50 protein-coding genes, 6 tRNA genes and 4 other RNA genes (1 of these 60 only partly in view) are annotated in these 55,785 nt (G+C 60.8%); 44 read left to right on the top strand and 16 right to left on the bottom strand.

Features of this window, described 5'->3' with window-relative positions; genetic code table 11:
• The first annotated feature begins 5 nt into the window (after positions 1 to 5).
• The 5 genes from ACJ8HT_RS09870 to sucD all read left to right on the top strand — a co-directional run bounded on the left by ACJ8HT_RS09870 (position 6) and on the right by sucD (position 7,248).
• A complete protein-coding gene (locus ACJ8HT_RS09870; protein WP_004939885.1) occupies positions 6 to 722 on the top strand; it encodes a succinate dehydrogenase iron-sulfur subunit in 717 nt (238 codons plus the stop codon).
• Positions 723 to 997: 275 nt separating this feature from the next.
• On the top strand, positions 998 to 3,805 hold the full coding sequence (gene sucA, locus ACJ8HT_RS09875; RefSeq protein WP_197652244.1) for a 2-oxoglutarate dehydrogenase E1 component: 2,808 nt from the start codon (positions 998 to 1,000) through the stop codon (positions 3,803 to 3,805).
• A gap of 64 nt (positions 3,806 to 3,869) precedes the next feature.
• A complete protein-coding gene (gene odhB / locus ACJ8HT_RS09880; RefSeq protein ID WP_033637469.1) occupies positions 3,870 to 5,087 on the top strand; it encodes a 2-oxoglutarate dehydrogenase complex dihydrolipoyllysine-residue succinyltransferase in 1,218 nt (405 codons plus the stop codon).
• 122 nt (positions 5,088 to 5,209) lie between these two features.
• Positions 5,210 to 6,376 carry an ADP-forming succinate--CoA ligase subunit beta gene (sucC, locus tag ACJ8HT_RS09885; RefSeq protein ID WP_025301883.1) on the top strand — a complete coding sequence of 389 codons (1,167 nt, stop codon included), beginning with the start codon at positions 5,210 to 5,212 and terminating at the stop codon, positions 6,374 to 6,376.
• Positions 6,376 to 7,248 (top strand): succinate--CoA ligase subunit alpha, encoded by an 873-nt coding sequence (gene sucD / locus ACJ8HT_RS09890; protein ID WP_004939878.1) that lies wholly within the window; start codon positions 6,376 to 6,378, stop codon positions 7,246 to 7,248. Before sucC ends, sucD begins: the two co-directional genes overlap by 1 nt.
• Before the next feature lie 72 nt (positions 7,249 to 7,320).
• On the opposite strand, the gene ACJ8HT_RS09895 is transcribed toward sucD, so the two are convergent.
• Complete coding sequence (locus tag ACJ8HT_RS09895) at positions 7,321 to 9,219, bottom strand: bifunctional metallophosphatase/5'-nucleotidase (protein WP_197652243.1); 1,899 nt, start codon at positions 9,217 to 9,219, stop codon at positions 7,321 to 7,323.
• 683 nt (positions 9,220 to 9,902) lie between these two features.
• Between ACJ8HT_RS09895 and cydA the strand changes: the two genes are divergently transcribed.
• From cydA to pnuC, 23 genes are all read left to right on the top strand, one after another.
• Positions 9,903 to 11,471 carry a cytochrome ubiquinol oxidase subunit I gene (gene cydA, locus ACJ8HT_RS09900; protein WP_019454034.1) on the top strand — a complete coding sequence of 523 codons (1,569 nt, stop codon included), beginning with the start codon at positions 9,903 to 9,905 and terminating at the stop codon, positions 11,469 to 11,471.
• 14 nt (positions 11,472 to 11,485) lie between these two features.
• Positions 11,486 to 12,625 (top strand): cytochrome d ubiquinol oxidase subunit II, encoded by a 1,140-nt coding sequence (gene cydB / locus ACJ8HT_RS09905; RefSeq protein ID WP_019454033.1) that lies wholly within the window; start codon positions 11,486 to 11,488, stop codon positions 12,623 to 12,625.
• Positions 12,626 to 12,642: 17 nt separating this feature from the next.
• Complete coding sequence (gene cydX / locus ACJ8HT_RS09910; protein ID WP_004939868.1) at positions 12,643 to 12,756, top strand: cytochrome bd-I oxidase subunit CydX; 114 nt, start codon at positions 12,643 to 12,645, stop codon at positions 12,754 to 12,756.
• On the top strand, positions 12,756 to 13,052 hold the full coding sequence (gene ybgE, locus ACJ8HT_RS09915) for a cyd operon protein YbgE (RefSeq protein WP_038877538.1): 297 nt from the start codon (positions 12,756 to 12,758) through the stop codon (positions 13,050 to 13,052). Before cydX ends, ybgE begins: the two co-directional genes overlap by 1 nt.
• Positions 13,053 to 13,182: 130 nt before the next feature.
• Entirely contained in the window at positions 13,183 to 13,587 is a 405-nt protein-coding gene (gene ybgC, locus ACJ8HT_RS09920) for a tol-pal system-associated acyl-CoA thioesterase (RefSeq protein ID WP_025160034.1), read from the top strand.
• Complete coding sequence (tolQ, locus tag ACJ8HT_RS09925) at positions 13,584 to 14,267, top strand: Tol-Pal system protein TolQ (protein ID WP_004939862.1); 684 nt, start codon at positions 13,584 to 13,586, stop codon at positions 14,265 to 14,267. Before ybgC ends, tolQ begins: the two co-directional genes overlap by 4 nt.
• A 12-nt stretch (positions 14,268 to 14,279) precedes the next feature.
• Entirely contained in the window at positions 14,280 to 14,708 is a 429-nt protein-coding gene (gene tolR, locus ACJ8HT_RS09930) for a colicin uptake protein TolR (protein ID WP_004939859.1), read from the top strand.
• 81 nt (positions 14,709 to 14,789) lie between these two features.
• A complete protein-coding gene (tolA, locus tag ACJ8HT_RS09935; RefSeq protein ID WP_060440506.1) occupies positions 14,790 to 16,016 on the top strand; it encodes a cell envelope integrity protein TolA in 1,227 nt (408 codons plus the stop codon).
• Between the two features lie 132 nt (positions 16,017 to 16,148).
• The gene (gene tolB, locus ACJ8HT_RS09940) at positions 16,149 to 17,441 is read left to right on the top strand and encodes a Tol-Pal system beta propeller repeat protein TolB (protein WP_004939856.1); all 1,293 of its coding nucleotides are present in this window, start codon (positions 16,149 to 16,151) and stop codon (positions 17,439 to 17,441) included.
• A 44-nt stretch (positions 17,442 to 17,485) separates the two neighbouring features.
• Positions 17,486 to 17,995 carry a peptidoglycan-associated lipoprotein Pal gene (gene pal, locus ACJ8HT_RS09945; protein ID WP_025160033.1) on the top strand — a complete coding sequence of 170 codons (510 nt, stop codon included), beginning with the start codon at positions 17,486 to 17,488 and terminating at the stop codon, positions 17,993 to 17,995.
• 9 nt (positions 17,996 to 18,004) lie between these two features.
• Positions 18,005 to 18,799, top strand: coding sequence for a cell division protein CpoB (gene cpoB / locus ACJ8HT_RS09950; RefSeq protein WP_033647153.1), 795 nt, complete (start codon positions 18,005 to 18,007; stop codon positions 18,797 to 18,799).
• 178 nt (positions 18,800 to 18,977) lie between these two features.
• A tRNA-Lys gene (locus ACJ8HT_RS09955) sits at positions 18,978 to 19,053 on the top strand.
• 131 nt (positions 19,054 to 19,184) lie between these two features.
• Positions 19,185 to 19,260: transfer RNA gene (locus ACJ8HT_RS09960), tRNA-Val, on the top strand.
• A 7-nt stretch (positions 19,261 to 19,267) separates the two neighbouring features.
• Positions 19,268 to 19,343, top strand: a tRNA-Lys gene (locus tag ACJ8HT_RS09965).
• A 15-nt stretch (positions 19,344 to 19,358) separates the two neighbouring features.
• A non-coding RNA gene (locus tag ACJ8HT_RS09970) (RtT sRNA) lies at positions 19,359 to 19,483 on the top strand.
• 155 nt (positions 19,484 to 19,638) lie between these two features.
• Positions 19,639 to 19,714 (top strand) — tRNA-Lys (locus ACJ8HT_RS09975).
• Positions 19,715 to 19,727: 13 nt separating this feature from the next.
• Positions 19,728 to 19,850, top strand: a non-coding RNA gene (locus ACJ8HT_RS09980) — RtT sRNA.
• A 45-nt stretch (positions 19,851 to 19,895) separates the two neighbouring features.
• Positions 19,896 to 19,971, top strand: a tRNA-Val gene (locus ACJ8HT_RS09985).
• 6 nt (positions 19,972 to 19,977) lie between these two features.
• Positions 19,978 to 20,053: transfer RNA gene (locus ACJ8HT_RS09990), tRNA-Lys, on the top strand.
• Between the two features lie 74 nt (positions 20,054 to 20,127).
• Positions 20,128 to 20,252, top strand: a non-coding RNA gene (locus ACJ8HT_RS09995) — RtT sRNA.
• A gap of 74 nt (positions 20,253 to 20,326) precedes the next feature.
• A non-coding RNA gene (locus tag ACJ8HT_RS10000) (RtT sRNA) lies at positions 20,327 to 20,451 on the top strand.
• Between the two features lie 319 nt (positions 20,452 to 20,770).
• Positions 20,771 to 21,832 (top strand): quinolinate synthase NadA, encoded by a 1,062-nt coding sequence (gene nadA, locus ACJ8HT_RS10005; protein ID WP_015376982.1) that lies wholly within the window; start codon positions 20,771 to 20,773, stop codon positions 21,830 to 21,832.
• A gap of 20 nt (positions 21,833 to 21,852) precedes the next feature.
• Positions 21,853 to 22,578 carry a nicotinamide riboside transporter PnuC gene (pnuC, locus tag ACJ8HT_RS10010; protein ID WP_048232945.1) on the top strand — a complete coding sequence of 242 codons (726 nt, stop codon included), beginning with the start codon at positions 21,853 to 21,855 and terminating at the stop codon, positions 22,576 to 22,578.
• 36 nt (positions 22,579 to 22,614) lie between these two features.
• Here the strand turns inward: pnuC and zitB are convergent, their stop codons facing one another.
• From zitB to ACJ8HT_RS10025, 3 genes are read right to left on the bottom strand one after another with little or no spacing between them, the layout of a single operon-like run.
• On the bottom strand, positions 22,615 to 23,577 hold the full coding sequence (gene zitB, locus ACJ8HT_RS10015; RefSeq protein ID WP_033637476.1) for a CDF family zinc transporter ZitB: 963 nt from the start codon (positions 23,575 to 23,577) through the stop codon (positions 22,615 to 22,617).
• A complete protein-coding gene (locus ACJ8HT_RS10020) occupies positions 23,577 to 26,777 on the bottom strand; it encodes an ATP-binding protein (protein WP_197652242.1) in 3,201 nt (1,066 codons plus the stop codon). Before ACJ8HT_RS10020 ends, zitB begins: the two co-directional genes overlap by 1 nt.
• Complete coding sequence (locus ACJ8HT_RS10025) at positions 26,774 to 27,379, bottom strand: response regulator (RefSeq protein WP_194572738.1); 606 nt, start codon at positions 27,377 to 27,379, stop codon at positions 26,774 to 26,776. The genes ACJ8HT_RS10020 and ACJ8HT_RS10025 overlap by 4 nt, the downstream gene beginning before the upstream one ends.
• 212 nt (positions 27,380 to 27,591) lie before the next feature.
• Between ACJ8HT_RS10025 and aroG the strand changes: the two genes are divergently transcribed.
• The 3 genes from aroG to ACJ8HT_RS10040 all read left to right on the top strand — a co-directional run bounded on the left by aroG (position 27,592) and on the right by ACJ8HT_RS10040 (position 31,154).
• The gene (aroG, locus tag ACJ8HT_RS10030; protein WP_194572739.1) at positions 27,592 to 28,644 is read left to right on the top strand and encodes a 3-deoxy-7-phosphoheptulonate synthase AroG; all 1,053 of its coding nucleotides are present in this window, start codon (positions 27,592 to 27,594) and stop codon (positions 28,642 to 28,644) included.
• Between the two features lie 265 nt (positions 28,645 to 28,909).
• Complete coding sequence (locus tag ACJ8HT_RS10035) at positions 28,910 to 30,100, top strand: YjgN family protein (protein WP_194572740.1); 1,191 nt, start codon at positions 28,910 to 28,912, stop codon at positions 30,098 to 30,100.
• 7 nt (positions 30,101 to 30,107) lie between these two features.
• Positions 30,108 to 31,154 carry a M48 family metallopeptidase gene (locus ACJ8HT_RS10040; RefSeq protein WP_197652241.1) on the top strand — a complete coding sequence of 349 codons (1,047 nt, stop codon included), beginning with the start codon at positions 30,108 to 30,110 and terminating at the stop codon, positions 31,152 to 31,154.
• 46 nt (positions 31,155 to 31,200) lie between these two features.
• Here the strand turns inward: ACJ8HT_RS10040 and gpmA are convergent, their stop codons facing one another.
• From gpmA to modE, 9 genes are all read right to left on the bottom strand, one after another.
• Positions 31,201 to 31,953, bottom strand: coding sequence for a 2,3-diphosphoglycerate-dependent phosphoglycerate mutase (gene gpmA / locus ACJ8HT_RS10045; RefSeq protein ID WP_004939834.1), 753 nt, complete (start codon positions 31,951 to 31,953; stop codon positions 31,201 to 31,203).
• Between the two features lie 215 nt (positions 31,954 to 32,168).
• Entirely contained in the window at positions 32,169 to 32,516 is a 348-nt protein-coding gene (locus tag ACJ8HT_RS10050) for a PsiF family protein (protein ID WP_048232954.1), read from the bottom strand.
• Positions 32,517 to 32,713: 197 nt separating this feature from the next.
• A complete protein-coding gene (gene galM / locus ACJ8HT_RS10055) occupies positions 32,714 to 33,757 on the bottom strand; it encodes a galactose-1-epimerase (RefSeq protein WP_197652240.1) in 1,044 nt (347 codons plus the stop codon).
• Positions 33,751 to 34,902 (bottom strand): galactokinase, encoded by a 1,152-nt coding sequence (gene galK, locus ACJ8HT_RS10060; protein ID WP_197652239.1) that lies wholly within the window; start codon positions 34,900 to 34,902, stop codon positions 33,751 to 33,753. Before galK ends, galM begins: the two co-directional genes overlap by 7 nt.
• A complete protein-coding gene (gene galT / locus ACJ8HT_RS10065; RefSeq protein ID WP_196018818.1) occupies positions 34,899 to 35,951 on the bottom strand; it encodes a galactose-1-phosphate uridylyltransferase in 1,053 nt (350 codons plus the stop codon). Before galT ends, galK begins: the two co-directional genes overlap by 4 nt.
• A 284-nt stretch (positions 35,952 to 36,235) precedes the next feature.
• Positions 36,236 to 37,057, bottom strand: a complete 822-nt coding sequence (locus ACJ8HT_RS10070; RefSeq protein ID WP_060440498.1) for a CPBP family intramembrane glutamic endopeptidase — start codon at positions 37,055 to 37,057, stop codon at positions 36,236 to 36,238.
• Positions 37,058 to 37,224: 167 nt separating this feature from the next.
• Positions 37,225 to 37,797: a cysteine hydrolase family protein gene (locus tag ACJ8HT_RS10075; protein ID WP_060423670.1), complete on the bottom strand. Its 573-nt coding sequence runs from the start codon at positions 37,795 to 37,797 to the stop codon at positions 37,225 to 37,227.
• Between the two features lie 95 nt (positions 37,798 to 37,892).
• Entirely contained in the window at positions 37,893 to 39,383 is a 1,491-nt protein-coding gene (modF, locus tag ACJ8HT_RS10080; RefSeq protein WP_197652238.1) for a molybdate ABC transporter ATP-binding protein ModF, read from the bottom strand.
• Between the two features lie 90 nt (positions 39,384 to 39,473).
• Positions 39,474 to 40,265 (bottom strand): molybdenum-dependent transcriptional regulator, encoded by a 792-nt coding sequence (modE, locus tag ACJ8HT_RS10085; protein WP_070914092.1) that lies wholly within the window; start codon positions 40,263 to 40,265, stop codon positions 39,474 to 39,476.
• A gap of 189 nt (positions 40,266 to 40,454) precedes the next feature.
• On the opposite strand from modE, the gene ACJ8HT_RS10090 reads away from it, so the two are divergent.
• From ACJ8HT_RS10090 to modC, 9 genes are all read left to right on the top strand, one after another.
• On the top strand, positions 40,455 to 42,614 hold the full coding sequence (locus ACJ8HT_RS10090) for a TonB-dependent siderophore receptor (RefSeq protein ID WP_197652237.1): 2,160 nt from the start codon (positions 40,455 to 40,457) through the stop codon (positions 42,612 to 42,614).
• A gap of 4 nt (positions 42,615 to 42,618) precedes the next feature.
• On the top strand, positions 42,619 to 43,614 hold the full coding sequence (locus tag ACJ8HT_RS10095) for an ABC transporter substrate-binding protein (protein WP_341534865.1): 996 nt from the start codon (positions 42,619 to 42,621) through the stop codon (positions 43,612 to 43,614).
• 1 nt (position 43,615) lies between these two features.
• Positions 43,616 to 44,371 carry a class I SAM-dependent methyltransferase gene (locus ACJ8HT_RS10100; protein ID WP_197652235.1) on the top strand — a complete coding sequence of 252 codons (756 nt, stop codon included), beginning with the start codon at positions 43,616 to 43,618 and terminating at the stop codon, positions 44,369 to 44,371.
• A gap of 1 nt (position 44,372) precedes the next feature.
• Positions 44,373 to 45,398, top strand: coding sequence for a FecCD family ABC transporter permease (locus ACJ8HT_RS10105; RefSeq protein ID WP_141958366.1), 1,026 nt, complete (start codon positions 44,373 to 44,375; stop codon positions 45,396 to 45,398).
• Complete coding sequence (locus ACJ8HT_RS10110) at positions 45,395 to 46,183, top strand: ABC transporter ATP-binding protein (protein ID WP_197652234.1); 789 nt, start codon at positions 45,395 to 45,397, stop codon at positions 46,181 to 46,183. Before ACJ8HT_RS10105 ends, ACJ8HT_RS10110 begins: the two co-directional genes overlap by 4 nt.
• A gap of 146 nt (positions 46,184 to 46,329) precedes the next feature.
• On the top strand, positions 46,330 to 46,479 hold the full coding sequence (locus ACJ8HT_RS10115) for an AcrZ family multidrug efflux pump-associated protein (RefSeq protein WP_004939813.1): 150 nt from the start codon (positions 46,330 to 46,332) through the stop codon (positions 46,477 to 46,479).
• 158 nt (positions 46,480 to 46,637) lie between these two features.
• The gene (modA, locus tag ACJ8HT_RS10120) at positions 46,638 to 47,411 is read left to right on the top strand and encodes a molybdate ABC transporter substrate-binding protein (RefSeq protein ID WP_038870956.1); all 774 of its coding nucleotides are present in this window, start codon (positions 46,638 to 46,640) and stop codon (positions 47,409 to 47,411) included.
• Positions 47,408 to 48,097, top strand: a complete 690-nt coding sequence (gene modB, locus ACJ8HT_RS10125) for a molybdate ABC transporter permease subunit (protein WP_015377003.1) — start codon at positions 47,408 to 47,410, stop codon at positions 48,095 to 48,097. The genes modA and modB overlap by 4 nt, the downstream gene beginning before the upstream one ends.
• Positions 48,098 to 49,165 (top strand): molybdenum ABC transporter ATP-binding protein ModC, encoded by a 1,068-nt coding sequence (gene modC, locus ACJ8HT_RS10130; RefSeq protein WP_016928697.1) that lies wholly within the window; start codon positions 48,098 to 48,100, stop codon positions 49,163 to 49,165. It begins immediately after the preceding gene.
• A gap of 31 nt (positions 49,166 to 49,196) precedes the next feature.
• Here the strand turns inward: modC and ACJ8HT_RS10135 are convergent, their stop codons facing one another.
• The gene (locus ACJ8HT_RS10135) at positions 49,197 to 50,015 is read right to left on the bottom strand and encodes a pyridoxal phosphatase (protein ID WP_047728435.1); all 819 of its coding nucleotides are present in this window, start codon (positions 50,013 to 50,015) and stop codon (positions 49,197 to 49,199) included.
• A 178-nt stretch (positions 50,016 to 50,193) separates the two neighbouring features.
• Between ACJ8HT_RS10135 and pgl the strand changes: the two genes are divergently transcribed.
• Positions 50,194 to 51,189 (top strand): 6-phosphogluconolactonase, encoded by a 996-nt coding sequence (gene pgl / locus ACJ8HT_RS10140; protein ID WP_174136270.1) that lies wholly within the window; start codon positions 50,194 to 50,196, stop codon positions 51,187 to 51,189.
• A 67-nt stretch (positions 51,190 to 51,256) separates the two neighbouring features.
• On the opposite strand, the gene ACJ8HT_RS10145 is transcribed toward pgl, so the two are convergent.
• On the bottom strand, positions 51,257 to 51,739 hold the full coding sequence (locus ACJ8HT_RS10145) for a kinase inhibitor (protein ID WP_197652233.1): 483 nt from the start codon (positions 51,737 to 51,739) through the stop codon (positions 51,257 to 51,259).
• 156 nt (positions 51,740 to 51,895) lie between these two features.
• On the opposite strand from ACJ8HT_RS10145, the gene ACJ8HT_RS10150 reads away from it, so the two are divergent.
• Positions 51,896 to 52,297 (top strand): YkvA family protein, encoded by a 402-nt coding sequence (locus ACJ8HT_RS10150; RefSeq protein WP_038870940.1) that lies wholly within the window; start codon positions 51,896 to 51,898, stop codon positions 52,295 to 52,297.
• A 4-nt stretch (positions 52,298 to 52,301) separates the two neighbouring features.
• On the opposite strand, the gene bioA is transcribed toward ACJ8HT_RS10150, so the two are convergent.
• On the bottom strand, positions 52,302 to 53,576 hold the full coding sequence (gene bioA, locus ACJ8HT_RS10155) for an adenosylmethionine--8-amino-7-oxononanoate transaminase (RefSeq protein WP_197652232.1): 1,275 nt from the start codon (positions 53,574 to 53,576) through the stop codon (positions 52,302 to 52,304).
• Between the two features lie 88 nt (positions 53,577 to 53,664).
• Between bioA and bioB the strand changes: the two genes are divergently transcribed.
• Entirely contained in the window at positions 53,665 to 54,702 is a 1,038-nt protein-coding gene (gene bioB / locus ACJ8HT_RS10160) for a biotin synthase BioB (RefSeq protein WP_025301918.1), read from the top strand.
• Positions 54,702 to 55,785 carry the 5' portion of an 8-amino-7-oxononanoate synthase gene (bioF, locus tag ACJ8HT_RS10165; protein ID WP_060451381.1) on the top strand. It continues 68 nt past the right edge of the window, so the window shows 1,084 of its 1,152 coding nt (coding positions 1-1,084); its start codon is at positions 54,702 to 54,704; the stop codon falls past the right edge of the window. Before bioB ends, bioF begins: the two co-directional genes overlap by 1 nt.

Consider the following 55,785-nt stretch of genomic DNA (forward strand, 5'->3'; position numbering starts at 1 on the left):
GACAGATGAAACTCGAATTTTCCATTTATCGCTACAACCCGGATGTCGATGACGCGCCGCACATGCAGGACTACACCCTGGAAGCGGAAGAAGGTCGCGACATGATGCTGCTGGATGCGTTGATCCAGCTGAAAGAAAAAGATCCGACCCTGTCGTTCCGTCGCTCATGCCGCGAAGGCGTGTGCGGTTCCGATGGCCTGAACATGAACGGTAAAAACGGCCTGGCGTGCATCACCCCGATTTCGTCACTGCGCAAAGGCAACGGCAAGATCGTGATCCGTCCGCTGCCGGGCCTGCCGGTGGTGCGCGATCTGGTGGTGGATATGGGCCAGTTCTACACCCAGTATGAAAAGATCAAGCCATACCTGCTGAACGACGGCAAGAACCCGCCGGCGCGCGAGCACCTGCAGTCGCCGGAGCAGCGCGCCAAGCTGGACGGTCTGTACGAGTGCATTCTGTGCGCCTGCTGCTCGACCTCTTGCCCATCGTTCTGGTGGAACCCGGACAAGTTCATCGGGCCTGCCGGTCTGTTGGCGGCGTATCGCTTCCTGATCGACAGCCGTGACACGGAAACGCAAGAACGTTTAGATGATCTGGACGACGCTTTTAGTGTTTTCCGCTGCCATAGCATTATGAATTGTGTCAGTGTATGTCCTAAAGGCTTGAACCCGACGCGTGCGATCGGGCATATCAAGTCCATGCTGCTGCAACGCGGCGCATAAACGGAATGAGATGCTGCGCCGGGCTCTTTTCCGGCGCACATCCCATAGGGGAGGGAACCTCTAAAAACTGACCCGTGGCTGCGGCGCTATGCAGCCTGGTTCTTCCGCCGGTTTTTAGAGGTTCCTTGTAAGGGACCGCAAGGTCCATAACAGAACGTATCGGGCCGTCATGGCCGCAAGTACGTCGAGTGAACCGTTTTACGGCAAACCGTATTCATCACGGTAATTATGTTAACCACGGCGAAAACTAAAGCTTCAAAGCTTAAGGGATCATGATGCAGAACGGCGCAATGAAGGCCTGGCTGGATTCCTCCTATCTGGCGGGCGCGAACCAGTCTTACATAGAGCAGCTCTATGAAGACTTCTTAACCGATCCGGGTTCCGTTGAAGATAGCTGGCGTTCCATTTTTCAACAGCTACCAACCGCGGGTGTCAAACCCGATCAGCTTCACTCTCAAACGCGCGATTACTTCCGCCGCCTGGCGAAAGACTCCGCGCGCTATAACACCACCATCACCGATCCGGAAACCGACGCCAAACAGGTCAAGGTACTGCAGCTGATCAACGCCTTCCGCTTCCGCGGGCATCAGCATGCCAACCTCGATCCGCTCGGCCTGTGGCAGCGCGAGCAAGTTCCTGACCTTGATCCCGCTTACCACAACCTGACCGAAGCCGATTTCCAGGAAACCTTCAACGTGGGCTCTTTCGCCATCGGCAAAGAAACCATGAAGCTGGGCGATCTGTACGCCGCGCTGAAGCAGACCTATTGCGGGTCGATCGGCGCTGAGTACATGCACATCACCAACACCGAAGAGAAACGCTGGATCCAACAGCGCATCGAGTCGGTGGTGGGGCGCGCCAGCTTTACCGCCGACGAAAAACGCCGTTTCCTGAACGAGCTGACCGCGGCGGAAGGCCTGGAACGTTACCTGGGCGCCAAATTCCCGGGTGCTAAACGCTTCTCGCTGGAAGGCGGCGACGCGCTGGTGCCGATGCTGAAAGAGATGGTGCGCCACGCCGGTAAGAACGGCACGCGCGAAGTGGTGTTGGGCATGGCCCACCGCGGCCGTCTGAACGTGCTGATCAACGTGCTGGGCAAAAAGCCGGCCGATCTGTTCGACGAATTCGCCGGCAAGCATAAAGAACACCTCGGTACCGGTGACGTGAAATATCACCAGGGCTTCTCCTCCGACGTGGAAACCGAAGGCGGCATGGTTCACCTGGCGCTGGCGTTCAACCCGTCGCACCTGGAGATCGTCAGCCCGGTGGTCATGGGCTCGGTTCGCGCCCGTCGCGATCGTCTGGATGAAGCGCGCAGCAACATGGTGCTGCCGATCACCATCCACGGCGATGCCGCCATCACCGGCCAGGGCGTGGTTCAGGAAACCCTGAACATGTCTCAGGCTCGCGGCTACGAAGTGGGCGGCACCGTGCGTATCGTCATCAACAACCAGGTTGGTTTCACCACCTCCAACCCGCTGGATGCACGCTCTACCGAATACTGCACCGACATCGCCAAAATGGTTCAGTCGCCGATCTTCCACGTTAACGCGGACGATCCGGAGGCCGTGGCCTTTGTCACCCGCCTGGCGTTGGATTTCCGTAACACCTTTAAGCGTGACGTGATGATCGATCTGGTCTGCTACCGTCGCCATGGGCACAACGAGGCCGACGAGCCGAGCGCCACCCAGCCGGTGATGTATCAGAAGATCAAGAAACACCCTACGCCGCGCAAAATCTACGCTGACGTTCTGACCGAGCAGAAAGTGGCCAGCCTGGAAGATGCCACGGAAATGGTCAACCTGTACCGCGACGCGCTCGACCGCGGCGATTGCGTGGTTGAAGAGTGGCGTCCGATGAACCTGCACTCTTTCACCTGGTCTCCGTACCTGAACCACGAGTGGGACGAAGAGTACCCGAGCAAGGTTGAGATGAAGCGCCTGCAGGAGCTGGGCCGCCGCATCAGCACCGTGCCGGAAGCGATCGAAATGCAGTCGCGCGTGGCGAAAATCTACGCGGACCGCGCCGAGATGGCGGCGGGCAACAAGCCGTTCGACTGGGGCGCCTCCGAAACGCTGGCCTACGCGACCATGGCGGATGAAGGCATTCCAATCCGCATCTCCGGCGAAGACGCCGGCCGCGGTACCTTCTTCCACCGCCACGCGGTGGTGCACAACCAGAAAAACGGTTCCGTCTACGTTCCGCTGGCGAACATCCACAGCGGCCAGGGCGAATTCAAGGTCTGGGACTCCGTGCTGTCCGAAGAAGCGGTGCTGGCGTTCGAATACGGCTACGCGACGGCGGAACCGCGCACGCTGACCATCTGGGAAGCGCAGTTCGGCGACTTCGCCAACGGCGCGCAGGTCGTTATCGACCAGTTCATCAGCTCCGGCGAGCAAAAATGGGGCCGTATGTGCGGCCTGGTGATGCTGCTGCCGCACGGCTATGAAGGCCAGGGCCCAGAGCACTCTTCCGCGCGTCTGGAACGCTATCTGCAGCTGTGCGCAGAGCAGAACATGCAGGTGTGCGTCCCGTCCACGCCGGCGCAGGTTTACCATATGCTGCGTCGTCAGGCGCTGCGCGGTATGCGCCGTCCGCTGGTGGTGATGTCGCCGAAGTCGCTGCTGCGTCACCCGCTGGCGATTTCTTCGCTGGACGAACTGGCCAACGGCACCTTCCTGCCGGCGATCGGCGAGATCGACGACTTGGATCCGAAAGCGGTCAAGCGCGTCGTGCTGTGCTCCGGTAAGGTCTACTACGACCTGCTGGAACAGCGTCGCAAGAACGAGCAGAAAGACGTGGCCATCGTGCGTATCGAGCAGCTGTATCCGTTCCCGCATCAGGCCGTGCAGGCCGTGCTGGAACAATACTCGCACGTGCATGATTTCGTCTGGTGTCAGGAAGAGCCGCTGAACCAGGGCGCCTGGTACTGCAGCCAACACAACTTCCGTGAAGTGGTACCGTTCGGGGCTTCTTTACGTTACGCAGGACGTCCGGCCTCCGCTTCTCCGGCGGTGGGCTATATGTCCGTACACCAGAAGCAGCAGCAGACTCTGGTGAACGACGCGCTGAATATTGACTAATGTTCGCTCGCTTGCCGGCCGAGGGGCCGGCAAGCAGATGATAAAAAACTTAAGGGAAAGCTAAATGAGTAGCGTAGATATTCTGGTTCCTGACCTTCCTGAATCGGTTGCCGATGCGACCGTAGCCACCTGGCACAAAAAACCGGGCGACAGCGTGCAGCGTGATGAAGTCCTGGTTGAAATCGAAACCGACAAAGTCGTGTTGGAAGTGCCGGCCAGTGAAGCGGGCATTCTCGATGCTATCGTGGAAGAAGAGGGCGCGACCGTGCTGTCTCGCCAGCTGCTCGGCCGCATCCGTCCGGGCGACAGCTCCGGCAAGCCGACCGCTGAGAAGAGCCAAGAGAAAGAAGCCACGCCTGCCCAGCGCGCTACCGCGAGCCTGGAAGAAGAAAGCAATGACGCGCTCAGCCCGGCGATTCGTCGCCTGATCGCCGAACACGATCTCGATGCTGGCGCCATCAAGGGCACCGGCGTGGGTGGCCGCATCACGCGTGAAGACGTGGAAGCACACCTGGCCAAAGGCGGCGCCGCTGCCAAACCGGCCGCCGCCGCTGAAGCCGCACCGCAGCCTGCTCTGGCCGGCCGCAGCGAAAAACGCGTGCCGATGACCCGCCTGCGCAAACGCGTCGCCGAGCGTCTGCTGGAAGCGAAGAACAGCACCGCGATGCTGACCACCTTCAACGAAATCAACATGCAGCCGATCATGGACCTGCGCAAGCAGTACGGCGAAGCCTTCGAGAAGCGTCACGGCGTGCGTCTGGGCTTCATGTCCTTCTACATCAAGGCGGTGGTTGAAGCGCTGAAGCGTTTCCCGGAAGTGAACGCGTCGATCGACGGTTCCGACGTGGTTTACCACAACTACTTCGACATCAGCATCGCGGTTTCGACCCCGCGCGGCCTGGTGACGCCGGTATTGCGCGATGTAGACGCCATGAGCATGGCTGACATCGAGAAGAAAATCAAAGAGCTGGCCGTTAAGGGCCGCGACGGCAAACTGACCGTGGAAGAGCTGACCGGCGGTAACTTCACCATTACCAACGGCGGCGTATTCGGCTCCCTGATGTCCACCCCGATCATTAACCCGCCGCAGAGCGCCATCCTGGGCATGCACGCCATCAAAGATCGCCCAATGGCGGTCAATGGTCAGGTGGTGATCCAGCCGATGATGTATCTGGCGCTGTCTTATGACCACCGCCTGATCGACGGTAAAGAATCCGTCGGTTATCTGGTGACGGTCAAAGAGATGCTGGAAGATCCGGCTCGTCTGCTGCTGGACGTCTAGTAACCCTTGCCGGGCGCGGCATGCCGCGCCCGCACTCTGTGCTATGTGGCCGGAAAACCATGCGGTTTACCGCGTAATAATGGTCCGGCTAAAAACCTTCAGAACTGAATGGATAGAACATCATGAATTTACACGAATATCAGGCAAAACAGCTGTTTGCTCGGTATGGCATGCCGGCACCAACCGGTTACGCCTGTACCACTCCGCGTGAAGCAGAAGAAGCCGCATCCAAAATCGGCTCCGGCCCGTGGGTGGTGAAATGTCAGGTTCATGCTGGCGGCCGCGGTAAAGCGGGCGGCGTTAAAGTCGTCAACAGCAAAGAAGATATCCGTGCTTTCGCGGAAGCCTGGTTGGGCAAGCGTCTGGTGACTTACCAGACTGACGCGCTGGGCCAGCCGGTTCACCAGATCCTGGTAGAAGCGGCGACAGACATCGATAAAGAGCTATACCTGGGCGCGGTAGTGGATCGTTCTACCCGTCGCGTGGTGTTCATGGCGTCTACCGAAGGCGGCGTGGAAATCGAGAAGGTGGCGGAAGAAACCCCTGAATTGATCCACAAAATGACTATCGATCCGCTGGCGGGTCCACAGCCTTATCAGGGCCGTGAGCTGGCCTTCAAACTGGGCCTGACCGGTAAGCAAGTCAGCCAGTTCGCCAAGATCTTCATGGGCCTGGCGACGCTGTTCCTGGAGCGCGACCTGGCGATGGTTGAGATCAACCCGCTGGTGATCACCAAGCAGGGCGATCTGGTATGCCTGGACGGCAAACTGGGCGCCGACGGCAACGCCCTGTTCCGCCAGCCGGAACTGCGTGAAATGCGTGACCCTTCCCAGGAAGACGAGCGCGAATCCCGTGCGGCTCAGTGGGAGCTGAACTATGTTGCCCTCGACGGCAACATCGGCTGCATGGTTAACGGCGCCGGTCTGGCGATGGGCACCATGGACATCGTTAAACTGCACGGCGGCGAACCGGCCAACTTCCTGGACGTTGGCGGCGGCGCGACCAAAGAGCGCGTGACCGAAGCGTTCAAAATCATCCTGTCCGACGACAAGGTGAAAGCGGTTCTGGTTAACATCTTCGGTGGTATCGTACGTTGCGATCTGATCGCCGACGGCATCATCGGCGCAGTGGCCGAAGTGGGCGTTAACGTCCCGGTGGTGGTGCGCTTGGAAGGGAACAACGCCGAACTGGGCGCCAAGAAACTGGCGGACAGCGGCCTGAATATCATTGCTGCGACCAGCCTGACTGATGCGGCTCAGCAAGTTGTTGCAGCAGTGGAGGGTAAATAATGTCCATTTTAATCGATAAGAACACCAAAGTAATTTGCCAGGGCTTCACCGGTAGTCAGGGGACTTTCCACTCCGAACAAGCTATCGCTTACGGCACCAAAATGGTTGGCGGCGTAACCCCGGGCAAAGGCGGCACTCAGCACCTGGGCCTGCCGGTGTTCAACACCGTGCGCGAAGCGGTTGAAGCGACCGGCGCGACGGCCTCGGTCATCTACGTTCCAGCGCCGTTCTGCAAAGACTCCATCCTGGAAGCGATCGATGCCGGCATCAAACTGATCATCACCATCACCGAAGGCATCCCGACGCTGGACATGCTGACCGTGAAAGTGAAGCTGGACGAAGCCGGCGTGCGCATGATCGGGCCGAACTGCCCTGGCGTGATCACCCCAGGCGAGTGCAAAATCGGCATCATGCCTGGTCACATCCACCTGCCGGGCAAAGTGGGCATCGTTTCCCGCTCCGGTACCCTGACCTATGAAGCGGTGAAACAAACCACCGATGCCGGTCTGGGCCAGTCCACCTGCGTGGGCATCGGCGGCGACCCGATCCCGGGCTCCAACTTCATCGATATCCTGAAGATGTTCCAGCAGGATCCGCAGACCGAAGCGATCGTGATGATCGGTGAGATCGGCGGCAGCGCTGAAGAAGAAGCGGCAGCGTACATCAAAGAACACGTCACCAAACCGGTTGTCGGCTACATCGCCGGCGTGACCGCGCCGAAAGGCAAGCGTATGGGCCACGCGGGCGCCATCATCGCAGGCGGCAAAGGCACGGCGGACGAGAAGTTTGCTGCGCTGGAAGCCGCGGGCGTGAAAACCGTTCGCAGCCTGGCTGACATCGGCGACGCGGTAAAAGCGGTGCTGAAGCGCTAAGAATTTAGTACGAAATAACAATATCTCGACATGTTTGGCCACCCATTGGGTGGCCTTTTTTATTGGCGCAGATCAGAAGTCGTTGAGTGCCTTGATCAGTGCGATCCGATCCTGCAGGCGGCGCTGTTGCACCGGATCCGTAGCGGCTTGGCGCTGTTGCTCCAGCGCGGTGAGGGCGGTGCGGTAATCGTCGGCGTTGCGGAACAGCGTGTCTTTGACGTTGATCGAGGCGACGTTGGTGTAGCGGCCATCGTCGGTGGTCGGTACCTGGATAACGCCCTCATTGAGCAGCCGTTTGACGATCGCCCGCTGCGGTTCGTAATCCTCCATGCCGATCAGCTTCCAGCGCTGCGGCGGCACGCCCTGATAGTGGCCGTGCTTCACCTCCGTCAGGTAGCGCAGAGTCAGGTGGCGAATAGTGCCTTCTTCTTCACCGTATTGCGCTTTGCTGTCGAACAGCACCGGGAAGGATTGCCCCTCCAGCGCACCACCCTTTTGCGTCAGGTGGCCCATACGGTAACTGTTCATGCCCAGGCGGATCGGCATATCGTCGGTGACCGGCGTGCCGTCCGCCAGGCGCAGGTCGACGATGCGCGAGCCGGCAGGTTGGCGCAGGTCGATGGTGTAAGTGACGCCGTCGAAGAAATCATTGGTGGAATATTTGGACGATCGCCGCGCCGGGTTAAAGCTGTAGGTGACATCGCCCGGCTGCAGCTGATTGAAGTAGCCGGCGGACCACTCCATGTAGCGTTTAAGCGCTTTGCCGTTGAGCTGATACACGGTGATCTCGCCGCCGGCGTATTGGTAGTTAAAGGCGATGTCCTTGGCCTTGATGTCGCCGACGTCCAGCTTGGCGCGATCGTTGTCGATCTGTAGGGCGATCACCTGCGCCAGCGGCGCATAGTGGCGGGCGGCCTGCTGGAACAGCGCGCTGATGCCGGTATCCTGCACGTGCACCTGGGGAATGCCGCGGAATTCGTCGGTGGGCACCAGATCGCTGCCGCTCAGTTTCGCCACGACCCGGTTGGCGTTGGCGCGCAGAATGTCATGGTACGGCTGGTAGAGCGCTTGCATGGCGCTGTCCGGCGTCATCCCCTTGATGGAGTAGGTGTAGCTGTTTTTGTCGATCAGCGTGAACTTGCCGTCGCGGCGTTCAAACTGCAGATCGATGCGCGACAGCGCGCGGCCGTATTTATCCGGCTCGGTGATGATGACGCCGTTAACCACCGCTTTGTCGATCTTCACATGCATATGGCCGGCGACGATCGCCGCGAGCTCCGGATTGGCGTTGGCGATGTCGGCTACGCCGGTGCCGGGACGCTGATTTTCGTTGTCGATGCCCATATGCGCCACCAGCACGATGGCGTCGACCTGGCCGTCGATTTGCCTGATGACCTGTTTCACCGCCTGCACCGGATCGGTGAAGTTCAGCCCTTTGATGCGATCGGTGCCCTTGGCGAATTCCGCGGTCATCGGCGTGTCCATGCCGATAATGCCGATCTTCACGCCCTGGAGTTCGACGATGGTGTAGGCGGGCAGATAGGGCTTGCCGTTGTCCCAGACGATATTGCCCGCCAGCGCCGCGCCCTTGAACTGCTTGAGCGGGGTGGCCAGCACCGGCAGGCCGAAGTCGAACTCGTGGTTGCCCATCACCCAGACATCGTAATTGAGCGCGTTGAGGCCCAGCATCATCGGGCTGACGGCCTCATGCTTGAAGGTTTCGACGAAGTTGCCCTGAATGGTGTCGCCGGCGTCCACCAGGATCAGGTTGGGCTGCTCGGCCCGCACTTTTTTGACCTGGGTGGCTATCTGGCTCAGGCTGCCCGCCAGATTTTCCGTGTCGCTGGCGTAGTCCCAGGGCACGAAGGTGCCGTGCAGATCGGAGGTGCCCAGCAGGGTGATATTTACCGTTTCGGCGGCCATGGCGTTTCCCGAGAGTCCCAAGACAGAGGCAAAGATGATTTTTTTCATAAGTTATTGTCACTCAATGCAATTTTAACATAAGTGGTCATTTTGCTACAAAATCGCAACCTTTACGATCCCATCGCGAGAAATAGACTAATATTGGAGAGAGATTTGTTGTTTTGTGACTGCTATCACTGTCACGGCTTATTGGAAATAAAAGGTTAATTATGTCGCATAATAAGCGCGTAATAATACAATGGCGGCCCTTTTAAATTACATTTATTTAACACAAAAATATCATTAAAAAACAATTAAACCATTGCGCAACATGACCCTAAGAAAATTATGCGAAATGTGCTGATGAATATGGAAATAAGATGCGGATAGGCTTAAATTGTCTCAGATCAAATTAGCCCGAAGTACCTCTTTCGGCTAAGATTTGACCTGTAACCAAAAGTCTAACCCACGTCACGTAAAAACCTATTTATTGTGTGGGATTGGGCGAGTATCATCCATGTTGTGATTATGGATGGTTGATCTTGTTGCATTTGTTACCCGTTGTCGGTTTTCAGTGGCGTGCTTGTCGGCGGCCCGTGGGGCTATTGGCCGAGTGTGCGGTTGAAAGCGGAGAAGCTGGATCAAATTTGTTGTGTTTAAGGGCATTCACTGCGGGGCGTTACTGGCGGCTTTGAAAGAAGCGTGCCGATAACCGCGTGTCGGAGTCTTCCTGCGAGGAGCAAGGAGTCAAGATGTTTGATATTGTCGAACTGTCGCGCTTACAGTTTGCTTTAACGGCGATGTACCATTTCTTATTTGTCCCATTAACGCTCGGTATGGCGTTCTTGCTGGCAATTATGGAAACGGTATATGTCCTGTCTGGCAAACAAATCTATAAAGACATGACCAAATTCTGGGGAAAGTTATTTGCGATTAACTTTGCTCTGGGTGTGGCCACCGGTTTGACCATGGAGTTCCAGTTCGGGACTAACTGGTCGTATTTCTCTCACTACGTCGGCGATATCTTCGGGGCCCCTCTGGCTATCGAAGGTCTGATGGCGTTCTTCCTTGAATCGACGCTGGTCGGCCTGTTCTTCTTCGGCTGGGATCGTCTGAGCAAGGTGCAGCACATGGCGGTAACCTGGTTCGTGGCCCTCGGCTCCAACCTGTCCGCGCTGTGGATCCTGGTCGCCAACGGCTGGATGCAGAACCCGATCGCTTCGGATTTCAACTTCGAAACCATGCGCATGGAGATGGTCAGCTTCTCCGAACTGGTGCTTAACCCGGTTGCGCAGGTGAAATTCGTTCACACCGTGGCTTCCGGCTACACCTGTGGCGCGATGTTCGTTCTGGGCATCAGCTCCTACTACCTGCTGAAAGGCCGCGACATCGCCTTCGCCAAGCGCTCCTTCGCCATCGCTGCCAGCTTCGGTATGGCTGCCATTCTGTCCGTTATCGTTCTGGGTGATGAATCCGGCTACGAAATGGGCGACGTGCAGAAAACCAAACTGGCCGCTATCGAAGCGGAATGGGACACCCAGCCGGCGCCGGCGTCCTTCACCCTGTTCGGCATTCCCGATCAGGACAAGATGGAAAACTCCTTCTCTATTCAGATCCCGTATGCGCTTGGCCTGATCGCCACCCGCTCCACGGACACTCAGGTCACCGGCCTGAAAGATCTGATGGCGCAGCATGAAGTGCGTATCCGCAACGGGATGAAAGCCTACCAGCTGCTGGAAGAGCTGCGCGGCGGCAACACCGATCCTGCGGTGCGCGCCGAATTCAACAAAACCAAGCAAGACCTGGGCTACGGCATGCTGCTGAAGCGCTATACCCCGAACGTCACCGACGCGACGGAAGCGCAGATCCAGCTGGCGACAAAGGACTCCATTCCGCGCGTGGCGCCGCTGTACTTTGCCTTCCGCATCATGGTGGCCTGTGGCGTGATCATGCTGTTGATCATCGGCCTGTCGTTCTGGAACGTGATCCGCGGCCGCATCGGCCAGAAAAAATGGCTGCACCGTGCGGCGCTGTACGGTTTGCCGCTGCCTTGGATCGCGATCGAGTCCGGTTGGTTCGTGGCGGAATACGGCCGTCAACCGTGGGCGATTGGTGAGGTGCTGCCGACGGCGGTCGCCAACTCTTCGCTGACCGCGGGCGACATTCTGTTCTCGATGGGGCTGATCTGCGGCTTGTACACCCTGTTCCTGGTGGCTGAATTGTACCTGATGTTCAAGTTTGCGCGTCTGGGTCCAAGCAGCCTGAAAACCGGCCGCTATCACTTTGAACAACCGACTGCCGCCGTGCAGGAAGCGCGCTAAACAGGAGTCCACGTATGTTTGACTATGAAGTACTGCGATTTATTTGGTGGGTCCTGGTTGGCGTACTGCTGATCGGCTTCGCCGTCACCGACGGTTTCGACATGGGCGTCGGCATTCTGGTGCGCATCATCGGGAAAACCGATACCGAGCGCCGGGTGATGATCAACTCCATCGCCCCGCACTGGGACGGTAACCAGGTGTGGCTGATCACCGCCGGCGGCGCGCTGTTCGCCGCCTGGCCGATGGTCTACGCAGCGGCCTTCTCGGGCTTCTACGTCGCCATGATCCTGGTGCTGGCCGCCTTGTTCTTCCGCCCGGTCGGTTTCGACTACCGCTCCAAGCTGGAGAGCAGCCGCTGGCGCAACATGTGGGACTGGGGCATCTTCATCGGCTCCTTCGTGCCTGCCGTGGTATTCGGCGTGGCGTTCGGCAACCTGCTGCAGGGCGTGCCGTTCCACATGGACGAGTACATGCGCCTGTTCTACACCGGCAACTTCTTCCAACTGCTGAATCCGTTCGGTCTGTTGGCGGGCGTGGTCAGCCTGACCATGCTGGTTACCCAGGGGGCGACCTACCTGCAAATGCGCACCACCGGCGAGATCCACCTGCGTTCACGCGCTGCGGCGCAGATCGCGACGCTGATCATGGCGGTGTGCTTCCTGCTGGCGGGCGTATGGCTGGTGAAAGGCATCGACGGCTTCGTCGTGACGTCGGCGCTGGACACCCTGGCGGAATCCAACCCGATGCGTAAAGAAGTGGCGCATCAGGCAGGGGCTTGGCTGATCAACTTCAACAAGTATCCGCTGCTGTGGGCGTTGCCTGCGCTGGGCGTGGTGCTGCCGTTGTTCACCATCCTGTTCTCGCGTCTGGAGAAAGGCGCACTGGCGTTCGTCACCTCGTCGCTGACCATCGCCTGCGTCATCCTCACCGCCGGGGTCACCATGTTCCCGTTCGTGATGCCGTCCAGCACCGTGCCTAACGTCAGCCTGACCATGTGGGACGCGACGTCGAGCCTGTTGACGCTGAAAGTGATGACCGTCGTGGCGGCGATCTTCGTGCCTATCGTTTTGGCGTACACCAGCTGGTCGTACTACAAAATGTTCGGTCGCCTCGACAAGAACTACATCGAAAACAACAAGCATTCGCTGTACTAAGGATAAGGAGCTAAACCATGTGGTATTTTGCCTGGATTCTCGGAACGCTTCTTGCCTGCGCCTTCGGCATCATCACGGCGCTGGCGCTTGAGCAGAGCGAAGCGACCAAAGCTCAGCAAGACGGTAAGTGATGAGCTCGTCCGTGATTGACAAGCTGTACGCTGTCACCGACAAGGGCCCGATCCGGGCCCTTTCCCTGGTGCTGGCGTTGATTTTGGCGGGGTGCGTGTTCTGGGATCCGACGCGTTTCGCCGCCAAAACCAGCTCGCTGGAGATTTGGGAAGGGCTGTTGCTGATTTGGGCGGTGTGCGCCGGGGTGATCCACGGTTTCGGATTCCGCCCGCAGCGCAGCATCTGGCGCGCCTTTTTCGCGCCGCTTCCCGCAATTGTGATCCTGTGCGCAGGATTACTTTACGTTTCTTTATAATCTCCCTGATGTCCCCACGTTATGGGCCCTCACGGCCCATAATTATTTTCATTCCCATCTTGTAACCCATTCCCAACCCGATCCGTCTTGCGTATAGTAGCAGCGTTAAATTGCATTGCTGGGAAGTAGAGTGAGTAATACGTTGTTTCGATGGCCGGTTCGCGTTTACTACGAGGATACCGATGCCAGTGGTGTGGTCTATCACGCCCGCTACGTCGCCTTTTTTGAAAGAGCGCGCACAGAGATGCTGCGTCAGCACAACTTTCATCAACAGCAGCTGCTCAGTGAACAAGTCGCTTTTGTCGTCCGGCGCATGACGGTGGATTATCTGGCTCCGGCTCGTCTCGACGAGCAACTGGAGGTCCAGAGCGAAATCACCTGTCTGCGCGGGGCTTCTCTCACGTTTGCTCAACGCATTGTCAATTCTGACGGGGCCCTACTGAGCCAGGCAGATGTCCTGATTGCCTGTATTGATCCACACCAAATGAAGCCAAGAGCGCTTCCTAAGTCTATTGTCGCGGAGTTTAAGCAGTGACTGACATGAACATCCTAGATTTATTCTTGAAGGCGAGCCTGCTGGTTAAGCTTATCATGTTGATTTTGATATGCTTCTCGGTAGCCTCTTGGGCGATCATCATTCAGCGCACCCGCATCCTCAATGCGGCGACGCGTGACGCCGAAGCCTTTGAAGACAAATTCTGGTCCGGTATCGAGCTTTCCCGTCTGTACCAGGAAAGTCAGGCGCGTCGCGATAGCCTGACTGGTTCCGAGCAGATCTTCCATTCCGGGTTCAAAGAGTTCGCCCGCCTGCACCGCGCCAACAACCATGCGCCGGAGTCGGTGATCGAAGGGGCGTCGCGCGCGATGCGCATTTCGATGAACCGCGAGCTGGAAACGCTGGAAACCCATATTCCGTTCCTCGGCACCGTCGGTTCGATCAGCCCGTATATCGGCCTGTTCGGCACCGTGTGGGGGATCATGCACGCCTTTATCGCGCTGGGCGCGGTGAAGCAAGCCACGCTGCAGATGGTGGCGCCGGGTATCGCCGAAGCGCTGATCGCCACCGCGATCGGTCTGTTCGCCGCCATCCCGGCGGTAATGGCCTATAACCGTCTCAACCAGCGCGTCAACAAGCTTGAGCAGAATTACGACAACTTTATGGAAGAGTTCACCGCTATTCTGCATCGTCAGGCCTTCTCCAGCGACAGCAAATAAGTAGGAGGTAGCATGGCGAGAGTACGTGGACGTAGTCGGCGCGAGCTGAAGTCCGAAATTAACATCGTTCCGCTGCTCGACGTGTTGCTGGTGCTGCTGCTGATCTTTATGGCAACCGCGCCAATCATCACGCAGAGCGTGGAGGTTGACCTGCCGGACGCCACCGATTCCAAAACGGTGTCCAGCGATGACAATCCGCCGGTGATCCTCGAGGTTTCCGGCGTAGGTCAATACACCCTGGTGGTGGATCACAACCGTATGGAGCTGCTGCCGCCTGAGCAAGTCGCGGCCGAAGCCAAGTCGCGTTTGGCGGCTAACCCGAAAACGGTCTTTTTGATCGGCGGTGCGAAGGAAGTCCCTTACGATGAGATTATCAAAGCATTGAATATTCTCCATCAGGCGGGCGTGGCTTCCGTGGGGCTGATGACCCAGCCGATCTGACCGTAAGGCGAACGGCAACCCGGTTCCTGCGCTGCGGCCCAGGAACCCCGTATAAGCAACACCAGTTTTTGGGAATCTATTTTGGTAAAGGCAACTGAGCAAAACGATAAGCTGAACCGCGCCGTTATTGTTTCGGTCGTTCTGCACTTCATATTGATTGCCCTGCTGATTTGGGGATCGCTGCAGGAAAAGGTCGACATGGGCGCCGGCGGTGGCGGTGATGGCACCGTGGTGGGCGCAGTGATGGTCGATCCTGGCGCGGTGGTGGAGCAATACAACCGCCAGCAGCAGCAGAGCAACGATGCGCAGCGTGCCGAGAAGCAGCGCCAGAAAAAGGCGGAGCAACAAGCCGAAGAGCTTCAGCAGAAGCAGGCGGAGCAACAGCAGCGCCTGAAAGAGCTGGAGAAAGAGCGTTTGGCGGCGCAGGAGAAAGCTGCGCAGGACGCCAAGGCGCAGGCTGAGCAACAGCAGAAGGCAGCGGAGCAGCAGAAACAGGCCGCCGAGCAGCAAAAAGCGGCGGAAGCCGCCGCAGCCAAGGCTAAAGAACAACAGAAGGTCGCCGAAGCCGCCGCCGCCAAGGCGAAGGCCGAAGCGGAAAAGGTCGCCAAGGCGCAGGCGGACGCGCAGAAGAAAGCCGAAGCGGAAGCCAAGAAAGAAGCGGCCGCCGCTGCCGCCGCCAAGAAACAGGCGGAAGAGGCGAAGAAAGCCGCGGCGGCCGCCGCAGAGCAAAAAGCCGCAGAGGCCGCGGAGAAGAAAGCGGCCGCTGAAGCCGAGAAGAAAGCCGCAGCGGAAGCCGAGAAGAAGGCCGCCGCCGAGGCAGAGAAGAAAGCTGCGGCCGAGAAAGCGGCTGCCGCCAAAAAAGCCGCTGCGGATGCCAAGAAGAAGGCCGCCGCTGAGGCTGCGAAACAATCGGATGAAGTTAGCGATCTGTTTGGCGGCCTGGCGGACGGCAAGAACGCGCCGAAAGGCGGCGGTGCTAAATCGAAAGGTGACGGTAAACCGGCCGGGCAGGGTAATGCCAAGGCGGCTGGGGCCAGCGGGGCGGATATCAGCGGTTATATGGGGCAGATTCAAGGGGCGATTCAGAGCAAGTTCTATGACGCCAGTTCGTTCGCCGGCAAAACCTGCGACCTGCGTATCAAGCTGGCGCCGGATGGCCTGCTGATAAGCGTACAAGCGGCGGGGGGTGATCCTGCTCTGTGTCAAGCAGCAGTGTCTGCCGCCAAGTTGGCGCATATACCGAAGCCGCCGAGCGATGCCGTTTATCAGCACTTTAAGAATTCTATACTTGAATTCAAGCCGCAATAACGGTTGATTGAGTGAGTGATATCACAGGGATGTACTAAGGTAACCAACAGGGATTATGTAGTTTTACGTAAGTTGGTTTGTTAAAATTCTGCTAATTTATCGCAGGCATCCCGCCTGGATAAGGGAGATGAGATGAAGCAGGCATTTCGAGTAGCGCTAGGTTTTTTAATTCTGTGGGCGTCCGTGCTGCACGCGGAAGTTCGCATTGAAATCACCCAAGGGGTCGACTCCGCTCGTCCGATTGGCGTGGTGCCGTTTAAATGGGCGGGCCCAGGCACGCCGCCGGAAGATATCGGCAAGATTGTCGGCGCGGATCTGCGCAACAGCGGCAAATTCAACCCGATCGACGTGGCGCGCATGCCGCAGCAACCGACCTCCGCGTCTGAAGTGACGCCGGCGGCCTGGACTGCGCTGGGCATCGACGCCGTGGTTGTCGGCCAGGTTCAACCTGGTGCCGACGGCAGCTACCTGATCTCCTACCAGCTGGTGGACACCTCGGGTTCGCCGGGCACCGTATTGGCGCAGAACCAGTATAAAGTGACCAAACAATGGTTGCGTTATTCTGCCCATACCGCCAGCGACGAAGTGTTCGAGAAGCTGACCGGCATCAAGGGCGCGTTCCGTACCCGTATCGCCTACGTCGTGCAGACCAACGGCGGGAAATTCCCGTATGAGCTGCGCGTAGCGGATTACGACGGTTACAACCAGTTCACGGTGCACCGTTCGCCTGAGCCGCTGATGTCGCCGGCCTGGTCGCCGGACGGCAGCAAACTGGCTTACGTGACCTTCGAGAGCGGCCGTTCCGCGCTGGTGGTACAGACCCTGGCTAACGGCGCAATCCGCCAGATCGCCTCGTTCCCGCGCCACAACGGTGCGCCGGCGTTCTCGCCGGACGGCAGCAAGCTGGCCTTCGCGCTGTCCAAGAGCGGCAGCCTGAACCTGTACGTGATGAACCTCGGCTCCGGCCAGATCACGCAGCTGACCGATGGTCGCAACAACAACACCGAACCGACCTGGTTCCCGGATGGCCAGTCGCTGGCGTTTACCTCCGACCAGGGCGGGCGTCCGCAGATTTATAAAATCAGCGCCAGCGGCGGTGCTGCACAGCGTCTGACGTGGGAAGGCTCTCAGAACCAGGATTCTGAAGTCAGCTCCGACGGTAAATTCCTGGTGATGGTAAGCACCAACAGTGGTGCACAACACATCGCCAAACAAGATCTTGGATCGGGCGCCGTTCAGGTTTTGACCGGCACCTTCCTGGATGAAACGCCTAGTATTGCGCCAAACGGCACCATGGTGATCTATAGCTCCACGCAAGGTATGGGCTCCGTGTTGCAGTTGGTGTCAACTGATGGGCGTTTCAAAGCGCGTCTTCCGGCAACTGATGGACAGGTCAAATTCCCTGCCTGGTCGCCGTATCTGTGATGCATGTGTAAATATGTATGGCAAACTATAAAAGGATCAAAGAAATGCAACTGAACAAAGTGCTGAAAGGGCTTCTGCTGGCACTGCCAGTTCTGGCTGTAGCAGCTTGTAGTTCTAACAAAAGCGCAAACAACGACCAATCTGGTATGGGCGCTGGCACTGGTATGGAAAACGGCAGCAGCAACCTGTCTTCCGAAGAACAAGCTCGTCTGCAGATGCAAGAACTGCAGAAGAACAACATCGTTTACTTCGGCCTGGACAAGTATGACGTAAGCTCCGAATTCGCTCAGATGCTGGACGCGCACGCTGCATTCCTGCGTAACAACCCGTCTTACAAAGTGACCGTTGAAGGCCACGCTGACGAACGCGGCACGCCGGAATACAACATTGCTCTGGGTGAGCGCCGTGCTAACGCTGTTAAAATGTACCTGCAGGGTAAAGGCGTTTCCGCTGACCAGATCTCTATCGTTTCTTACGGTAAAGAAAAACCAGCAGTACTGGGCCACGACGAAGCGGCTTATGCTAAAAACCGTCGTGCCGTTCTGGTTTACTAAGAGAATCGCATGAACAGTAACTTCAGACGTCACCTGTTGAGTCTGTCGTTACTGGTTGGCGTAGCGGCCCCCTGGGCCGCTACTGCCCAAGCGCCAATCAGTAATGTCGGCTCCGGCTCGGTCGAAGACCGCGTCACCTCGCTTGAGCGCATCAGCAATGCTCAAGGCCAGCTTTTGAACCAACTCCAGCAACAACTCTCTGATAACCAACGCGACATTGATTCTCTCCGTGGGCAAATCCAGGAAAGTCAGTATCAGTTGAATCAGGTGGTTGAACGCCAGAAGCAAATCTATCAGCAGATGGATAGCCTCAGCCAGGGCGGCGCTCAGAGCGCCTCTGCGGCCGCGGGCGCTGCCGGTGGGGCAGCCGCAGGCGCATCTTCCGATGCGGGCGGCAGCGCGCCTGCAGCTGCTTCTGCAACGCCGAGCGGCGGTGATGAGAACAGCGACTACAACGCCGCTGTTTCTCTGGCGCTGGAAAAAAAACAGTATGACCAGGCGATTTCCGCCTTTCAGTCCTTCGTAAAACAGTACCCGAAGTCTACCTACCAGCCCAATGCCAACTATTGGCTGGGCCAGTTGTTCTACAACAAGGGTAAAAAAGACGACGCGGCCTACTATTTTGCGGTGGTGGTGAAGAATTACGCGAAATCACCGAAGGCGCCGGACGCCATGTACAAGGTGGGTATCATCATGCAGGAGAAAGGGCAGGCCGATAAAGCCAAAGCCGTATTCCAGCAGGTGATTAAACAGTACCCAACCAGTGCGGCGGCCAAACAGGCGAAAAGCCGCGTAGGCGGTTAACAGTCAGAAAAATGAGCCCAGAAGTTAGTCGATTTGACCGATTTCTGGGCTCATTCGCGTGAAGAACAAGCAGTTGAACGCATCAGTAAAAAATTTAGGTTGCGCTGCCAAGATAAATTAGTAATATATGCCGCCGTTGCCAAGACATCTTGCAAGATGTTAAAGCGGCAGGGAAATTGGGTCGTTAGCTCAGTTGGTAGAGCAGTTGACTTTTAATCAATTGGTCGCAGGTTCGAATCCTGCACGACCCACCAATTTTGAAGCAAGAAATGAAGTGGAATCGGGAAGGATAACATCACGAAGTGATGGCCCGTCAGGGCGAGGCCAAAGGCCGAGTCATCCTGCACGACCCACCAATTTCTGAAGTAGCAGTAACCACAACAGTGGGTGATTAGCTCAGTTGGTAGAGCATCTCCTTTACACGGAGGGGGTCGGCGGTTCGAGCCCGTCATCACCCACCACTGTTATGGGTCGTTAGCTCAGTTGGTAGAGCAGTTGACTTTTAATCAATTGGTCGCAGGTTCGAATCCTGCACGACCCACCATTCTTTAAGAATGGCTGCGATAGAGAATCGTAAAGGATGAGAACCGTAAAGGTTCGAGTCTCGCGAAGCGAGACAACATCACTCCGGTGATGGCCCGCAAGGGCGAGGCCAAAGGCCGAGTTATCCTGCACGACCTACCATTCTTTAAGAATGGCAGCTTCAGAATCGGTTTGATGTGGCAAAGTAAAGGTCCGAGTCGAGTACCCGTCGAGTTGTCCTGAACATCCCCCATCCTTGTTTTCCGCGAGTCGGTTCCAATAGAGCCTATTCGCCATCAGCAGTAAACCACATCAGTGGGTCGTTAGCTCAGTTGGTAGAGCAGTTGACTTTTAATCAATTGGTCGCAGGTTCGAATCCTGCACGACCCACCACTCTTTAATAGAGCAAGGTGTTAAATCGTCAGGATGAGAACCGTAAAGGTTCGAGTCTCGCAAAGCGAGACAACATCACTCCGGTGATGGCCCGAAGGGCGAGGCCAAAGGCCGAGTTATCCTGCACGACCCACCACTCTTTAATAGAGCAAGGTGTGAAAAATAGCAGTACCACAGCAGTGGGTGATTAGCTCAGTTGGTAGAGCATCTCCTTTACACGGAGGGGGTCGGCGGTTCGAGCCCGTCATCACCCACCACACTGCGGGTCGTTAGCTCAGTTGGTAGAGCAGTTGACTTTTAATCAATTGGTCGCAGGTTCGAATCCTGCACGACCCACCAATTCAGAGAAAAGCGCCTTTTGGCGCTTTTTTCGTTTCTGTAACATCTAAACCTGACCTCATCTTCTCGCCAACATGGTCACCGAGTCGTGCGGGTGAGATCATGCGTTCAGGTTCGAGCATCGCGTAGCGATACGACAACGCGCAGCGTTGCCCGCAGGGTGAGGCCACAGGCCGAATCAATCCTGCACGACCCACCCATTCAGAGAAAAGCGCCTTTTGGCGCTTTTTTCGTTTCTGTAACATCTAAACCTGACCTTATCTTCTCGCTAACATGGTCACCGAGTCGTGCGGGTGAGATCCTGCGTTCAGGTTCGAGCATCGCGCAGCGATACGACAACGCGCAGCGTTGCCCGCAGGGTGAGGCCACAGGCCGAATCAATCCTGCACGACCCACCCATTCAGAGAAAAGCGCCTTTTGGCGCTTTTTTCGCATCTGCAGCACCGTCAGCTACATTCGTGCTTTCTCGTTTCAACACCGCACCGATCATCACGCTGTTCTCTGAACGGCTATACGGTCTCGTCAGGCCATTACTCGCTGTGAGCTGTGTAGCCAATGTCTGTGTTTTTAATTCATTAAACAATAGGTGCGCAAATATGAAAATATCAGCGGACTTTTCGCGCAGCTTTAGGTATTTTGTTTAGTATATAAAACGAAGGGCGTTGCGGCAGGCAATATTCACGCGGCAGGCGCCCAGCCTAGCATGAGATTGCAGCGATGAGTGAAATGTTTGATGTCAATGCGGCGGTGTATCCCTTCCCGCCGAAACCGGTTCCGCTGGACGTAGCCGAAAAAGCCTTTTATCGCGAGAAGATCAAAACCCTGCTCAAGCAGCGCAATGCGGTGATGGTCGCCCACTATTATACCGATCCGGAAATCCAGGCGTTGGCGGAAGAAACCGGCGGCTGCGTGGCGGATTCGCTGGAAATGGCGCGCTTCGGCAGCGCCCATCCGGCTTCCACGCTGTTGGTGGCCGGCGTGCGCTTCATGGGGGAAACCGCCAAGATCCTCAGCCCGGAAAAGCAGGTGCTGATGCCGACGCTGTTTGCCGAATGTTCGCTGGATCTGGGCTGCCCGGAAGAGGAGTTTCATGCGTTTTGCGACAGCCACCCCGATCGTACCGTGGTGGTCTATGCGAACACCTCGGCGGCGGTCAAAGCGCGCGCCGACTGGGTGGTCACTTCCAGCATCGCCGTTGAGCTGATCGAACACCTGGACAGCTTGGGCGAGAAGATCATCTGGGCGCCGGATCGCCATCTCGGCAGCTACGTGCAGAAGCAGACCGGCGCCGACGTGCTGTGCTGGCAAGGCGCCTGCATTGTCCATGACGAGTTCAAGACTCAGGCGCTGCGGCGCATGAAGGCGCTTTATCCGCAGGCGGCCATCCTGGTGCATCCCGAATCGCCACAGGCGGTGGTTGAGTTGGCGGATGCGGTGGGATCGACCAGCCAACTGATTCAGGCGGCGAAAACATTGCCGCATCAACAGCTGATCGTCGCCACGGATCGCGGTATCTTTTACAAGATGCAGCAGGCCTGCCCGGACAAGGAGCTGTTCGAAGCGCCGACCGCCGGAGAAGGGGCGACCTGTCGCAGCTGCGCGCATTGCCCGTGGATGGCAATGAACGGCCTGAAGGCGATTGCCGAAGGGCTGGAGCAGGGGGGCGCGCAGCATGAGATCCACGTGGACGCCGCGCTGCGTGAGAAGGCGCTGGTGCCGCTGAACCGCATGCTGGATTTCGCCGCTCAGCTTAAGATGCAGGTTAAAGGCAACGCTTAACCGTTTAAAAGGATGACTTCATGAGCTTCTTCAGTACCAGCAATATTCTGGTGCACATTCCGCTTGGCGCGGGCGGTTACGATCTGTCGTGGATCGAAGCCATCGGCACGCTGTTCGGGTTGCTGTGCATCTGGTACGCCAGCAAGGAAAAAATCATCAACTACCTGTTCGGCCTGATCAACGTCACGCTGTTCGCGGTAATTTTCTTCCAGATCCAGCTGTACGCCAGCCTGCTGTTGCAGCTGTTCTTTTTCGGCGCCAACATTTACGGTTGGTATGCCTGGAGCCGCCAAACCCAGGATAATCAGGCTGAGCTGCAGATCCGCTGGCTGCCGTTGCCGAAAGCGTTGGCCTGGGCGGCGGTTTGCGTCATCGGCATTGGCCTGATGACCTTTAACATCGACCGCGTGTTCGCCTGGCTGACGCAGATCGCGGTAGCGGTGATGCAAGGGCTGGGGCTGAACGTGCAGATGCCTGAACTGCAGCCGGACGCGTTCCCGTTCTGGGATTCGGCGATGATGGTGCTCTCCATCGTGGCGATGATCCTGATGACGCGCAAGTACGTGGAAAACTGGCTGCTGTGGGTGGTTATCGACGTCATCAGCGTGGCGATCTTCGCTTACCAGGGGGTGTACGCGATGGCGCTGGAGTATGTCATTCTGACGCTGATCGCCCTGAATGGCTCCTGGCTGTGGATCAAGAGCGCCGGGCGTAACCGTTCCAACCCGCTCTCGTCCGCACCGTAGCAACAGCAGAGGGCGCCGTGGTGGCGCCCTCTTGGCTTAGTGACGATGTCCCAGATGGGAGTGCGCTTCGGCATGTGAGTGTTCACTCGGCTCCGGCGCCCGGTTGATACCGCAGTCCGGTGTCTCGCAGTGCCGGTACTCCATCTGAATGGTCACATGGCCAATCTTGTAGTGTTCCAACAGATAAGCCTGAATGCGTTGCAACAGCCCATCGTGGTCATGCGGCGGGATCACCTGCGCATGCAGCGTCATCAGCTTTTGTTCGCCGATCTGCCAGACATGCACGTGATGGATGTTGCGCACTTCCGGGATATTCAGGCACAGGTCTTTTTGCAGCTTGGCGATATCGACCTCCTGCGGCGTGCCTTCCAACAGCTCGTGGAAACTCTCCTTCAGCAGCCGCCAGGCGCTGCGTAGCACCAGACAGGAGACCAGCACCGACAGGATCGGGTCAATCGGTGTCCAGCCGGTGGCAAGAATGACGATGGCGGCGACGATGGCGCCCACCGAACCGAGCAGGTCGCCCAACACATGCAGCGCGGCGGCGCGCACGTTGATATTTTTCTCTTCGCTGCCGCGATGGAGCAGCCAGAAGGCGAACAGGTTCGCCAGCAGCCCCGCTACGGCGATGATCAGCATCGGGGTACCCATCACCGGCTGCGGTTCGAAGAAGCGCCGTATCGCCTCCCACAGGATGAATACCACGATCACCAGCAGCGCCGCGGCGTTGAGGAAGGCCGCCAGGGTGGTGAGGCGCAGATAGCCGAAGGTGTGGCGCGCGTTGGGCTTGCGCTGGGAGAAGTGCACCGCCATCAGCGCCACCAGCAGCGCGGCGGCATCGGTCAACATATGGCCGGCGTCGGCCAACAGCGCCAGCGAGCCGGACAACAGGCCACCGACCACCTCGGCCACCATAAAGACGGCGGTGACTAAAAAAGCGGTCAGTAGGCGTTTACTATTACTGTCTTTCGGCAGGTGTACGTGTGGAGTGTCCGACATTATTCATCCTTATGCATAGCGAAAGAGGGGGCGGCGGCGAGCAGAGCGTCCAGCTCCGGTTCTATCTGCGCCACTAACGCCTTTAATTTAGTATAAGCGGCGGCGGCAAGCTCGCCCCGACGTGCGGTATCCACCAGCTGCTGGCACAGCTGCGCGGCTTCCGGCAGCTGCAGCATCAGCAGGCTGCCCTTGATGCGGTGCGCCGCCTGCTCCAGCTGTGGCCAGTCGCTCGCGGCGACGGCGTCCGCGAGCCGCTGCCGGTCTTGGCGCAGCGTATCGCCGAGCGTCTGCGCCAGCCGCTGCAGCATGGCGCGATCGCCACCTGCCATTTCGGCCAGCGTTTGTCGCAGGTCAGTAAGGACTGACTTTTCTTCCTGAGCCTGCGGTTGCTGAGCCAATACCTGGCCGATCGCCGCCAGTGAAATCGGTTTGGTCAGGAAGTGGTCGATCGCCACCAGCCCCGGCGGGATGCGGGTAAACTCCTGCACGTCTGCCGAGCAAAGCACGATGCGGCAAGGCGGGCGTTGCAGCCGCTGTTCGTCGCGGCGGATCAGCCTGGCCAGCGTCAGCCCGTCCGGGCGCGGCATGTTATAGTCGATAAACAGCAGATCGAACGGTTGCCGGCGCTGGGCCTTCAACAGCGCATAGCCTTGTTCAAAGCGGGCGGGTTGCAGCCCGAAGTGGCGCAGCTGGCGTTCCAGCAGCAACAAATTGGTGGGGTGATCGTCGATCAGCGCGGTACGCAAGGCGGAAGACGGCAGAGGATAGGTGTGCTCCTCCTGGGCGACAGCCGGCGCCGCACCGCTCAGCTCGACCGGTATCGCGACCTCGACGCGGGTGCCGACGCCCGGCTGCGAGTGCAGCTCGATGCGGCCGCCCATCTGTTCGACGATCTCTTTGCAGATAGACAGTCCCAAACCGGTGCCCTGCACCGAAATGCGTTGCGCGCCGCGCGCGCGGTAAAACGGTTGGAACAGCTTGCCTATCTCATCGGCGGCGATGCCGCAGCCGCTGTCGTTCACCGTTAATCGCAATTCCCCCTGCCGCTCATCTTGCGCGCGCCAGCCGATCTCGACCTGAATAGTGCCGCGCGGTGTAAACTTTATCGCGTTGTTTATCAGGTTGTTAGCCACTTGAAGTAAACGCTCACCATCAATAATCACCGCCTCCGGCAGCGCCGGATCTGCCAGCACGCTCAGCGTCAACGGGCGTTCGCCGATCAGCGGCCGGTAAAGGGCGTCGATGCGCGCTACCCAGGGGCGCAGCGCCACCGGTTTCGGCGCCAGCGTCAGCGAACCGGTTTCCAGCCGGGCGTGATCTTGCAGGTCGTTGAGCAGGTTGAGCAGCGAAGAGGCCGAGCTGTATATCACCGGCAGGCCTTCCGGCGCGGGTTGGCGTTTGAGCTCCAGCTCCAGCAGGCCGAGGATGGCGTGCATCGGCGTGCGCAGCTCGTGGCTGACGGTGGCGAGGAATTTGCTCTTCATGCGGTTTTCTGCTTCGGCGCGGCGGCGCGCGTGCTCGAGTTCTTCGCGTTCGCGTTTTTCACGGCGCTGCAGCATGAAACGGCGCAGCGTTAGCGCCAGCAGCAGCACGGTGGCGGCGGCCAGCAGTGCCAGCAGCCAGGTGGTCTGCGGCGGCATGCGGTTGTCATTCACCGCGTCGATCAGGTTGCTGCGATCGACGATCCACTCGTCGCGCAGCGATTGCAGGGTGTCCGCCGGGATCTGCATCAGATTCTTATCGAGGATCGCCAACAAAAGAGGTTGATCGCGGCGCACGCCGAAGGCCACTGGATAGGGGATGTTGTTGGCGGCAAAGGCCAGCTTGATGGCGCCGGAATAGCGCGACAGCGCCAAAAAGTTGGCGGAGATAACGTTATCCACCAGCGCATCCAACTGGCCGTTGGCCAGCGCGTCGTACATCGACTTGCTGTCGTCGAAGCTGATGGCCTGCTCCTGTTCCGGCACCAGCCCCTGCGCCAAATCGCCCTGCAGCACGCCGATGCGCTTGCCGGCCAAATCGCTCCAGGTGGAAATGCCGTCGGCGTGCTGGCCGACGTAAACGCCCCACAGCGAGCGGTGGATCGGCATGCTGGCGCCGTAGCGCGCCTTAACGCCGCGCGCCAGCGGCAGGGCGGCGCGGAAGCTGGCCTGGCCGGACTGCACCAGCCGATCGGCCTGCTCGGCGTTGCGCGCCCACAGCGGTGCGAAACGCAGCCCGGTGTTTTGCGCGATGATGTTGAGAATGTCGATGGCGTAGCCGCGCGGCTGGCCGTCAGAGCCGCGGTAGGCGAACGGGAAGTTGTTCTCGATGGCGGCGTAGTAAACCACGCGGTGGCTCGCCACCCAATTCTTCTCCATCGTCGTCAGGTCGGCATTGCCGGTGTCGAGGTAGCTGGGGATCTTTTTGCTCCAGCGGCTCTGCAGGGCGTTCATCAGCTCCATCGGCGCGTCGGCGATGGCGGTGTCCAGCGTGTCTATCAGCCGTGAGTCGGCGGCGGCGAACACGAAGGACAGGTTGCCCAGGTTCTCGTTGCTTTCAATCTGATAGAGCTGGCCGAGCTGCAGTTGGTCGATGATAAAGCTGGCGCTGGCCTCGTCGGCGATAAAGTAGTCGCTGCTGCCGTTGAGCAGCGAGTAGACCGCCTGCAGATTGTTGTCGTAGCGCTGAATCTGCGACGCCACCGCCTGCAGAGCGCCGCCGGACTGCATGTCGGTCAGCGCGCCGATCGCGACGCGGGCATTGGCGGAGTTGAGCATCACCGGCCGATCGTTGCTGCGATCGCGCAATACGCGCAGGTTGCTGACGTAATAGGGCTGAGAGATCGCCAGGCCGTGCAGCGCCTCACTCTGCGGGATGCCGTACAACAGATCGATCTTGCCGTCGTGCAGCGCCTGCTCCAGCTGCTTCAGATCGGCAAAGCCGTAAATGGCGAAGCGAATACCAGTCACCTGCTGGATATAGCCGAGGTAGTCGGCGTTCAGCCCGTACAGATCGTCGTCCACGATGATGTTGTACGGGCTGGTGTTCTCGCTGATGATGCCAACGCGCAGCGTTCGGTCGCGCCAGGGATTTTTCTCGCCGACGATCAGCATGTTCTCGGGCGTATTCAGGTTGCTGACCAGCTGGTAGCGCACCGGCTCCGCCGCCTGCGCCAGACCGCTCCACAGGATCAGCAGCAGCAGGGCGCGGCGCATCATGGCGCCAACTCTTTAAACACCGCGACCAGCTCCAGCAGGTTGCCGGCGCCGGTCTTGCGCTGGATATTTTTCTTGTGCGTGCTGACGGTCTTGTTGCTGATGTGCAGCCGATCGGCGATCTGCAGGTTGGACAACCCCTGGCTCAGCAAGCCCAGTACCTCGAGCTCTTTGGGAGTGAGCAGCCCGCCTTCCGCCGTCGGCGCCTCTTCCGCCAGCGCGGCGGCGGGGAAGTGGGTTTCACCGTCCAGCACCTGCTCGATCGCCTGTACCAGCTGCGCCAGGGAGCTGCCTTTATTGACGAAACCGTTGGCCCCGGCGGCATGGGCCATGCGCGCATAGACCTCGGCCTCCTGCGCGGTATAGATCAGGATCGGCTGCTGCGGGTAGCGGCGGCGGATTTTTTTCAACAGCTGCAGCCCGTCGACCTGCGGCAGGCCGATATCCAGGATCACCAGGCCGAAAGCGGCCTCGGCCAGCAGGGCCAGCGCCTGGACGTCGTCCTGCGCCGCCTGCAGGCGGTAGGAGCGGGATGATTTCATTAGCGCCGCTTCCAGTGCGACATGAACCACCGGGTGGTCATCAACTAATAACAGAGAGGGCATGTTCAACTCGGGTCACTTTATATTCCGATCGCTAGCATAGCGAAAAAGGAGGCTCTGCGCTCCCCTGATGAAACAGCACAATCTGCTGTTAATTTGGCGGTTCCAGAGGAGGGGGGCAAAGGTGATTTACAGCGCCATTCCCACAGGCTAGATTGTTTGGATCTATACCGTTACGCACTGCGAAATACCCCTCGATACCGAATGGAAAAGCTATGAATTACCAAAACGACGATTTACGCATTAATGATATTAAGGAACTCCTGCCGCCAGTGGCTCTGCTGGAGAAATTCCCGGCCACTGAACGCGCAGCAAAGACGGTGTCCCAGGCCCGCAGCGCAATTCACAATATCCTCCGCGGCAGCGACGATCGCCTGCTGGTGGTGATTGGCCCTTGCTCTATCCATGACACGAAAGCTGCCAAAGAGTACGCAGAGCGTCTGCTGGCGCTGCGTGAAGAACTGAGCGGCGAACTGGAAGTAGTGATGCGCGTATACTTCGAAAAACCGCGCACCACCGTGGGCTGGAAAGGCCTGATCAACGATCCGCAGATGGACAACAGCTTCAACATCAACGACGGTTTGCGTCTGGCGCGCAAGCTGCTGGTGGAGATCAACGATAGCGGCCTGCCGGCCGCTGGCGAATTCCTCGACATGATCACGCCGCAGTACCTGGCGGATCTGATGAGCTGGGGCGCCATCGGCGCGCGTACCACGGAATCGCAGGTGCACCGCGAGCTGGCCTCCGGCCTTTCATGCCCGGTCGGCTTCAAGAACGGCACCGACGGCACCATCAAGGTGGCGATCGACGCCATCAACGCCGCCGGCGCGCCGCACTGCTTCCTGTCGGTAACCAAGTGGGGCCATTCGGCGATCGTTAACACCAGCGGCAACGGCGACTGTCATATTATTCTGCGCGGCGGCAAAGAGCCGAACTACAGCGCGGCGCACGTGAAGGACGTCAAAGCCGGCCTGAGCAAAGCCGGGCTGCCGGCGCAGGTAATGATCGACTTCAGCCATGCCAACAGCAGCAAACAGTTCAAAAAACAGATGGACGTGAGCGCTGACGTTTGCGGGCAGATCAGCGGCGGTGAAAAAGCGATTATCGGCGTGATGATTGAGAGTCACCTGGTCGAAGGCAACCAGAACCTCGAAAGCGGCGAACCGCTGGTTTACGGCAAGAGCGTGACCGACGGCTGCATCGGCTGGCAGGACACCGAAACCGTGCTGCGCGATCTGGCGGCGGCGGTGAAAGCGCGCCGCGGATAATCGCTAAAATGACAAGGGCCTGGCAGCCGGGCCCTTGTTTTATCCTTGTCATTGCACCTCTATATATCCCACTCATTTAAGGCTTACAATTAATAGGCCAATGAAATCATTAAGCGACCTCCTTCGCATTATTCCTATTTAATAAAAGAATAATTGTCACTGCTCATGGCATTGTGCTTATATAAGACGCTTTTTTATTCCACAAACCCCGCATGACAAATAAGCGGGGAGTGGTATGACCTATTCCTTTCAGGACGAAAGAATTATGACAAGCAATACCTCGCAGCCGCTGGAGCTGCACCGGATTAAATTCCATGGGAAAGGTGGCGAGTACTTCGCTATTTGGTTAGTCAATGCATTATTGACCATCGTGACCCTGGGCATCTATTCCGCCTGGGCGACGGTGCGTCGTCGTCGCTATTTTTACGGCAACACGGAGTTGGACGGCGATCGTTTCGATTACCATGCGCAGCCGCTGCAAATTCTGAAAGGGCGGCTGTTGGTGATCGGCGGCATCATCGTGTTTTATATCCTGCTGGCGGTGGCGCCGCTGCTGGGGCTGCTGGCCTTATTGGCGTTGCTTGCCCTGCTGCCATGGGTGGTGATTCGCAGCTGGCGCTACAATGCAATTATGTCGAGCTATCGCGGCGTACGTTTTAATTATGTTTGCCGCACCGGGCGCGCTTATTGGGCGCTACTGTTCTGCCCGCTATTACTGATTATCGGGCTTTATGTCGGCTTAATCATTTTGCTCAGTATTGGCAGCAGCTTTGACAGCATTAACGCCATCGGCCTGATGCTGGTGTTGACGTTGCTGTTGGCCGTGCCGGCATTCGCCGCCGTCAACGGTATTATTAGCGCGCTGCAGCACGATCTGTACGTTAATAATCTGTTCTTCGGCCGCACGCCGTTTATTGCCGAGCTGAAAAAGTCGGCCTTCATCAAATTTGCCTTGATCGGCCTGCTCATTTTCCTGCCGTTCATGTTGGCGGCGCTGGTGTGTATGGGGTCGTTTATCCTGTCACTGTACCAAATGGTATTGATGGGTATGTTGACGGATGAAACCGCCGATTTGCTGGTGTTGGAGAATATTGGCAGCCTGCTGCTGATGATGGTGGTGTTGCTGGTTGGCGCCTTGATTGCCAGCAGCTACCAGATTGTCGCCCAACGCAACTATCTGTTTAACCAGGCGACGCTGAACGGCAGCATCAAACTGCGCTCTTCCATGCAGACCCTGCCGTATATGGGACTGTTGATCACCAATACCCTGATCACGCTGTTCTCGTTCGGTTTCGCCGTACCGGTGGCGGAAGTGCGTCACGCCCGTTATCTGGCGGAGTGCACGGCGGTTGAAGGCGATCTGGCATTGCTGGACATCGCGGCGCATCAGGAAACCGCCAACAGCGCGGTGGCCGAAGAAGCGGTGCAGGCGCTGGATCTGGGCGGCAGCTTCTGAGGCGCCAATGATCCTAGAGGGCGCCTACCAGTTGCCGGGGCGGGCCGCACGTGAGGCGGCCCGCCTGCTGGTGAACGAAAGCGGCGAGGGTGTGACGCTGCAGCGGCAGGATGAGCAACGTTACATCCCCTTGGCGGACATCACCGTCTCTGCGGCGCTGGGCAATATTCCGCTGACGCTGACCTTTAAGGACGGCGCGCGCTTTGTGCCGGACGACGACGCGGCGTTTCGCCGCTGGTTCTATCAGCGCCGTTCGCCGGGCTGGGTGCATCGTCTGGAACGCCACAAACGCGGCGTCGCTCTGGCGCTGCTGATGACGCTGTTCACGGTCGTGGCTTACGTGTATGTGGTATTGCCGTGGGCGAGCAGCGAGATCGCCATGCGTATCCCCACGTCGGTGGAACAGACGCTGGGCGAACATACGCAGACGTTCTTGAGCCAGAGCGGTTTCGAGCCCTCGGCATTGTCGGCCGAGCGGCAGCGGGCGTTGCAGCGGTTGTTCCGGCAGGTGATGCCGGCCGAGATGCGTGAGGAACGCACGCCGCTGTCGTTGAAGCTGATGGCGGTGCCCGGTGCGCCGAACGCATTTATGTTGCCGGACGGCACGCTGGTGCTCAGCGATAGTCTGGTCGCCCTGGCGAAAAACGACGATGGGCTGGCGGCAGTCATGTTGCATGAGATGGGGCACCACGCTCATCGCCACCCAATGCGCATGCTGGTGCGTTCGTCGCTGGTGGCGTTGACGCTGATGTGGATGACCGGTGACGTCAGCGGCATCGGCGATACGCTGCTGCAGTCTGCGTCCTTCGTGAATGAGATGCAGTTTTCCCGCGGGATGGAGCGCGAGGCGGATGCGTTCGCCATTGCGCAAATGCAGCGCCAGGGGCGTTCGCTGGCGGAGATGGCGGCGATCTACCGTGCGCTGGCGCAGGCGCCTGAACGTGAAACGGCTGATGGCTGGACGCTGCCGGCCTGGCTCAGCACCCATCCGGCGATGCAGGAACGGCTGGAGGCGGTGAATGAGGCGATGGCACAGCAGTCGCGACAGCAATAAAAAAGCCCCCGGTTTTCACCGGGGGCTTTTTCGTTAACGGGCGAAATTACTTCGCTTTACCCTGGTTTGCCACGGCCGCCGCTTTTGCCGCGATCTCGTCGGCGTTACCCAGGTAGTAACGTTTGGTTGGCTTGAAGTTCTCGTCGAATTCATACACCAACGGCACGCCGGTTGGGATGTTCAGCTCGAGGATTTCGTCTTCGCTCAGGTTATCCAGGTATTTCACCAGCGCGCGCAGCGAGTTGCCGTGCGCCGCAACGATCACGCGCTCGCCGCTCTTGATGCGTGGCAGGATCTCTTCGTCCCAGTAAGGAATCACGCGATCGATGGTCAGCGCCAGGCTTTCGGTCAGCGGCAGCTCTTGCTCGGTCAGCGAGGCGTAGCGCGGATCGTGGCCAGGGTAACGTTCGTCTTCTTTGGTCAGTTCAGGTGGGGTCACCGCGAAGCCGCGACGCCATTGTTTCACCTGCTCGTCGCCGTATTTTTCAGCGGTTTCCGCTTTGTTCAGACCCTGCAGCGCGCCGTAATGACGTTCGTTCAGCTTCCAGGATTTTTCGGTCGGCAACCAGGCCTGATCCAGCTCGTCGAGGATGTTCCACAGGGTGTGGATCGCGCGCTTCAGAACGGAGGTGTAAGCGAAGTCGAAAGTGAACCCTTCTTCTTTCAACAGCTTGCCTGCTGCTTTCGCTTCGGTACGGCCCTTGTCGGACAGATCGACATCATACCAACCGGTGAAGCGGTTTTCTTGGTTCCACTGGCTTTCGCCGTGACGCACCAGAACCAGCTTAGTTACAGCCATAGCTTAACTCCTTAATAATCTGACATTTCAATGATAACGAAAATCATTATATTGCTGCGGGCCGGGGCTCGGCAATCGATAGTGTCTAACCATAGCCAATTTCTTGCCGCAAAGTAAGGGCTGGCGAAGGGAAAAAGCTGAATCGTTCAGGCTGGCGCTGAGAGAGAGAAACGGCGCGCCGAAATCGCTTCGGGCGCGCCGTGGCGTGGGGCAAATCAGGCCGATTTTTTCAGGCAACTGCTCATGAAGGTTTTACGCGCGTCGCCCTTCAGATTCTTGGTCTTGGCGTCGGCGTTGCAGGTTTTCATTTTCTGCTGCTGCGGCGTCAGGGTTTTGCCCGTCGCGGCGGCGCCTTCAGACTTCAGGCAGGTGCTCATAAAGGTGGAGCGATCCGCGCCTTTCAGCGACTTGGTGGATGCCTGTTGGTTGCAATCGGTCATGCGTTTCTGCTGGGCCGCCTGCGCCGGCGAAGGCGTTTTTGTCGCCGTCGTCGCGTCGGCCGCCATCAGATTGGTGCTCAGCATTAAGCCCGCCAGCAATGGAAGTGCAGTAATCAGACGCATAGGTGTTCCTTCAGCTATTGATTGGCCGCCATCGGCCGAAAATTGTGACGTTGCACAAGGCGTTGTGCTTATCACGGTAGCCTGAGTGTAGTGCGCGCTTTGGAATAAGGAAAGGTGGGTGCCGGCGGGGGAATAGCGCTAAAAGGTAAGCATTTATAACAAATCGCCCCCGGCCGCACGGCGAGGGGCGTGGCGGGTCAGATAGGATAAAACTGATAATGCGTGGCGCTGCGGTAGCGGCTCCCCGGCTGCAGCCAACAGTCCGGCTGCGGCCATTCGGGATGGTGCGGGCTGTCCGGCAAAAACTCGCTCTCCAGCGCCACGCCGGCGTGGTTGGCATAGCTGCCGCCATCGCGCGCCGGCGTGCCGGCAAGATAATTGCCGCTGTAGAGTTGCAGTGCGGGCGCGTCGGTGAACACGCTCATCTGCACTTGTCCGTCGGCGGACCATAAATGGGCCGCCGGGCACTCCAGCGCGCCGCAGGTGCGGTGCAGCAGAAAAGCGTGATCGTAGCCTTTTACCCGCTGCTGGTCGCGGTCACGCAGAAAATCCTGCAGCAGCGTTTTCGGTTGGCGAAAATCCATGCCGCTGCCGTCCACCGGCGTCAGCTCGGCGCAGGGAATGCCCTCGGGATCGACAGGCAGATAGCGATCGGCGAACAGCTGCAGCCGTTGGGCGCGGGCGTCGGTGCCGGCACCGTCCAGATTGAAATAGGCGTGGTTGGTCAGGTTGACCGGGCAGGGGCGATCGACCTGCGCCAGATAGCTGATTTCCACGCGATTGTCGGGGGTCAGGTGGTAGCAGACCTGCACGTCGAGATTACCGGGAAAGCCCTGATCGCCATCCGCCGAGTGCAGTGCATAGCAAACCTGCTGCGCATCGTGCTGTACCCGGCGCCAGCGGCGGGCATGGAAACCGTCGGGGCCGCCGTGCAGCTGGTGGGCGCCCTGATTGGCGATCAACGCATGGGATTTCCCGTCGATGGGCAAACTGGCGTTGGCGATACGGTTGGCGTAGCGGCCGACGGTGGCGCCCAAATAGGCGCCCTGGCGTTGGTAGTCCGCTGGGCTGCGGCAGCCAAGCAGCAGCTCGCGCCTTTCACCGGATTTAAGCGGCAAGACGGCGGACAGCCAGGTGGCGCCCCAGTCCATCAGCGTCACCGTCATGCCGCCGGCATTTTGCAGTTGTGTCAGCTGGTAAGGTTGCCCATCGGGTGCGACTGCCGTCGTTGTCGTCAGCATAGGCCGGCACCTTGCGAAGCCTGGCAGACGTAGAACGTTTCCCGCAATCCATCAGTTTGCCGCGGATACTCGTGCGCCACGGCGGCACGCACCGTCTCCACGAGATCCTGCGGCATCAGTGCGACGATGCAGCCGCCAAAGCCGCCGCCGGTCATGCGCACGCCGCCGCGTAGGCCGATCGTCGCTTTGACGATCTCGACCAGCTTATCGATCGGCGGCACGGTGATTTCAAAGTCGTCGCGCATCGAGGCGTGCGACTCCGCCATCAGCCGGCCCATGCGCTGCAGATCGCCGGCCGCCAGCGCCTCGGCCGCCGCCAGCGTGCGGGCGTTCTCGCTGATGACATGGCGCGCGCGTTTGGCCACTAACGGATCGAGCAGGTGCTGACGCGCCTCAAACTGTTCGGGGCTGACGTCGCGCAGCGCCTTGACGCCGAAGAACCGCGCCGCTTCCTCGCACTGTTTGCGGCGGGTGTTGTATTCGCTGTCCACCAGCCCGCGTTGCACATTGGAGTTGACGATCACCACCGCGACGTTGTCCGGCATCGACACCGCACGGGTTTCCAGCGAGCGGCAGTCGATCAGCAGAGCGCTGTCGCGCCGGCCGAGCGCGGAGATCAGCTGGTCCATGATGCCGCAGTTGCAGCCGACGAATTGGTTCTCCGCCTCCTGGCCGTTCAGTGCCAGCGCTACGCCGTCCAGCGGCAGCTGATAGAGCGCCTGCAACGCCTGGCCCACCGCCACTTCCAGTGCGGCGGAGGAGCTGAGCCCCGCCCCTTGCGGTACATTACCGGCGATCACCAGATCCGCGCCCCCGAAGTCGGCGTTGCGGCGCTGAAGGTGCTTCACCACGCCGCGCACATAGTCGGACCAGCGCTGATCGGGGTGGCTGACGATCGGATCGTCGAGCGAGAATTGATCCTGCTGATTCTGATAATCGGCGGCGAGTACGCGGATCTGGCGGTCGTCGCGCTTGGCGCAGGCGATGACGGTTTGATAATCGATGGCGCAGGGCAGCACGAAGCCGTCGTTGTAATCGGTATGCTCGCCGATCAGGTTCACCCGCCCCGGCGCCTGGATGGTCAACGCCGGCGCGTAGCCGAAGTGTTCGGTAAACAGGGAATGGGTAAGCGGTTTCAGGCTCATGCTTGGGCTCCGGCTTCACGGTAATGAATATCGCTGACGGCGCGCAGACGCTCTGCGGCCTGTTCGGCGGTCAGGTCGCGCTGGGTTTCCGCCAGCATCTCGTAACCGACCATAAATTTGCGCACGCTGGCTGAACGCAGCAGCGGCGGGTAGAAATGGGCGTGCAGCTGCCAGTGTCGGTTGTCGGCACCGTTGAACGGCGCACCGTGCCATCCCATCGAATAGGGGAAGGAGCACTGGAACAGGTTGTCGTAGCGGCTGGTCAGCTTCTTCAACGCCAGCGCCAGATCTTGGCTTTGTGCCGCGCTGAGATCGGTAATGCGCTGCACCGCCGCTTTCGGCAGCAGCAGCGTTTCAAACGGCCAGGCGGCCCAGTAGGGCACCACCGCCAACCAGTGCTCGGTGTTCACCACGATGCGTTCGCCGGCGGCCAGCTCGCGCTGCGCGTAGTCCAGCAGCAGCGGGGAGGCATGTTCCTGAAAATACTCGTGCTGCAGGCGATCTTCGCGCTCGGCCTCGTTCGGCAGAAAACTGTTGGCCCAGACCTGCCCGTGCGGGTGCGGATTGGAGCAGCCCATCGCCGCGCCTTTGTTTTCGAACAGCTGTACCCAGGGGTACTGCCTGCCCAGCTCATCGGTTTGCGCCTGCCAGGCGGCGACCACCTGCTCCAGCGCCGGCAGCGTCAATTCGGGCAGGGTCTTGCTGTGATCGGGAGAGAAGCAGATCACCCGGCTGACGCCGCGCGCGCTCTGGCTGCGCATCAAAGGATCCTGGCTGTCGGGCGCCGGCGGCGTATCGCTCATCAGCGCGGCGAAATCGTTGGTGAAGACGTAGGTGCCGCGATAATCCGGATTGCGATCGCCGGTGACGCGCGCGTTGCCCGGGCACAGGAAACAATCCGGATCGTGCGCCGGCAGCGTTTCCGTGGGGACGGCCTCTTGTTGGCCCTGCCAGGGGCGCTTGGCGCGGTGCGGTGAGACCAGCACCCACTGGCCGCTCAGCGGGTTGTAGCGGCGGTGTGGATGATCGATAGGGTTAAATGCCGTCATACGGTTCCTTTCTTGGCGTCGACGAGGTGTAATCGCTTTCAGCCGCCGTCTTGATACGCCCGTTGCTGAAAAGGGAGAGTACATTGCGTAAAAAGATAGCATGCCCGTGGCGATAAAAAGGTGATCTAACGCGAAAAATGGAATCGTTTACACTTCATTGAAAAGCGCCGGATGCGCGGAGATGAGCCGGTGGCTACGTGCTTGAGGGGATCGCGGTGAGCTGCCGGTGATAGCGTTTTCACCTGGTCAACCGGCAGAGAGAGGTTCTCTGCCGGCGTCAGCCGTCAGGGGTGCTGATACAGCGGGTAGGTGAAGAACAGCAGATGGGTGAGGTTAAGCCCGAAATGGAACAGAATCGGCACCCACAGGCGGCCGCTCCACATCCATGCCAGGCCGTAGATCACGCCGGCCAGCGTCGCGAAGATCACCATCAGCATGCCGCCGGCCAAATGCGCGGCGCCGAACACCAGGGCGGCGACGATCAGCGCCGGCCAGGCCCCCAGCCATTGGCTGAGGCGCTGTTGCAGGTAGCCGCGAAACAGCGCTTCTTCGGCCATGCAGACGAAGAACAGGTTCGCCATCACGAACGGCAGGATCCAGGCGGGCGCATGCAGTTCGATTTTTAAACCGCCCAGCGCCACGGCCAGCAGCAACAGCGCCGGTACGCTGATGATCAATGCAATCCAGGAACCCGAGGCGACGCTTTTTTCCGCTTTATCGGTTCTGAACAGCGTGGGCAAGCAGGCGAACAGCAGGAAGGGCACCATCGCCTTATCGAAGTTGTAATACATGGTGAACGGCGCGCTGAGCGGGCCGGCTTTGTCGCCGTCGATCATCAGCTGGTTGTGGATGCCCGGCACCAGATGCAAGAACAGCGCGATGCAGCCGGCGACCACCAACCCTTCGAACGCGATCGCCAGATTACGCTGCTCGCGAAAATGGTGACGCAGGCCCGCCAACGCAACGATCGCCAGCAGATAACTCAGGCTGAGCGGCGTCAGTACCCCATGATAAAGCCCCATGCCCGCCGAGGCGGCCAGGATCACCCAGGCTATCAGCCGGTTAAACGGCAAGAAAAATAACGAAGCAGCCAGTACGCCCCACATAATATGTCCCTTTAAAATATGTACACGGCGCTCAGCGCCTTTGCGGCGTGCGATGATGGCGAAATTGAGCGCTAAAGCGGATAGTAGCACACCCAAATGACGCTAAAGGTCGGGGCAGTGACGGATTTGTGCATGATGCCGGCCCACACAGCCGGCGACAGCGCGGATCACCCTTTCATCCAGGCCTGCGAGCGGGTGATTTCGGCCAGATTTTGCAGGGTGTCCAGGCTCTGCTGGTGGATCTCCTGCGTGGGAGCCGCGCACAGATCGTGCAGTACGGTCACCTGAAAGCCGGCGTCGTGCGCCTGACGCGCGGTGCTCTCGATGGCGAGCGGCGTGCTGACGCCCGCCAGCAGCAGATGATGGCACCGATGCTGCCGTAGCCAGGCTAACAAATTGTTACCGGAGAAGGCGCTTACCGCCGTTTTTTCAAACAGCAGATCGGTCTCTTCCTGGTGCAGTTCGGGCATCCAGCGGCAGCCCGGGCTGTTAAGCCGCAGCGCGCCTATCTGTTTCAAATGGTTGAACAGCGGCGAGTGGGGGGGAATATCATGATAATCGTCGGCGAATCCCACCCGCACCCAAATCACCGGGATTTTTCGCACCCGGGCGTAGGCCGCGGCGGCATTGACGTTGGCGAGCAGGTGGGTCGCCACCACCTGTTCGCGGCAGTGGTTGGCACGCCCTTTGGGCCCGATCAGATCCTCGATCAGGTCGATAATAATCAACGCAGCGGACATGGCGTCTCCAGAAAATGGCCTTCTTTCTTTCTATGATAAAAGGCCAAATGTGATGTGCTGCGGTGAAGTGTTGCCGGATATGTTTACGTCGCGCTTCAGGCGGAGGCCGCCTCCAGCCGTTGCTGTTGGTAGCCGTAGCCCCCCTCGCCGTCGGGCACGAAGCTGAGGCGGTGAGTGATGCACTGCGGCGCGTCTTCGGCATGGTGCGAGACGAAAAGCAGCTGGGTGGCGCCCTGGCCGATCAGCACGTCGATGAAGCGACGCACCAGCTGGCGATTGAGCGGATCCAGCCCTTGCAACGGCTCGTCGAGGATCAGCAGCGCCGGATGTTTCACCAGCGCGCGGGCGATCAGCGCCAGCCGCTGTTGGCCCCAGGAAAGGCTGTGGAACGGGGCATCGCCGCCGCGCGCGCCGTCGAGCCCGAGCAGCGCCAGCCATTGTTCGGTCAGCTGCCGCTGACGATCCGACACCGCCTGATAAATGCCGATCGAATCGAAGAACCCCGACAGCACCACGTTGCGCACGCTGGTGTTGACGCGATAGTCCAGATGCAGGCTGCTGCTGACGTAGCCGATATGGCGCTTGATCTCCCAGATGGTTTCCCCGCTGCCGCGGCGGCGGCCGAACAGCGTCAGATCGTTGCTGTAGCCCTGCGGATGATCGCCGGTGATCAAACTGAGCAGCGTGGATTTGCCGGCGCCGTTCGGGCCGACGATCTGCCAATGTTCGCCGGGGTTAACCTGCCAGTCGAGATGATTGAGGATCGGCCGATCGTTATAGCTGACCACGCCGTCGCGCAGGACGATCAGCGGCCGATCCGTCGGCAGCGTCACCTTTTGCGTCGGATCCTCGGTCTCCGGCAGCGCCAGCCCGCTGAGGTTTTCGCTGTGCGCCAGCTGCGCCACCAGCGCGTCCGCCATCACCTGGCGGCGCGGCCCGCGGCTGGTCAGGGTGCAGTCCGCCAGCACGCCCACCTGCCGGACAAAATCCGGTATTTCGTCGAACCGGTTGAGCACCAGCACCACGGTTTGGCCCTGGGCGGAAAGCTCGCTCAGCAATGCGGCGAGCTGCGCGCGCGAGTGAACGTCCAGCCCGTCGAAGGGCTCGTCGAGGATCAGCAGGTCAGGCTCGGGCATCAGCGCCCGGCACAGCAGGGTTTTACGCGTTTCGCCGGTGGAGAGGTATTTGAAGCGGCGCGTCAGCAGGGCGGTGATGCCGAACTGCGCGGCCAGCCGCTCACAGCGCGCGGCGTCTTTCACCTCTTCCTGAATGATTTCCGCTGCGGTGCGGCCGGTGTCGTCCTCGTCCGCGCTGAGCAGATCGGTGTTGTTGCGTTGCCACTCGTCGCTGACAATTTTTTGCAGCTGTTCGAAGGAGATGCGCACCGCGTGCTGAAAATCGCTGCGGCGTTCACCGCTCAGCAGAACCAGTTCGTCCGCCAGCGCGCGCGCCAGGGCGGATTTGCCGCTGCCGTTGGCGCCGACGAAGGCCCAGCTGTCGCCGGCCTGGATTTCCAGCGCGTCCAGCGTCAGGGTGCGGGTATCGCTTAAGCGGAATGAACCTTGCGAAATGTGCAACGACGACATCACCTGTTCCTTTTTTTGCAATTATTTGCCTTAGAAATAGGCGCATTGCAGGGGGATGTCAATCAACAAAAACGCAACGTCACGTTGCGCTTAACACAACGTGGCGACAATCACGCGATCGGCGTTGAACAGGGCGTGTACGGCGGCACCGACGCTCAGCTGCAGACGCTGCAACTCCGCTGTCGCCAGGGTGGCGCACAGGGTTTCGCCGCCCGCCAGCGTCACCAGCACCTCGCTGTGTTCAGCGCCTGGCTGAATGCCGGCCACCACGCCCGCCAGCGCGTTATCTGCGCCGGTATGCTCCGCCGTATCGACGCTTAACCGCACCCATGGCGCCTTGATCAGCGCCAGCACCTCTTTACCCGGCGTCAGCTGCAGCCGGTCGGCGCTTTGTTGGGTGACGGCCGCCATCAGGCGAGTGGTGCCGTCGTTCAACAAAATCGCCAGGTGCTGCTGCACCTGCTGATGATCGCGTTCGATGACGGTGCCGAAGAACTGATTGCGCGCGCTGGTTTGCAGCGAGAAGCGCGAGATGGCCGCCAGCAGGCTGTCGAGCGGCAGATCGTCCTGCTGCAACACGTCGAAAGCTTTTTGCTGCACCTGGCCCAGCAGGTCATACAGCTGGATCAACCGCTGGCCATAGTGCGTCAGCTGCGCGCCGCCGCCGCCTTTACCGCCGGTGGCGCGTTCCACCACCGTTTGTTCCGCCAGCTGGTTCATTTCATTGATGGCGTCCCAGGCGCTTTTATAGCTGATGCCCGCCAGTTTGGCGCCCTGGCTGATGGAGCCGGTGTGCTGCACCTGTTTCAGCAGCGCGATGCGGCGCGGATCGGCGAACAGCTTTTGCTGGAGTTTGAGAGTCAGAAGAATTTCGGCCTGCATAGCGCATCCTGTCGGCGGCAAAAATCTTATTGTCGCCGATTTGGCGGCAAAGCGCCAAACGCAGTGCGGTGGAGCGCGAGGCAATAAAGACTGGCATTGCTTTGTTGTTATAATATAACATAACAGAAAAACGATAAGGCTTTACGCCGGCTTACGGCCGGTTTTTATTTCACCACAGGGATGCTCCACATGAGTACGACACGCCGGCGTCTTGTCACGCCCAGAAAATCTTTATGCCTTGCCGCCTGGGTCGGCGGCGCACTGACGGCGCCGCTGGCTTTCGCTGCCGACTGCGATAAAGCCCGCAATGCCACGGGGTGCGAAGAACAGCTCACCGTTGAGGCGGCGGCCCCCGCCGGGCGCTACGATGCGTTGAGCGCCGTGAGCCGCAGCGCTTCGCAGCTCGGGCTGACCGCTCGGGAGACGCCGCGCAGCGTCGATATCATCAGTGCAAGGGCGATCCAACAGCGGGGCGACCGCTCGCTGGCCGCCGCCGTCGAGCACGCCACCGGTCTGTCCGGCGTCGCTTCGCCAACGTTGTCCAATAACTTTTCCGCGCGCGGTTTTCGGCCGATCGCCTGGTTGTATAACGGCGTGGAGATGCCCGGCAGCACGCTGCAGCTGGGCGATCCGGCGCATTACGACAGCATCGAGATACTGCGCGGGCCGGGATCGGCCTTGAACGGCCTGAGCGCCGCGGGCGGCAGCGTCAACCTGATCTCGCGGCGGCCGACCTTCAGCCGCCAGCCGCTCGAGCTCGATTATGGCTTCGGCAGCTACCGCAGCCAGCGTCTGCATCTGGGGGCCGGCGGCGCGCTGGTGGACGATGCGGTGGCGTACCGGTTGGACGTCAGCGGCAACGACAGCGGCAGCAACGTGCAGTATGAACGCGATCGGCAGAAGCGGGTTTCCGGCTCGCTGCTGTTTAAGCTGACGGACGATGCGCTGTTGACGCTAAGCCTGGACCGCATGCTCAATCGCACCAACAACCCTTACTACGGCACGCCGCTGCTGGACGGGCGCATTGCCGGTGAGCTGCGCGACATCAATTACAACAACCTGACCGACAGCCGCATCCAGAGCAACGCCACCGCATTTCAGGCCAGCCTGGACTGGTTTATGACGCCCGAAGTGGAATGGCATAACCAATTCTATTACTACAGCGGCTTTCGCGAATGGCGCAACGTCGAGCGCTTCCGCGTCGCGGCGGCGGCCCGGCCCGGCGACGTCAACCGCGACTCCTTCGGTGCCCTGGCGCACGACGACGATCTGATCGGCAACCGCAGTTCGCTGGTATTCGACCGCGCCATCGCCGGTTTTGATAACCGGTTGCTGGTCGGCCTCGATCTGAGCAAGCGGCATTTTCAGTATTATTCCAACGGTTTCCCCGGCTCGGAAGACGTGCCGCTTGGCGCGCCGCCCAGAGAGCCGTTCGCCCAGGGTACCGACCGCCAACGCGCGCCGGTGCGCCACGTCACCCAGAACCAGTACGCCGCTTTTCTCGAGGATCGCTTCAGCCTGACCGAGCGTTTAGCGTTGCTGGGCCAGCTGCGCTACAACCATATGAACATGGACTGGCGCTTCCAGGGGCCGCAGGAAGAGAGCCGCGCACACACCTACGTTTTCAGCACCTGGAGCCTGGGCCCCAGCTATGCATTGACCGATAACCTCACGCTCTACGCCAACTACACCACCGGCCAGGAGCCGGGTAACGATCTGTTCTTCCTCAGCCCAACGCAGACCGAGCTGCCGCTGACGCGAGCGCGCCAGTGGGAGGCCGGCGCCAAAGGGCAGTTCTGGGGTAACAAGGGCGAGGCGACGCTGGCGCTGTATGAACTGCGCAAGGACAACCTGTTTGTGCCCGACGCGCAGCGGCCGGATGCGTTGAACGCGGTAGGCAGGCAGACGTCGCGCGGCATTGAGCTTGGCGTGGTGCTGCGTCCCGACGAGCGCTGGGAGTTGGCCGGCAACGCCGCCTATACGCATGCCCGCTACGACGACTATCGCGGCGGCAGCCCGCTGCGCAGCTACAACGGCAATCGCCCGGCCTATATCCCGGACTGGACCGCCAACCTCAGCGTGCATTATCAGGCGACGGAACGCCTGGGGCTGGCTTCTTCACTGCGCTACGTCGGCAGCAGTTACAACGACGACGCCAACCAGCGCAAGATGCGCGCGTACACCACGCTCGATCTGGCGGCGGATTATCAGCTGACGCCGATCGTTGATGTCGGTTTCCGCATTCGCAACGCCACCAACCAGCTGTACGCCTATCAGCGCACCTACCCGGATCAGGCGCTGATCGCGCCGCCGCGCAGCTATGAAACCTTCGTGTCGGTCAGGTTCTGACGGCGTGAAAGGCTGGCTTGCCCTGCTGTTGTGCGCCCTGGGATTGGGCGGCGGCGCGCCGCTGCGTGCTGATGCCGTCAGCCTGCAAAATTGCGGGGTAACGCGCGATTACCCGCAGCCGCCGCAGCGGGTGCTGGTTTACGCCAACCCGGCGTTGGAAAACCTGCTGGCGCTGGGGCTGGCTGGCCGTGCGATCGGCGTGGTCGGGTATGACCGCGCGCGCGATCCCGTGCCGACGGCGCCGGCCGATGCGCTGCGGGCGCCCACCAGTCCGGCGCCGCCCACGGCGGAGGCGTTGCTGCTGATGCAGCCGGATTTTGTCTATTCGGCCAGCTATTACTGGCTGCACAGCTCGGAAACGCCAGACCGGGCGCTGCTGGCAGAATGGGGCATCGGCACTTATCTCTCTCCCGGCGCCTGCAGCGGCCAGCAAAGCGCGATCGCCGCCGCGCTGACGTTCGAAGACATTTTCACCGAGCTGAGGGAGCTGGCGCGTATTTTCAACGTCAGCCGCGCCGGTGAAGCGCTGGTCGAACGGCTGCGCGGGCAACTGCAGGCGTTTGAGGCGCAGCGCGCACCGCTGCCGCATTTGCGTCTGCTGTGGTGGTATGCCGGCGCGCAAACGCCCTACGTGGCGGGCTGCTGCGGCGCGCCAGGCTTGCTGAGCCGCAGCGTCGGCAGCGAGAACCTGTTCGGCGATCGGCCCGAGCTGTGGCCGACGGTGTCCTGGGAGGTTATCGCCGCCCGCGATCCGGATGCGATCGTGCTTGGCGATCTGCCGCGTGGCGGCCTCGGCGACAGCGCGGCCGACAAGATCGCCTTTCTGGAGCATCACCCACTGACCGCGACGCTGCGCGCCGTGCGTCAGCGGCGCTACGTGATCCTCCCCGGTTACGACATGGACCCTTCCGCCCGCACCGTGGCGGCGCTGGGCCGTTTGATTCGGGGCCTGGCGGCCTTGCCGCCGCAGGCGCCGACTTTTTCCAACAAGGAACCTTGATATGACTGCCGTTTCATTCTCTTCGCTGCTGGACTCCTGGGATCGCCAGCAGGCGGCTTACATCGCCGAGCGGGAAGCGCGTTTTAACGCCCAGCTGGAGGTGCTGGCGCTGGCCGCCGGCCAGGATTTTCACGTGGTGGATCTGGCCTGTGGCCCTGGATCGCTAAGCCTGCGCATTTTGCAGCGCTTTCCGCAGGCCAAAGTGACCGCCATCGATCTCGATCCGCTGCTGCTGGCAGTGGCGCGCGGCGCGCTGGCGGCGTACGGCGATCGGATCCGCATTCTGCAGGCCGATCTGGCGGATCCGGCCTGTTTTTCCGCGCTGTCCGGCCCCGCGCCGCAGGCGGCGGTGTCCAGCACGGCGCTGCACTGGCTGATGCCCGAGCAGCAGCTGGCGCTGTACCGCAACGTTGCCGGGCTGCTGGCCGACGGCGGCGTGTTCCTGAACGCCGATCATCAGCGCTATGACCAGCGGCAGCCGCGGCTGAAAGCGTTGGCGGAGCGGCATGATGAGCAGACCCAACAGCGCGCCTGGGACAACGGCGTCGAGGATTGGGATCGCTGGTTCGCGAGCGCGCTGCAATCGCCGGCGCTGGCCGCTTATCAGGCCGAGCGTGAAGCGCTGTTCGCCGGCCGCCCGGTGCCGCCGCCGACGCCGGTGGATTTCCAGCTCGCGGCGCTTAGACAAGCCGGTTTCAGCGAGGCGGGGACGGTGTGGCAGCTGTTGGACGACTATGTGATCGCAGGCTGGAAATAGCATGATCCGGCGGTTACTGCCCGGCCGTAAGGCCGGCTGGCTGCTGTTGCTGGCGGCGGCGCTGCCGCTGGCTCTGCTGGGCGCCACCCTGTCGGGGCCTGCGCCGATCGCGTGGCACGACGCCTGGCGCATCGTATTCGGCGTCAGCGGCAGCGCGGCGACCGATGCCGAGGTGTATCAGCGCATCATCTGGTCGCTGCGGATGCCGCGCGCGCTGTTGGCGGCGCTGGCCGGTGCCGGGCTGGCATTGGCGGGCACCGTGCTGCAGTCGCTGACCCGCAATCCGCTGGCCGATCCCTGGGTGCTGGGGATCTCCTCCGGCGCCGGCGTGGGGGCGGTAACGGTGCTGGTATTGGGGCTGGGGGGCGGCCTGCTGTCGGTGTCCGGCGGCGCGTTTATCGGCGCGCTGGGAGCGTTTGCGTTGGTGATGCTGCTGGCCGGGCGTTCGCTGCAGGGGGAGTCCACGCTGTTTATTCTGGCCGGGGTGGCGGTGACGCAGCTGCTTTCTGCGTTGACTTCGCTGATCACCCTCTGGCAGGCGGATGCCAACGCCACGCGCGGCGTGATGTTCTGGCTGCTGGGATCGTTCAGCGACGCGCGCTGGCCACAGGTCGGGCTGTGCGGGCTGGCGCTGGCGGCGGCGCTGCTGCTTTGTTGGCTGCGGGCGGGTGAGCTGGACGCGCTGGCGTTCGGCGGCGTGACCGCCGCTTCGCTGGGGGTGGCGGTGGCTCCGCTGAAGCTGCTGCTGTATGTGGTGACCACCGCGCTGACGGCGGCGATCGTCGCGTTCAGCGGCGCGGTGGGATTTATCGGGCTGACGGTGCCGCACGTCGCCCGGCGGCTGGTCGGCTCGCGGCATCGGCTGCTGTTGCCGGCCAGCGCGCTGTGCGGCGCGCTGTTCGCCGTGGCGGCGGACACGCTGGCCAGAACGCTGTTTGCCCCGCGCGAGCTGCCGGTCGGCGTGCTGACGGCGCTGTTGGGGGTGCCGGTATTCCTGCTGTTGCTGTATCGGAAGGTCAATGCATGACGATTGAAAAAGCGCGATCCGGCCTGTGCGCCGAAGCGGTGAGCTGGCGAGCGGGCGAACGCACGGTGCTGGAAAATCTGGATTTCTGCGCCTTGCCCGGTGAGGTTACCGGCGTGCTCGGCGTCAACGGCAGCGGTAAATCCACGTTGCTCAAGCTGCTGGCCGGGTTGCAGCCTGCCGCCGGGGGCTGCGTTTGGTTGGAAGGACGCGAAATTACCGCGTTTTCCGGGCGGGGGCGAGCCAGGCGCATCGCTTTTCTTGAGCAATCCGCCCCCGGCGCCTTCGCGCTGCCGGTGAAGGAGGCGGTGCTGCTGGGGCGCCTGGCCCATATCGGCCGCTGGCGCGGTTTCGGCCCCGAAGATCGCCGCCTCGCCGGGCAGGCGATGGAGCAAGTGGGCATCAGCCACCTGGCCGATCGCGATTGGCAGCGGCTGTCCGGCGGCGAACGGCAGCGGGTGCACCTGGCGCGCGCGTTGGCGCAGCAAACGCCGTGGCTGCTGCTGGATGAGCCCGCCAACCATCTGGATATCGCCCATCAGCAGCAGTTTATGGCCTTGCTGCGTCGGCTGAAACTCAGCGTGGTGGTGACGCTGCACGATCTGAATCTGGCCGCCTGCTATTGCGATCGGGTGGCGCTGCTGCAGCGGGGCAGGGTCTGTGCGGCGGGTGCGCCGCGGCAGGCGCTGACGCCGGAGAACATTCGCGCGGTGTTCGGGGTGGAGGCCCGGCTGGCGGCGCCCGCCGGCTATGCGCCGCCGCTGATCTATTACCCCGCACCGGCATGAGCCCGGTGGAAAGGGCACGTTTAGCCGATCACAATTTCGCCCTGCTGGCTAAAATAACTCCGGTTTTACCGATTTTTTTGGGTTAGAATAACCCGATATGCGGTGAAAGGCATTTGCCGCTCAATGGGCAGTTAAGCGAGGCTATCATGTTGGAATTATTGAAAAGTCTGTTGTTTGCCGTGGTCATGGTGCCGGTGGTCATGGCGCTGATCCTCGGCCTGATCTACGGTTTTGGCGAAGTGTTCAACGTCTTCTCCAAAGTGGGCCGTTCGAAAGAAAATCGCACCCAGCACTGACCGTTCCCCATCCCGATACCCGCCGGCATCGCCCGGCGGGCATTCCTCAAGTTATCTCACGCTTTGCCGATAAACCGCATGACAAGCTTTCGCGCAACGTTATATTATTTTTTATATAACGAAGAGTGATAATGCACGTTAACTTGCGGAGAAAAACAATGAAACAGCAATGGACCAAATGGGTTGGCGGGATCGTGTTGGCATCGGGCCTGGTGGCACAGGCTTCGGCGGCGGAAAAGATCACCGTGTTCGCCGCCGCGTCGCTGACCAACGCGCTGCAGGACATCGCCACCCAGTATCAAAAAGGCAAGGACGTGCAGGTGGTTTCCTCCTTCGCGTCCTCCTCGACGCTGGCGCGCCAAATTGAGCAGGGCGCCCCGGCCGATCTGTTCATCTCCGCCGATCAACAGTGGATGGATTACGCCATCGACAAGCAGCAGATGGTGAAAGACACCCGCTATACGCTGCTGGGCAACGAACTGGTGCTGATCGCCGCCAAGAGCGATAAGCAAGATAAGATCGCCATCGACAAGCAGACCGACTGGACCAAGCTGCTCAACGGCGGCCGTCTGGCGGTGGGCGATCCGGATCACGTGCCGGCCGGCATCTACGCCAAAGAGGCGCTGGAACACCTGGGCGCCTGGAGCGCGCTGGAGCCGAAACTGGCGCGCGCCAACAACGTGCGCAGCGCGATGGCGCTGGTGGAGCGCGGTGAAGCGCCGCTCGGCATCGTCTACGGCTCCGACGCGGTCGCCAGCGACAAGGTGAAAGTGGTGGGCGTATTCCCGGAAGACAGCCACAAACCGGTTGAATATCCGATGGCGATTGTGAAAGATCGTCAAAATCCGACGGTCAGCGCTTTCTATACCTATCTGAAGGGCCCGGAAGCGGCCGCTATTTTTGAACATTATGGATTCACCCCGCGTAAATGATTCTGAGTGAGTACGAGTGGCAGGCGGTTGAGCTGAGCCTGAAAGTTTCCGGTTTGGCGGTGGTCTGCAGCCTGCCGTTCGGCATTCTGATGGCCTGGGTGCTGGTGCGTTGCCGCTTTCCCGGCAAGGCGCTGCTGGACGGCGTCATTCACCTGCCCCTGGTGCTGCCCCCGGTGGTGGTCGGCTATTTGCTGCTGATCGCCATGGGGCGGCGCGGCGTCATCGGCGAGTGGCTGTACGACTGGTTCGGCTTTAGCTTCAGCTTTAGCTGGCGCGGCGCCGCGCTGGCATCGGCGGTGGTGGCGTTTCCGCTGATGGTGCGCGCCATCCGGCTAGCGCTGGAGGCGGTGGATACCCGGCTGGAGCAGGCGGCGCGCACGCTGGGCGCCAACCCGTGGCGGGTGTTTTTCACCATCACGCTGCCGCTGTCGCTGCCCGGCGTCATTGTCGGCGTGGTGCTGGCCTTCGCCCGCTCGCTGGGGGAGTTCGGCGCCACCATCACCTTCGTCTCCAACATTCCCGGTGAAACCCGCACCATTCCGCTGGCGATGTATACGCTGATCGAAACGCCGGGGGCGGAAGCCGCCGCCGCGCGGCTGTGCGTGATCGCCATCGTGCTGTCGCTGGCTTCGCTGATGGTGTCCGAATGGCTGGCCCGCTGGGGCCGCAAACGGATGGGGGTGTAAATGCTGGAGCTGGATTTCTCGCAGCAGCTGGGCGACCTTAATCTCAACGTCCGCGCCGATTTGCCGGCGCAGGGCATCACCGCGATTTTCGGCCTGTCCGGCGCGGGTAAAACTTCCCTGATCAATGCCATCGGCGGCCTGACCCGTTTGCAGCAGGGGCGCATCGCGCTCAATGGCCGCACGCTGGTGGATACCGCCGCGGGCCTTTGCCTGCCGCCGGAAAAGCGCCGTATCGGCTACGTGTTTCAGGATGCACGGCTGTTCCCGCACTATCGGGTGCGTGGCAACCTGCAGTATGGCATGGCGGCCGGCATGCGCGCACAGTTCAACACCATCGTCGAGCTGCTGGGCATCGGGCCGTTGCTCAATCGGCTGCCGCTGACGCTCTCCGGCGGTGAAAAACAGCGGGTGGCGATCGGCCGCGCGCTGCTGACCGCGCCGGAACTGCTGCTGATGGACGAGCCGCTGGCCTCGCTCGATCTGCCGCGCAAACGCGAGCTGCTGCCGTATCTGGAGCGGTTGGCGCAGGACGTCAACATCCCCATCCTCTACGTCAGCCATAGCCTGGACGAGATCCTGCGCCTGGCCGAGCAGGTGATGGTGCTGGATCGCGGCGAGGTGCGCGCGTTCGGCGGGCTGGAAGCCGTCTGGGCCAGCAGCGCACTGCGGCCGTGGCTGCAGCGTGAAGATCAAAGCAGCGTGCTGCGCGTCAGCGTGATTGAGCATCATCAACGCTATGCCATGACCGCGCTGGCGCTAGGCGATCAAAGGCTGTGGGTCAGCGGTATCGACGCCGAATTGGGCACCCAGTTGCGCATTCGCATCAACGCCGCCGACGTCTCGCTGGTGCTGCAGCCGCCGGTCAACAGCAGCATTCGCAACGTGTTGCCGGCCAAGGTGAGCGAGTGTCTGGACGTGGACGGGCAGGTGGAAGTGAAGCTGGCGGTCGGGGAGCACGTGCTGTGGGCGCGGATCACGCCGTGGGCGCGAGACGAACTGGCGATCCGCCCTGGGCAGTGGCTGTACGCGCAGGTGAAGAGCGTGTCGATCAGCCGCGAGAGCCGCTAAGACAGGCCCTCCCGGCGGGAGGGCGAAAAGATTACAGCACGCGGGTGCGGATCACCTCGGCGATGCCCGGCTGCAGGTTATCGGCGATCACCAGATCGGCGCGTTCCTTGATCGCGTCATCGGCGTTGCCCATCGCCACGCCCAACCCGACCGCTTCCAGCATGCTGATGTCGTTGTAGTTGTCGCCGAACGCCACCACCTGATCCATGCTCAGCCCCTGCGACTCCACCCATTGGCGCAGGCGCTTGCCTTTGCTGTTGCCGCCTTTGGCGATATCCACCTGATCGTGCCAGGACCATTCGCACGCCAGCCCAAGCTCTTTCTCCACCGTGTCGGCAAACTCGCGCAGCGCCAGGGTATCGGCGTGCGAGGTGGCGAATTTCCAGATCGCCTGCGCGTCGTCGGCCGCTTGCGCCAGGCTGCCGACCTGCAGCAGCGTTGGGCGCTGCGCTACCGGCAGGGTTTCGGCCCAGGCCAGCGAGCGGGTCACGTGGCCGCTCGGCTCCTGGTAGAGCATGGCGTCGTCGACGTACATCAGCCCGTGAATGTCGGTCTGTTTGAGCATCTGCAGCACCTGCTTGGCCTGATCTTTCGCCAGAGGATCGGCCGCCAGCACCTTCTTCTGCTGAAAATCATACAGGTAGGTGCCGTTGCAGCAGATGGCCGGGGTGTCTATCTGCAGCGCCTGGTAGAACGGATGGATGGCGACGTGGTGACGGCCGGTGACCACCACCACCTGGATGCCGGCGGCGCGTGCCTGCGCCAGCGCTTCCAGCGACTGCGGTAAGATGCGTTTTTGGTTGTCCAGCAGGGTGCCGTCAAGATCGAGGGCAATGACGCGGTAGCTCATAGGGTTCTCGTTATCGTTAGCCATAAAATTAATCCGATGGTACACCGGATAGCCAACGGAGAAAACCGCGTGAGCTTCCGGTGCTAAGCGGGGTTGCCATGCGACGGATGTGCGGTAAGCTAGGGGCAATCGAACGGCCTGAAACCGGTTCCTCTTTTACCCTTTGCAAGGAGAACACATGAAGCAAATCGTTTATGTCGCCAGCCCGGAGAGCCAGCAGATCCACGTTTGGCAGTTGGACGATGCCGGCGCGCTGGCGCTGCTGCAAACCGTTGACGTGCCGGGCCAGGTGCAGCCGATGACCCTTCATCCGGACAAGACTCACCTGTACGTCGGTGTACGTCCGGCGTTCGGCATCGTCAGCTACCGCATCGAGGCGGACGGCACGCTGCAGCAGGCCGGCATGGCGCCGCTGCCGGGCAGCCCGACCCATATTTCCACCGATTTGCAGGGGCGTTATCTGTTCTCCGCCTCCTACAGCGGCAACTGCGCCAGCATCAGCCCGATCGGCCACGACGGCGTGGTGACGGCGCCGATTCAGCAGATCGACGGCCTGAGCGCACCGCACTCGGCGAACATCGATCCGACTAACCAGCTGGTGCTGGTGCCTTGCCTGAAAGAAGACCGCATCCGCCTGTTCAACCTGAGCCTGGCGGGCCAGCTGACGCCACATGCGCAGGAAGCGGTGGCGACCGCCGCCGGCGCCGGGCCGCGTCATATGGCGTTCCACCACAACGACAAGTTCGCCTACTGCGTCAATGAGCTGGACGGTACGGTGGACGTGCTGGCCATCTCGGAAAACGGCGGCCACTACACCGTGACGCAGACGCTGGACATCATGCCGGCCGACTTCGACGGCACCCGCTGGGCGGCGGACATTCATATCACGCCGAACGGCCGCTTCCTGTATACCAGCGATCGCACCGCCAGCATTCTGACCATCTTCAGCGTTTCCGAAGACGGCGGCACGCTGAGCGTGGTCGGCTATCACCCGACCGAAGCGCAGCCGCGCGGTTTCAACATCGATCACAGCGGCCGCTTCGTGATTTCGTCCGGCCAGAAATCCGATCACATCGCGGTGCATGAGATTGATCAGCGCAGCGGTGAGCTGACCACGCTGGCGCGTTATCCGGTAGGCAAAGGCCCGATGTGGGTGAGCGTGCTGGCGAAGTAATTCGGCGGTCAGACGAGTATGGAAAAAGCGCGGTTCGGTTGAATCGCGCTTTTTTATTGGCGGGGGATCAGTTGAACGTCACCGTCAGCGTGGCGCTGCCGAGGCTGTGGAAATGGACGTTGAAGCCCACCAGCGCGCCGCTGGATCCCTCATCCACCTCGATATGTTCCACGTCCAGCGCATGCACGGTGAACTGGTAGCGGTGGCTCTCGCCCTCTGGCGGCGCCGCGCCGCCGTAGCCAGCCAAGCCGAAGTCGGTGCGGGTCTGCAGTGCGCCGGCGGGCAGCGGCGCTTTGCCGGAGCCCGCGCCCTGCGGCAGCTCGCGCACGTCGGCGGGAATGTTGGCCACGATCCAGTGCCACCAGCCGGAGCCGGTTGGGGCATCGGGATCGTAAACGGCGATTACGAAGCTCTTGGTACCGGCCGGCACGCCGTCCCAGGCCAGGTGGGGCGACAGGTTATCGCCGTGGTAGCCCATGCCGTTGAAGACCTGCGCCTGCGGCAGCTTGCCGCCGTCCTGCAGATCGTTGCTGTACAAACGAAAAGCCATAGTGACTCCCAGTTGTCGGTAAACGCGGACCCTTAAGCTAGATCGTTTCGCCGTGACAATACAAGTGGGATTGCCATTCGCCAACGGCGGCGCGGATCGGTTACCATGGCCGCATCTTCCTTCCTACAGACCGCCGGATAGCCAAACAACGCCACCATGATCTCACTGAAAAAACGCACGCCGTGGTTCGGCTGGCTGCGCCGTTGGGCCAAAAGCATCAAGCGCGATATTTACGCGCTGTGGCTGGCCGCCCGTGATAAGCGCACCCCGTGGTACGCCAAACTGATCGCGCTGCTGGTGGCCGGCTATGCGATCTCGCCGATCGATCTGATCCCGGACTTCATTCCGGTGCTGGGCTATCTGGATGACGTCATCATCGTGCCGTTGGGCATCATGCTGGCGGTGCGCCTGATCCCCAAGCCGCTGATGGCCGAGCTGCGCGAGAAGGCGCAAAAGCGCGTCGATAACCCCACCGGCCGCATGGCGGCAGCGATGATCATTTTACTTTGGCTGCTGTGTCTGGGATTGCTGGCCCGCTATCTGGACCAGCATTGGTAAGCCATTAACGCGCGGCGGCGGCGACGGCGGCGGTCAGGCGGCTGAGCTGTTCCGCTTCGATGATGTAAGGCGGCATCAGGTAAATCAGCTTGCCGAACGGCCGGATCCACACCCCGCGTTCGACGAATCCGCGCTGCAGCTCGGCGACGTCCACCGGTTCACGCATCTCCACCACCCCAATCGCGCCCAGCACCCGCACGTCCGCCACCTTCGGCAGCGCCGCGAGCGGCAGCAGTTCCTGTTTCAGCTGGGCTTCGATGGCGCTCACCTGCGCCTGCCAGCGATTTTCCGCCAGCAGCGCCAGGCTGGCGTCCGCCACCGCGCAGGCCAGCGGGTTGCCCATAAAGGTTGGGCCGTGCATAAAGCAGCCGGCCGCGCCGTTGCTGATGGTCTCCGCCACGTGGCGGGTGGTCAGGGTGGCGGACAGCGTCATGTAGCCGCCGGTCAGCGCCTTGCCCAGGCAGAGAATGTCCGGCACCACCTGCGCGTGCTCGCAGGCGAACAGCTTGCCGGTGCGGCCGAAGCCGGTGGCGATCTCGTCGGCGATCAGCAGCACCTGATGGCGATCGCACAGCTCGCGCACCCGCTTGAGGTAGGTCGGGTGGTAGATACGCATGCCGCCGGCGCCTTGCACCACCGGTTCCAGGATCACCGCCGCCACTTCACCGGCGTGCTGCTCCAGCAGCGCGGCGAACGGCGTGATGTCCTCTTCGCGCCATTCCTCGTCGAAGCGGCACTGCGGCGCGGTGGCGAACAGGTGCGGCGCCAGGTAACCCTGATAGAGGCTGTGCATCGAGTTGTCCGGATCGCAGACCGACATCGCGCCGAAGGTATCGCCGTGATAGCCGTGGCGCAGCGTCAGGATGCGCTGCCGCCGCTCACCGCGCTCCTGCCAGTACTGCAGCGCCATCTTCAGCGACACTTCCACCGCCACCGAACCGGAATCCGCCAGGAACACGCACTGCAGCGCTTCCGGCGTCATCGCCACTAACCGGCGGCACAGCGAGATGGCGGCCGGATGGGTAATACCGCCGAACATCACGTGCGACATCTTCTCCAGCTGCCGGCTGGCGGCCTGATTCAGGTGCGGATGGTTGTAACCGTGGATCGCCGCCCACCAGGAGGACATACCGTCCACCAGACGCCGGCCGTCCGCCAGCTGCAGCTCGACGCCGCTGGCCGACTCGATCGGGTAACAGGGTAACGGGCGGCTCATGGAGGTGTAGGGGTGCCAGATATGACGTTGGTCAAACGCCAGGTCGGAAGCGGTGACAGACATACTTGTAAACCAAATTGAATTAAGATTGGTTGACAGTATATCCACAATATTTAAACTGGCGACACTTTTTCGTTTTGGAGACGCCATGATGGCCGATCGCATTCACTGGACAGTAGGGCAAGCCCAGGCCCTGTTTGATAAACCTCTGCTTGAACTGCTGTTCGAAGCGCAAACCGTACACCGCCAGCACTTTGATCCGCGTCAGGTGCAGGTCAGCACGCTGCTGTCGATCAAGACCGGCGCTTGCCCGGAAGACTGCAAATACTGCCCGCAAAGCTCGCGCTACAAGACCGGCCTGGAGTCGGAGCGGTTGATGCAGGTCGAGCAGGTGCTGGAATCGGCGCGCAAGGCCAAGGCGAACGGCTCGACCCGTTTTTGCATGGGCGCGGCGTGGAAGAACCCGCACGAGCGCGATATGCCTTATCTGCAGCAGATGGTGCAGGGCGTGAAAGCGATGGGTATGGAAACCTGCATGACGCTGGGCACGCTGGACGGCACTCAGGCCGAGCGGCTGGCGGAAGCCGGGCTGGATTATTACAACCATAACCTCGATACCTCGCCGGAGTTTTACGGCAGCATCATCACCACCCGCAGCTACCAGGAACGCCTGGATACGCTCGACAAAGTGCGCGACGCCGGTATCAAAGTATGCTCCGGCGGCATCGTCGGGCTGGGTGAAACGGTGCGCGACCGCGCCGGGCTGCTGGTGCAGCTGGCCAACCTGCCGAAACCGCCGGAGAGCGTGCCGATCAACATGTTGGTGAAGGTAAAAGGCACGCCGCTGGCGGATAACGACGACGTCGATCCGTTTGATTTTATCCGCACCATCGCGGTGGCGCGCATCATGATGCCGTCTTCTTATGTCCGCCTCTCCGCCGGCCGTGAACAGATGAACGAACAGACGCAGGCGATGTGTTTCATGGCCGGCGCCAACTCGATCTTCTACGGTTGCAAGCTGCTGACCACGCCGAACCCGGAAGAAGACAAGGATCTGCAACTGTTCCGCAAGCTGGGGCTGAACCCGCAGCAGACCGCCACCGAACACGGCGACAACCAGCAACAGCAGGTGCTGGCTAAGCAGCTGCTGAACGCCGATACCGCCGAGTTTTACAACGCGGCGCTGTGATGAGCTGGCCACAACGCATCGAGCAAGCGCTGGCAGAGCGGCGCCTGAACGCCGCCTACCGTCGGCGACAGACCACCGAGGGCGGCAACGGCCGCCAGATCCGACTCGGCGATCGTCTCTACCTGAACTTCTCCGGCAACGACTACCTGGGGCTGAGCCAGGATGCGCGGGTGATCGCTGCCTGGCAGCAGGGCGCGCAGCGTTACGGCGTCGGCAGCGGCGGGTCGGGCCATGTCACCGGCTTTTGCGCAGCGCATCAGGCGCTAGAGGAGCAACTGGCGGCGTGGCTCGGCTATCCGCGCGCGCTGCTGTTCATCTCCGGTTACGCCGCCAACCAGGCGGTGCTGGCGGCGTTGATGCAGAAAGGCGATCGCATTTTAGCCGATCGCCTCAGCCACGCCTCGCTGCTGGAGGCGGCGGCGCAGTCGCCGGCCGAGCTGCGCCGCTTCCAGCACAATCAGCCGCAGGCGCTGGCGGATCTGCTGGCCAAACCCTGTGAAGGGCAGCGGTTGGCGGTGACCGAAGGGGTGTTCAGCATGGACGGCGACGGCGCACCGTTGGCGGAACTGCATCGCTTAACCCGCGCGGCGGGCGCCTGGCTGATGGTGGACGATGCCCACGGCGTCGGCGTGCGCGGCGAGCAAGGCCGCGGCAGCTGCTGGCAACAGGGCGTGCGCCCTGAACTGCTGGTGGCGACCTTCGGCAAGGCGTTCGGCGTCAGCGGCGCGGCGGTGCTGTGCGATGAGGCGACCGCCGAGTATCTGCTGCAGTTCGCCCGCCATCTGATTTACAGCACCGCGATGCCGCCGGCGCAGGCCTGCGCGCTGCAGGCGGCGCTGGCCTGCATTCGAGAGGGCGATGAACTGCGCGCCCGGCTGCAGGACAACATTCGGCGTTTCCGCCAGGGCGCGGCGCCGCTGGCGCTAACCCTGACGGATTCCGACACCGCCATCCAGCCGCTGCTGGTGGGAGACAATCAACGCGCGCTCGATCTGGCGACCCGCCTGCGTGAGCGCGGGCTGTGGGTGAGCGCCATCCGCCCACCGACGGTGCCGCCGGGCGGCGCGCGGCTGCGCATCACCC

This window comes from Serratia sp. CY44782 (assembly GCF_052168715.1).
GTDB classification, from domain to species: domain Bacteria; phylum Pseudomonadota; class Gammaproteobacteria; order Enterobacterales; family Enterobacteriaceae; genus Serratia; species Serratia nevei.

Excerpts from the sequence above, each read along its gene's own strand:
- ACJ8HT_RS10135 (WP_047728435.1), bottom strand. The coding sequence starts at position 50,015 with ATGAGCTACCGCGTCATTGCCCTCGATCTTGACGGCACCCTGCTGGAC.
- nadA (WP_015376982.1), top strand. The coding sequence starts at position 20,771 with ATGAGTGAAATGTTTGATGTCAATGCGGCGGTGTATCCCTTCCCGCCG.
- galK (WP_197652239.1), bottom strand. The coding sequence starts at position 34,902 with ATGAGCCTGAAACCGCTTACCCATTCCCTGTTTACCGAACACTTCGGC.
- ybgE (WP_038877538.1), top strand. The coding sequence starts at position 12,756 with ATGAGCTCGTCCGTGATTGACAAGCTGTACGCTGTCACCGACAAGGGC.
- aroG (WP_194572739.1), top strand. The coding sequence starts at position 27,592 with ATGAATTACCAAAACGACGATTTACGCATTAATGATATTAAGGAACTC.
- ACJ8HT_RS10145 (WP_197652233.1), bottom strand. The coding sequence starts at position 51,739 with ATGGCTTTTCGTTTGTACAGCAACGATCTGCAGGACGGCGGCAAGCTG.
- modE (WP_070914092.1), bottom strand. The coding sequence starts at position 40,265 with ATGCAGGCCGAAATTCTTCTGACTCTCAAACTCCAGCAAAAGCTGTTC.
- ACJ8HT_RS10035 (WP_194572740.1), top strand. The coding sequence starts at position 28,910 with ATGACAAGCAATACCTCGCAGCCGCTGGAGCTGCACCGGATTAAATTC.
- cpoB (WP_033647153.1), top strand. The coding sequence starts at position 18,005 with ATGAACAGTAACTTCAGACGTCACCTGTTGAGTCTGTCGTTACTGGTT.
- sucC (WP_025301883.1), top strand. The coding sequence starts at position 5,210 with ATGAATTTACACGAATATCAGGCAAAACAGCTGTTTGCTCGGTATGGC.
- ACJ8HT_RS10100 (WP_197652235.1), top strand. The coding sequence starts at position 43,616 with ATGACTGCCGTTTCATTCTCTTCGCTGCTGGACTCCTGGGATCGCCAG.
- cydB (WP_019454033.1), top strand. The coding sequence starts at position 11,486 with ATGTTTGACTATGAAGTACTGCGATTTATTTGGTGGGTCCTGGTTGGC.
- ACJ8HT_RS10040 (WP_197652241.1), top strand. The coding sequence starts at position 30,108 with ATGATCCTAGAGGGCGCCTACCAGTTGCCGGGGCGGGCCGCACGTGAG.
- ACJ8HT_RS09895 (WP_197652243.1), bottom strand. The coding sequence starts at position 9,219 with ATGAAAAAAATCATCTTTGCCTCTGTCTTGGGACTCTCGGGAAACGCC.
- galM (WP_197652240.1), bottom strand. The coding sequence starts at position 33,757 with ATGCTGACGACAACGACGGCAGTCGCACCCGATGGGCAACCTTACCAG.
- ACJ8HT_RS10110 (WP_197652234.1), top strand. The coding sequence starts at position 45,395 with ATGACGATTGAAAAAGCGCGATCCGGCCTGTGCGCCGAAGCGGTGAGC.
- modF (WP_197652238.1), bottom strand. The coding sequence starts at position 39,383 with ATGTCGTCGTTGCACATTTCGCAAGGTTCATTCCGCTTAAGCGATACC.
- sucA (WP_197652244.1), top strand. The coding sequence starts at position 998 with ATGCAGAACGGCGCAATGAAGGCCTGGCTGGATTCCTCCTATCTGGCG.
- pgl (WP_174136270.1), top strand. The coding sequence starts at position 50,194 with ATGAAGCAAATCGTTTATGTCGCCAGCCCGGAGAGCCAGCAGATCCAC.
- bioA (WP_197652232.1), bottom strand. The coding sequence starts at position 53,576 with ATGTCTGTCACCGCTTCCGACCTGGCGTTTGACCAACGTCATATCTGG.
- ACJ8HT_RS10025 (WP_194572738.1), bottom strand. The coding sequence starts at position 27,379 with ATGCCCTCTCTGTTATTAGTTGATGACCACCCGGTGGTTCATGTCGCA.
- ACJ8HT_RS10070 (WP_060440498.1), bottom strand. The coding sequence starts at position 37,057 with ATGTGGGGCGTACTGGCTGCTTCGTTATTTTTCTTGCCGTTTAACCGG.
- cydX (WP_004939868.1), top strand. The coding sequence starts at position 12,643 with ATGTGGTATTTTGCCTGGATTCTCGGAACGCTTCTTGCCTGCGCCTTC.
- ACJ8HT_RS10115 (WP_004939813.1), top strand. The coding sequence starts at position 46,330 with ATGTTGGAATTATTGAAAAGTCTGTTGTTTGCCGTGGTCATGGTGCCG.
- ACJ8HT_RS09870 (WP_004939885.1), top strand. The coding sequence starts at position 6 with ATGAAACTCGAATTTTCCATTTATCGCTACAACCCGGATGTCGATGAC.
- ACJ8HT_RS10150 (WP_038870940.1), top strand. The coding sequence starts at position 51,896 with ATGATCTCACTGAAAAAACGCACGCCGTGGTTCGGCTGGCTGCGCCGT.
- ACJ8HT_RS10105 (WP_141958366.1), top strand. The coding sequence starts at position 44,373 with ATGATCCGGCGGTTACTGCCCGGCCGTAAGGCCGGCTGGCTGCTGTTG.
- bioB (WP_025301918.1), top strand. The coding sequence starts at position 53,665 with ATGGCCGATCGCATTCACTGGACAGTAGGGCAAGCCCAGGCCCTGTTT.
- modA (WP_038870956.1), top strand. The coding sequence starts at position 46,638 with ATGAAACAGCAATGGACCAAATGGGTTGGCGGGATCGTGTTGGCATCG.
- zitB (WP_033637476.1), bottom strand. The coding sequence starts at position 23,577 with ATGTCGGACACTCCACACGTACACCTGCCGAAAGACAGTAATAGTAAA.
- ACJ8HT_RS10020 (WP_197652242.1), bottom strand. The coding sequence starts at position 26,777 with ATGATGCGCCGCGCCCTGCTGCTGCTGATCCTGTGGAGCGGTCTGGCG.
- gpmA (WP_004939834.1), bottom strand. The coding sequence starts at position 31,953 with ATGGCTGTAACTAAGCTGGTTCTGGTGCGTCACGGCGAAAGCCAGTGG.
- cydA (WP_019454034.1), top strand. The coding sequence starts at position 9,903 with ATGTTTGATATTGTCGAACTGTCGCGCTTACAGTTTGCTTTAACGGCG.
- tolB (WP_004939856.1), top strand. The coding sequence starts at position 16,149 with ATGAAGCAGGCATTTCGAGTAGCGCTAGGTTTTTTAATTCTGTGGGCG.
- ACJ8HT_RS10050 (WP_048232954.1), bottom strand. The coding sequence starts at position 32,516 with ATGCGTCTGATTACTGCACTTCCATTGCTGGCGGGCTTAATGCTGAGC.
- ACJ8HT_RS10090 (WP_197652237.1), top strand. The coding sequence starts at position 40,455 with ATGAGTACGACACGCCGGCGTCTTGTCACGCCCAGAAAATCTTTATGC.
- modB (WP_015377003.1), top strand. The coding sequence starts at position 47,408 with ATGATTCTGAGTGAGTACGAGTGGCAGGCGGTTGAGCTGAGCCTGAAA.
- pal (WP_025160033.1), top strand. The coding sequence starts at position 17,486 with ATGCAACTGAACAAAGTGCTGAAAGGGCTTCTGCTGGCACTGCCAGTT.
- tolR (WP_004939859.1), top strand. The coding sequence starts at position 14,280 with ATGGCGAGAGTACGTGGACGTAGTCGGCGCGAGCTGAAGTCCGAAATT.
- sucD (WP_004939878.1), top strand. The coding sequence starts at position 6,376 with ATGTCCATTTTAATCGATAAGAACACCAAAGTAATTTGCCAGGGCTTC.
- galT (WP_196018818.1), bottom strand. The coding sequence starts at position 35,951 with ATGACGGCATTTAACCCTATCGATCATCCACACCGCCGCTACAACCCG.
- modC (WP_016928697.1), top strand. The coding sequence starts at position 48,098 with ATGCTGGAGCTGGATTTCTCGCAGCAGCTGGGCGACCTTAATCTCAAC.
- odhB (WP_033637469.1), top strand. The coding sequence starts at position 3,870 with ATGAGTAGCGTAGATATTCTGGTTCCTGACCTTCCTGAATCGGTTGCC.
- pnuC (WP_048232945.1), top strand. The coding sequence starts at position 21,853 with ATGAGCTTCTTCAGTACCAGCAATATTCTGGTGCACATTCCGCTTGGC.
- ACJ8HT_RS10075 (WP_060423670.1), bottom strand. The coding sequence starts at position 37,797 with ATGTCCGCTGCGTTGATTATTATCGACCTGATCGAGGATCTGATCGGG.